General features: G+C 74.4%; 56 protein-coding genes (2 of these 56 running past the window's edge). 24 read left to right on the forward strand and 32 right to left on the reverse strand.

The features are described 5' to 3' along the window. Both AES38_RS11380 and AES38_RS11385 read right to left on the reverse strand, forming a co-directional pair. On the reverse strand, positions 1-588 hold the 5' portion of the coding sequence (locus tag AES38_RS11380) for a LacI family DNA-binding transcriptional regulator (RefSeq protein ID WP_081001889.1). Its footprint begins 456 nt before the window's first position; only the first 588 of its 1,044 coding nucleotides appear in the window; it begins with the start codon at positions 586-588; its stop codon lies off the left edge, out of view. Beyond that, positions 567-2,600, reverse strand: a complete 2,034-nt coding sequence (locus AES38_RS11385) for an aldo/keto reductase (protein ID WP_053775790.1) — start codon at positions 2,598-2,600, stop codon at positions 567-569. Before AES38_RS11385 ends, AES38_RS11380 begins: the two co-directional genes overlap by 22 nt. Positions 2,601-2,897: 297 nt before the next feature. On the opposite strand from AES38_RS11385, the gene AES38_RS11390 reads away from it, so the two are divergent. Beyond that, complete coding sequence (locus tag AES38_RS11390; RefSeq protein ID WP_053775078.1) at positions 2,898-3,746, forward strand: trypsin-like serine protease; 849 nt, start codon at positions 2,898-2,900, stop codon at positions 3,744-3,746. Positions 3,747-3,750: 4 nt separating this feature from the next. On the opposite strand, the gene AES38_RS11395 is transcribed toward AES38_RS11390, so the two are convergent. Continuing rightward, positions 3,751-4,395, reverse strand: a complete 645-nt coding sequence (locus tag AES38_RS11395) for a GNAT family N-acetyltransferase (protein WP_053775791.1) — start codon at positions 4,393-4,395, stop codon at positions 3,751-3,753. 102 nt (positions 4,396-4,497) lie between these two features. After that, positions 4,498-5,436, reverse strand: a complete 939-nt coding sequence (locus tag AES38_RS11400) for an SDR family oxidoreductase (RefSeq protein WP_053775079.1) — start codon at positions 5,434-5,436, stop codon at positions 4,498-4,500. 160 nt (positions 5,437-5,596) lie between these two features. Between AES38_RS11400 and AES38_RS11405 the strand changes: the two genes are divergently transcribed. Further along, complete coding sequence (locus AES38_RS11405) at positions 5,597-6,442, forward strand: helix-turn-helix transcriptional regulator (protein ID WP_053775080.1); 846 nt, start codon at positions 5,597-5,599, stop codon at positions 6,440-6,442. Positions 6,443-6,789: 347 nt separating this feature from the next. Here AES38_RS11405 and AES38_RS16115 read toward each other — a convergent pair whose 3' ends face one another. Next, positions 6,790-7,005, reverse strand: a complete 216-nt coding sequence (locus AES38_RS16115; protein ID WP_210768427.1) for a nucleotidyltransferase domain-containing protein — start codon at positions 7,003-7,005, stop codon at positions 6,790-6,792. Beyond that, the gene (locus AES38_RS11415; RefSeq protein WP_256998887.1) at positions 7,002-8,132 is read right to left on the reverse strand and encodes a ThiF family adenylyltransferase; all 1,131 of its coding nucleotides are present in this window, start codon (positions 8,130-8,132) and stop codon (positions 7,002-7,004) included. Before AES38_RS11415 ends, AES38_RS16115 begins: the two co-directional genes overlap by 4 nt. Positions 8,133-8,187: 55 nt before the next feature. On the opposite strand from AES38_RS11415, the gene AES38_RS11420 reads away from it, so the two are divergent. After that, a complete protein-coding gene (locus tag AES38_RS11420; RefSeq protein WP_053775083.1) occupies positions 8,188-9,894 on the forward strand; it encodes a glycosyltransferase family 39 protein in 1,707 nt (568 codons plus the stop codon). 12 nt (positions 9,895-9,906) lie between these two features. On the opposite strand, the gene AES38_RS11425 is transcribed toward AES38_RS11420, so the two are convergent. Continuing rightward, the gene (locus tag AES38_RS11425; protein WP_053775084.1) at positions 9,907-10,767 is read right to left on the reverse strand and encodes an alpha/beta fold hydrolase; all 861 of its coding nucleotides are present in this window, start codon (positions 10,765-10,767) and stop codon (positions 9,907-9,909) included. A gap of 86 nt (positions 10,768-10,853) precedes the next feature. On the opposite strand from AES38_RS11425, the gene AES38_RS11430 reads away from it, so the two are divergent. Continuing rightward, a complete protein-coding gene (locus AES38_RS11430) occupies positions 10,854-11,354 on the forward strand; it encodes a CGNR zinc finger domain-containing protein (protein WP_081001890.1) in 501 nt (166 codons plus the stop codon). A gap of 165 nt (positions 11,355-11,519) precedes the next feature. Here AES38_RS11430 and AES38_RS11435 read toward each other — a convergent pair whose 3' ends face one another. The 7 genes from AES38_RS11435 to AES38_RS11465 form a co-directional block, all read right to left on the reverse strand. After that, on the reverse strand, positions 11,520-12,071 hold the full coding sequence (locus tag AES38_RS11435; RefSeq protein ID WP_053775086.1) for a hypothetical protein: 552 nt from the start codon (positions 12,069-12,071) through the stop codon (positions 11,520-11,522). A gap of 232 nt (positions 12,072-12,303) precedes the next feature. Further along, a complete protein-coding gene (locus AES38_RS11440) occupies positions 12,304-13,245 on the reverse strand; it encodes a DMT family transporter (RefSeq protein WP_053775087.1) in 942 nt (313 codons plus the stop codon). Positions 13,246-13,263: 18 nt separating this feature from the next. Beyond that, a complete protein-coding gene (locus AES38_RS11445; protein ID WP_053775088.1) occupies positions 13,264-14,202 on the reverse strand; it encodes a 4-(cytidine 5'-diphospho)-2-C-methyl-D-erythritol kinase in 939 nt (312 codons plus the stop codon). Between the two features lie 10 nt (positions 14,203-14,212). Then, positions 14,213-15,127 (reverse strand): 16S rRNA (adenine(1518)-N(6)/adenine(1519)-N(6))-dimethyltransferase RsmA, encoded by a 915-nt coding sequence (gene rsmA / locus AES38_RS11450; RefSeq protein ID WP_053775089.1) that lies wholly within the window; start codon positions 15,125-15,127, stop codon positions 14,213-14,215. After that, the gene (locus AES38_RS11455) at positions 15,124-16,074 is read right to left on the reverse strand and encodes a TatD family hydrolase (protein WP_053775090.1); all 951 of its coding nucleotides are present in this window, start codon (positions 16,072-16,074) and stop codon (positions 15,124-15,126) included. Before AES38_RS11455 ends, rsmA begins: the two co-directional genes overlap by 4 nt. Before the next feature lie 71 nt (positions 16,075-16,145). Beyond that, positions 16,146-17,723 (reverse strand): methionine--tRNA ligase, encoded by a 1,578-nt coding sequence (metG, locus tag AES38_RS11460; protein ID WP_053775091.1) that lies wholly within the window; start codon positions 17,721-17,723, stop codon positions 16,146-16,148. Positions 17,724-17,808: 85 nt separating this feature from the next. Further along, positions 17,809-18,960, reverse strand: coding sequence for a bifunctional 2-methylcitrate synthase/citrate synthase (locus AES38_RS11465; RefSeq protein WP_081001891.1), 1,152 nt, complete (start codon positions 18,958-18,960; stop codon positions 17,809-17,811). A 244-nt stretch (positions 18,961-19,204) separates the two neighbouring features. Here AES38_RS11465 and AES38_RS11470 point away from each other — a divergent pair, with 244 nt between their 5' ends. Genes AES38_RS11470 through AES38_RS11480 form a run of 3 tightly spaced genes read left to right on the forward strand, consistent with a single transcriptional unit; the run spans position 19,205 to position 21,852 of the window. Then, entirely contained in the window at positions 19,205-20,656 is a 1,452-nt protein-coding gene (locus AES38_RS11470) for a dihydrolipoyl dehydrogenase family protein (RefSeq protein WP_053775093.1), read from the forward strand. A gap of 34 nt (positions 20,657-20,690) precedes the next feature. Continuing rightward, positions 20,691-21,275 (forward strand): NAD(P)H-dependent oxidoreductase, encoded by a 585-nt coding sequence (locus AES38_RS11475; protein ID WP_053775094.1) that lies wholly within the window; start codon positions 20,691-20,693, stop codon positions 21,273-21,275. Between the two features lie 52 nt (positions 21,276-21,327). Continuing rightward, on the forward strand, positions 21,328-21,852 hold the full coding sequence (locus AES38_RS11480; protein WP_081001892.1) for a GNAT family N-acetyltransferase: 525 nt from the start codon (positions 21,328-21,330) through the stop codon (positions 21,850-21,852). 7 nt (positions 21,853-21,859) lie between these two features. On the opposite strand, the gene AES38_RS11485 is transcribed toward AES38_RS11480, so the two are convergent. Further along, on the reverse strand, positions 21,860-22,903 hold the full coding sequence (locus AES38_RS11485; RefSeq protein ID WP_053775095.1) for an NAD(P)-dependent alcohol dehydrogenase: 1,044 nt from the start codon (positions 22,901-22,903) through the stop codon (positions 21,860-21,862). Between the two features lie 44 nt (positions 22,904-22,947). On the opposite strand from AES38_RS11485, the gene AES38_RS11490 reads away from it, so the two are divergent. After that, positions 22,948-23,538, forward strand: a complete 591-nt coding sequence (locus AES38_RS11490) for a TetR/AcrR family transcriptional regulator (RefSeq protein ID WP_053775096.1) — start codon at positions 22,948-22,950, stop codon at positions 23,536-23,538. Positions 23,539-23,562: 24 nt separating this feature from the next. Here the strand turns inward: AES38_RS11490 and AES38_RS11495 are convergent, their stop codons facing one another. Further along, positions 23,563-24,003, reverse strand: a complete 441-nt coding sequence (locus AES38_RS11495; protein WP_053775097.1) for a DUF3021 domain-containing protein — start codon at positions 24,001-24,003, stop codon at positions 23,563-23,565. A 145-nt stretch (positions 24,004-24,148) separates the two neighbouring features. Between AES38_RS11495 and AES38_RS15875 the strand changes: the two genes are divergently transcribed. Then, a complete protein-coding gene (locus tag AES38_RS15875; RefSeq protein ID WP_157883533.1) occupies positions 24,149-24,295 on the forward strand; it encodes a hypothetical protein in 147 nt (48 codons plus the stop codon). A gap of 3 nt (positions 24,296-24,298) precedes the next feature. Here AES38_RS15875 and prpB read toward each other — a convergent pair whose 3' ends face one another. Both prpB and AES38_RS11505 read right to left on the reverse strand, forming a co-directional pair. Continuing rightward, positions 24,299-25,213, reverse strand: a complete 915-nt coding sequence (gene prpB, locus AES38_RS11500; protein ID WP_053775098.1) for a methylisocitrate lyase — start codon at positions 25,211-25,213, stop codon at positions 24,299-24,301. Beyond that, entirely contained in the window at positions 25,213-26,763 is a 1,551-nt protein-coding gene (locus tag AES38_RS11505; RefSeq protein ID WP_053775099.1) for an MmgE/PrpD family protein, read from the reverse strand. Before AES38_RS11505 ends, prpB begins: the two co-directional genes overlap by 1 nt. 101 nt (positions 26,764-26,864) lie before the next feature. Between AES38_RS11505 and AES38_RS16495 the strand changes: the two genes are divergently transcribed. The 4 genes from AES38_RS16495 to AES38_RS11530 all read left to right on the forward strand — a co-directional run bounded on the left by AES38_RS16495 (position 26,865) and on the right by AES38_RS11530 (position 31,432). After that, positions 26,865-27,773, forward strand: a complete 909-nt coding sequence (locus AES38_RS16495) for a GNAT family N-acetyltransferase (protein WP_072174641.1) — start codon at positions 26,865-26,867, stop codon at positions 27,771-27,773. 315 nt (positions 27,774-28,088) lie between these two features. Beyond that, complete coding sequence (locus tag AES38_RS11520; RefSeq protein ID WP_053775100.1) at positions 28,089-29,609, forward strand: tyrosine-protein phosphatase; 1,521 nt, start codon at positions 28,089-28,091, stop codon at positions 29,607-29,609. Next, entirely contained in the window at positions 29,606-30,259 is a 654-nt protein-coding gene (locus tag AES38_RS11525) for a sortase family protein (protein ID WP_053775101.1), read from the forward strand. Before AES38_RS11520 ends, AES38_RS11525 begins: the two co-directional genes overlap by 4 nt. Before the next feature lie 69 nt (positions 30,260-30,328). Continuing rightward, positions 30,329-31,432 (forward strand): FUSC family protein, encoded by a 1,104-nt coding sequence (locus AES38_RS11530; protein WP_053775102.1) that lies wholly within the window; start codon positions 30,329-30,331, stop codon positions 31,430-31,432. Here the strand turns inward: AES38_RS11530 and AES38_RS11535 are convergent. Continuing rightward, on the reverse strand, positions 31,418-32,410 hold the full coding sequence (locus tag AES38_RS11535) for an EamA family transporter (protein ID WP_053775103.1): 993 nt from the start codon (positions 32,408-32,410) through the stop codon (positions 31,418-31,420). The two genes, AES38_RS11530 and AES38_RS11535, sit on opposite strands and share 15 nt — an antisense overlap. 73 nt (positions 32,411-32,483) lie before the next feature. Here AES38_RS11535 and AES38_RS11540 point away from each other — a divergent pair, with 73 nt between their 5' ends. Then, entirely contained in the window at positions 32,484-33,044 is a 561-nt protein-coding gene (locus AES38_RS11540) for a CGNR zinc finger domain-containing protein (protein ID WP_174775902.1), read from the forward strand. 32 nt (positions 33,045-33,076) lie between these two features. Here AES38_RS11540 and rsmI read toward each other — a convergent pair whose 3' ends face one another. The 5 genes from rsmI to AES38_RS11565 form a co-directional block, all read right to left on the reverse strand. Continuing rightward, positions 33,077-33,892 carry a 16S rRNA (cytidine(1402)-2'-O)-methyltransferase gene (rsmI, locus tag AES38_RS11545; protein ID WP_053775104.1) on the reverse strand — a complete coding sequence of 272 codons (816 nt, stop codon included), beginning with the start codon at positions 33,890-33,892 and terminating at the stop codon, positions 33,077-33,079. A 141-nt stretch (positions 33,893-34,033) separates the two neighbouring features. Next, positions 34,034-34,765, reverse strand: coding sequence for a hypothetical protein (locus AES38_RS11550; RefSeq protein WP_053775105.1), 732 nt, complete (start codon positions 34,763-34,765; stop codon positions 34,034-34,036). A 223-nt stretch (positions 34,766-34,988) separates the two neighbouring features. After that, positions 34,989-35,330, reverse strand: a complete 342-nt coding sequence (locus AES38_RS11555) for a hypothetical protein (RefSeq protein ID WP_053775106.1) — start codon at positions 35,328-35,330, stop codon at positions 34,989-34,991. A gap of 3 nt (positions 35,331-35,333) precedes the next feature. Further along, complete coding sequence (locus AES38_RS11560) at positions 35,334-35,837, reverse strand: SRPBCC family protein (protein ID WP_053775107.1); 504 nt, start codon at positions 35,835-35,837, stop codon at positions 35,334-35,336. Between the two features lie 50 nt (positions 35,838-35,887). Next, positions 35,888-36,511 carry a DUF6518 family protein gene (locus AES38_RS11565; protein ID WP_157883534.1) on the reverse strand — a complete coding sequence of 208 codons (624 nt, stop codon included), beginning with the start codon at positions 36,509-36,511 and terminating at the stop codon, positions 35,888-35,890. Positions 36,512-36,754: 243 nt separating this feature from the next. Here AES38_RS11565 and treS point away from each other — a divergent pair, with 243 nt between their 5' ends. Continuing rightward, entirely contained in the window at positions 36,755-39,025 is a 2,271-nt protein-coding gene (gene treS, locus AES38_RS11570; RefSeq protein WP_053775109.1) for a maltose alpha-D-glucosyltransferase, read from the forward strand. 177 nt (positions 39,026-39,202) lie between these two features. Here treS and AES38_RS16080 read toward each other — a convergent pair whose 3' ends face one another. Then, positions 39,203-39,628, reverse strand: coding sequence for a hypothetical protein (locus AES38_RS16080; protein ID WP_053775110.1), 426 nt, complete (start codon positions 39,626-39,628; stop codon positions 39,203-39,205). A 184-nt stretch (positions 39,629-39,812) separates the two neighbouring features. On the opposite strand from AES38_RS16080, the gene AES38_RS11580 reads away from it, so the two are divergent. From AES38_RS11580 to AES38_RS11590, 3 genes are all read left to right on the forward strand, one after another. Continuing rightward, positions 39,813-40,499, forward strand: a complete 687-nt coding sequence (locus tag AES38_RS11580) for a hypothetical protein (RefSeq protein WP_157883535.1) — start codon at positions 39,813-39,815, stop codon at positions 40,497-40,499. 155 nt (positions 40,500-40,654) lie between these two features. Then, the gene (locus AES38_RS11585) at positions 40,655-42,349 is read left to right on the forward strand and encodes a dolichyl-phosphate-mannose--protein mannosyltransferase (protein ID WP_244629166.1); all 1,695 of its coding nucleotides are present in this window, start codon (positions 40,655-40,657) and stop codon (positions 42,347-42,349) included. Continuing rightward, complete coding sequence (locus AES38_RS11590; protein ID WP_053775112.1) at positions 42,349-43,353, forward strand: YeiH family protein; 1,005 nt, start codon at positions 42,349-42,351, stop codon at positions 43,351-43,353. Before AES38_RS11585 ends, AES38_RS11590 begins: the two co-directional genes overlap by 1 nt. A 20-nt stretch (positions 43,354-43,373) precedes the next feature. Here AES38_RS11590 and AES38_RS11595 read toward each other — a convergent pair whose 3' ends face one another. After that, complete coding sequence (locus tag AES38_RS11595) at positions 43,374-43,805, reverse strand: hypothetical protein (RefSeq protein WP_053775113.1); 432 nt, start codon at positions 43,803-43,805, stop codon at positions 43,374-43,376. A gap of 125 nt (positions 43,806-43,930) precedes the next feature. Between AES38_RS11595 and AES38_RS11600 the strand changes: the two genes are divergently transcribed. Further along, positions 43,931-45,226: an O-acetylhomoserine aminocarboxypropyltransferase/cysteine synthase family protein gene (locus AES38_RS11600; RefSeq protein WP_053775114.1), complete on the forward strand. Its 1,296-nt coding sequence runs from the start codon at positions 43,931-43,933 to the stop codon at positions 45,224-45,226. Between the two features lie 242 nt (positions 45,227-45,468). Then, entirely contained in the window at positions 45,469-45,987 is a 519-nt protein-coding gene (locus AES38_RS11605; RefSeq protein ID WP_053775796.1) for a CoA-binding protein, read from the forward strand. 40 nt (positions 45,988-46,027) lie between these two features. Here the strand turns inward: AES38_RS11605 and AES38_RS11610 are convergent, their stop codons facing one another. After that, on the reverse strand, positions 46,028-46,537 hold the full coding sequence (locus tag AES38_RS11610) for a DUF427 domain-containing protein (RefSeq protein ID WP_053775115.1): 510 nt from the start codon (positions 46,535-46,537) through the stop codon (positions 46,028-46,030). A gap of 184 nt (positions 46,538-46,721) precedes the next feature. On the opposite strand from AES38_RS11610, the gene AES38_RS11615 reads away from it, so the two are divergent. The 4 genes from AES38_RS11615 (at position 46,722) to AES38_RS11630 (ending at position 49,572) form a co-directional block, all read left to right on the forward strand. Then, positions 46,722-46,982 (forward strand): GlsB/YeaQ/YmgE family stress response membrane protein, encoded by a 261-nt coding sequence (locus AES38_RS11615; RefSeq protein WP_043583378.1) that lies wholly within the window; start codon positions 46,722-46,724, stop codon positions 46,980-46,982. Between the two features lie 120 nt (positions 46,983-47,102). Continuing rightward, complete coding sequence (locus AES38_RS11620; RefSeq protein WP_053775116.1) at positions 47,103-47,762, forward strand: hypothetical protein; 660 nt, start codon at positions 47,103-47,105, stop codon at positions 47,760-47,762. A 9-nt stretch (positions 47,763-47,771) separates the two neighbouring features. Further along, entirely contained in the window at positions 47,772-49,139 is a 1,368-nt protein-coding gene (locus tag AES38_RS11625) for an L-serine ammonia-lyase (RefSeq protein ID WP_053775117.1), read from the forward strand. Between the two features lie 37 nt (positions 49,140-49,176). Further along, entirely contained in the window at positions 49,177-49,572 is a 396-nt protein-coding gene (locus AES38_RS11630) for an SdpI family protein (protein WP_053775118.1), read from the forward strand. On the opposite strand, the gene AES38_RS11635 is transcribed toward AES38_RS11630, so the two are convergent. The 5 genes from AES38_RS11635 to AES38_RS11655 all read right to left on the reverse strand — a co-directional run. Then, positions 49,557-50,024: a hypothetical protein gene (locus AES38_RS11635; protein ID WP_053775119.1), complete on the reverse strand. Its 468-nt coding sequence runs from the start codon at positions 50,022-50,024 to the stop codon at positions 49,557-49,559. The genes AES38_RS11630 and AES38_RS11635 overlap by 16 nt on opposite strands. A gap of 97 nt (positions 50,025-50,121) precedes the next feature. Then, positions 50,122-52,023, reverse strand: coding sequence for a thioredoxin domain-containing protein (locus AES38_RS11640; protein WP_053775120.1), 1,902 nt, complete (start codon positions 52,021-52,023; stop codon positions 50,122-50,124). Positions 52,024-52,061: 38 nt separating this feature from the next. Next, on the reverse strand, positions 52,062-53,231 hold the full coding sequence (locus AES38_RS11645) for a magnesium and cobalt transport protein CorA (RefSeq protein WP_053775121.1): 1,170 nt from the start codon (positions 53,229-53,231) through the stop codon (positions 52,062-52,064). A gap of 57 nt (positions 53,232-53,288) precedes the next feature. Next, a complete protein-coding gene (locus AES38_RS11650) occupies positions 53,289-54,131 on the reverse strand; it encodes an aldo/keto reductase (protein WP_053775122.1) in 843 nt (280 codons plus the stop codon). Further along, positions 54,128-55,653: the 3' portion of a long-chain-fatty-acid--CoA ligase gene (locus AES38_RS11655; RefSeq protein ID WP_053775123.1), read on the reverse strand. The gene runs 67 nt beyond the window's last position; only the last 1,526 of its 1,593 coding nucleotides appear in the window; its start codon lies beyond the right edge, outside the window — the gene reads right to left on this strand; the stop codon is at positions 54,128-54,130. Before AES38_RS11655 ends, AES38_RS11650 begins: the two co-directional genes overlap by 4 nt.

A 55,653-nucleotide genomic window follows, 5' to 3' on the forward strand; every position in this document is an offset into this window, starting at 1 on the left:
ATGCGCGACGCCCGCCGCGCGCAGGTGGTCGGCGAGCGCGTCGATCGCGTCGGACGGATCCAGGAGGACGGCGGCGCGCAGGGGCTCGGCGTGCGGATCCAGCTCCACGACCGGCACGGAGCCGAGCCGCGCGATCCACTCGGCCGCGCGGTACCCGAGGGTCCCGATCACGGCGTCGGTCTGCGCGCCGAGCGCCTCCACCATGCGGTCGGAGTCGGCGGCGAGGCCCACGTCGGCGAGCGACACGTTCCAGCCGCGGGCCGCCGCGACGCGCACGACCGCGGACGCGAGCTCGGGCGACCACGGGTTCCGCAGGTCGTCGACCACGAGGCCGAGCTGGTGGTCGCCGCCCGTCACGAGCCCGCGGCCGAAGCGCGACGGCCGGTACGCGAGCGCGTCGGCCGCGTCGAGCACGCGGCGCTTGGTCGCCTCGCTGATGCCCGGCATGCCGTTCATCGCGCGCGTCACGGTCTGGCGGGAGACCCCGGCGGCGGCCGCGACGTCGTGGATCGTGGCGCGGCCGGCGGGGTCCCGGGCGGGCTCCCGGCCGGTCGCGCCCGCTCCGCTCAGCCGCGCAGGTCCAGCCACGCCACCTGCTCCGGGGTGAGCTCGACCGACAGGCCGCGCATCGAGGAGCGCACCTCGGAGATGGTGCGCGGCCCGAACAGCGGGAAGGTCGGGAACGGCTGCGCGAGCACGTAGGCCAGGGCGATCGCCGTGGCCTGCACGCCGTGCTCAGCCGCGAGCTCCTCGGCGCGGCGGAGGCGCTCGAAGTTGTCGTCGCCGTAGTAGCAGCGCACGAGCTCCGGATCGCTCAGGTCGTCCGGGCGGGCACGGCCGGTGAAGAAGCCGCGCGCCTGCGACGACCACGGCAGCAGCGGGACCTGCCGCTCCTCGAGCCAGGCCTTGGACGCCGGATCCGTGACGTGGACGCACCCGGCCCACGGCACGTCGTACGCCTCGGCCAGGCCGAAGTGGTCGCTCAGCGCCTGGAAGCCCGCGCGGCCGTTCGCCTTCGCGTACGCCTGCGCCTCGTCGAAGCGCTCGGGCGTCCAGTTGGAGACGCCGTAGGAGCGGATCCGCCCGGCGCGCTGGTGCTCGTCCATCACGTCGACGAACTCCCCCACCGGCACCTCGGGATTGTCGCGGTGCATGAGGTAGATGTCGGCGTAGTCGCTGCCCTGCCGGTCCAGGCTCTCGAGCAGCTGGCTCGTGAGGGACTCCGGGTCGCAGTGCGGGGTGTGCGCGCCCTTGGTGATGACGACGAGGTCCTCGCGGATGCCGCGGTTCCGGATCCACCGGCCGAGTCGGCCCTCGTGAACGCCGCCGCCGTAGATGTAGCCCGTGTCGAAGGCGTTGCCGCCCTGCTCGACGAAGTGGTCGAAGATCGCGGACGCGTGCGCGAGGTCCGGCTGGTTGTCGACGCCCATCACGAGGCGCGACATGCGCTTGCCGACGCCGGGGATCTCGCCGTAGAGCATGGGGCTGTCGTCGCGCACGCGGAGGGGCCGGCCGGAGACGGTGGGGATGTCGGCGTCCTCGGACTCGAACGGGTAGCGGAGCCCCAGCGCGGCGCGCCAGCGGTCGAGCGTGCGGGCGGTGGCGAGGGTCTCGTCGAGCGTCATCTGCGCCGCCTCGCCGAGGCCGGCCGCGAGCGCGTCGGACGTGGCGTCGGCCTCGATGGCGTACGGCTTCGCCCCCGCGAAGCTCAGCGTGCGCGGCTCCTCGCCGACGACGGACACCTCGATGGTGGGCTCCGCGCCGAGGGTCCACGGGTCCGCCAGGTGGATGCGGCCCCTCGAGCCGAGGATCGTGAGCGCCTGCGGCTCGTCGAGGGCCACGCCCGTGCGGAGCGTCGCGGTAATCCCCGCCTGCCCGGCGCCGCCGCGGTAGGTGGCACGCGCGACCGACCACTCGTCGACGCCGGTCGGGCCCACGGTGCCGTCGACCTCGAGCGTGAGCGGCTCGGCGACGGCGATCCCGGTCGCGGCCTGCACGACGGCGGCCGCGGCGGTGACCGTGTAGCCGCCGACGTCGAGGATCCCGCCGCCCGCGGTCGCGGTGTCGTACAGGCGGCCGGTGCGGGATCCGGTGCGGAAGGAGAAGGACGCGTCGACGTGGGCGACCTCGCCGATGACGCCCTCGCGCACCAGCTCGAGGAGCGCCGCGGTCTGCGGGTGGAAGCGGTACATGTACGCCTCGACGAGAGGGAGGCCGGCCTCGCGGGCCGCGTCGACGAGCGCCATCGCGGTGCCGTGGCTGACGGCGAGCGGCTTCTCGCAGAGCACGGCCTTGCCGGACTCGAGCGCGCGGATCACGAGGTCGGCGTGGCCGGTGTGCACGGTGGAGATGTAGACGGCGTCGACGTCGGGATCCGCGAGGACGGCGTCGTAGTCGGCGCCCGTGACGTCGGCGAAGCCGTGCTCGACCGCCTCCGTCGCGAAGGCCGAGGCGCGCTCGGCGCTCGAGCTGCCGGCGGCGACGAGGCGGGCGCCGCGCTCGCTCGCGGGGAGCTGCGCGAGGAACCGGCGGGCGATGGATCCCGGGCCGAGGACCGCCCAGCCGGGCGAGGTCGGGGTGGTCGAGGTGGGGTCGGTCATGGTGGTGCCCTTCGCGGCGTCGTCGGCGTGAACGTTCACGACGACGCTACGGGGCGCGGTGATCCGAGGTCAAGGATCGTCGGGAGTTCGACCCGTGAACGTTCACGAGCGGCGGGCTCGGGAGCGGATCCGCGCGGGTGTGCGGAGCGGGCCCGCGCGGCGCGGCGCCGGCGCTGGCGTCCGCTCGCGCGTGAGGCGGCAGGGGGCGCACCCCACGGGGACGCGCCCGGCCCGTCCCGCGTCGCGCCGTGCATCCGCGCGGCGTCCGCACCCCGCACCCCCAGAGATGGAGAACCCATGCGCATCCCCCACCGCGAACGCCCGGCGAGGAGCGGCGCGAGCCGTCGTCGGCCCGTACGCTCCCGCCTCCTCGCCCTCGTCGCCGCGCTCGCGGCGGTCGTCGCGCTCGGCGCCGTCGGCACCGCCCCGGCCAACGCCGAGCCCGGCGACCGCTTCACCCTCCCGGTGATCGCGGGCTCCAAGATCGACTCGTCGAACGGCACCTGCACGGTCGGCGCCGTCTTCGTCGCCCGCCGCTGGTACCTCATGCTCACGCCGTACCAGAGGGCGACCCGCTACATCCTCACGGCCGCGCACTGCGGGCCGATGTACTCGACCGTCCACGTCGGCGCCGCGGCCATCGGCACGGTCGACTGGATCTCGCCCCACCGGTCGGACATCGAGCTGATCCGCGTCTCGCCCCAGCCGGACGAGCGGACGCTGTACTGCCGCTCGCACCACTCCTCGCCGGCGTTCTGCAGCCCCATCCAGACGTACACGCCGCGCGCGAACGGCCAGGTCTTCATGCCGAGCCGCGGTCGCGTCGGACGGCAGCCGATCCAGGGCACGGCCGAGCCCACCGGCCGGTTCTGCACGTCCGGGTTCGTGAGCGGGGTCAGGTGCACCTACCACCCGGTGAGCCTCCCCCGCGGCGTGCAGACGCGGTGGCGGCACGTCTCCGCGGGAGAGACGGACGAGCACGACGCCTTCGCCGGCGGCGACTCCGGCGCTCCGGTGGTGTCGTACGGGCACCAGCTGCTCGGGATCGTCTCCGGCAAGACGGAGAACAACCAGTACCTGCTCTACACGTCGATCGACCAGGTGCTCGCGGAGCTGCCGGCGTACGTGCTGGCGCCCCCGAGCTGATCCGTCACCGGTGGTCGGCGGACGTCCGCCGGCCACCGGCCCGGTCGTCGGCAGCCTCCGGCGCGTCCAGGGTGACCCACCCCTCGTCGATGCGGTAGCCGAGCGCGGTGCCCGCCGCGATGATCGCCGCGTTCTCCCGGGATCCGCCGGTTCGGAACGTCTCGATGCCGGCGTCCCGCAGCGCGAGGACGGACGCGGCCTTCACGGCACGACCGAGCCCCTGGGAGCGGTGCGCGGGCGCGACCACCGTCACGTCCGTCTCGGCGCGGGCGCCCGGCACGTCCACGTCGAGGACCGTCAGGGCGACGAGTCGCCCGTCCGCGTCCAGCGCCCCGAACGCCCGCCTCGCCGGGGTGCCCGCGAGCGTGGTCCCCGGGGTGAAGGGCGCGTGCCGCGTGGCGGGGCCGCCCGGGTAGTCGTCGATCGTGGCGGCGTCGAGCTCGAGGATCCGGTCCCGGTCGTCCGACCCGAGCTCGCGGATCCGCAGGCCGGGCGCGATGCCGGCCACGCGCGCGCGGAGGTCCGCCTCGTCGACGCGCCGGGCGTCGAGCTGCGCGCCCCACGACCGGGCGGACACGACCCACCCGTCCGAGAGGAGCCCGGCCAGCCGCGCGTCGTCGGACCGGAGGATGACGGGGTCGGGGCTCATGCCCCGAGCCTGGCATGGGTGCGCGTCGGGACCGATGCGGTGCTCGAGCGGCAGCGACACCCGACGGGCGCAGGTCGACTGAGCGCGGGATCCGCCGCCCCGTCACGCCGGGAACCGCACCCCCGTCAGCTCCTCCGACAGCGCCCAGATGCGGCGCGCGTCGGCCTCGACCGCGACGCGCGAGAACGGCGGCAGGTCGGTCGGGGAGCCGCCCAGGTGGCCCGGACCGCGCGGGCCGTACATGCGCGCGCCCGCATCGGGGGCCGTCGCGGCGACGAGCGCCGGCAGGTACGCGGTGTCGACCGTGCCGACGAGGATCCCGAGCCGCGACAGCAGCCGGATCGTCCGCACGTCGAGCCCGTCGCGGGACCGGCCCGTCTCCGTGCGCGCCGCGAGGAGGCTGGTCGGCGCGACGCCCGGGTGCGCGAGGGCGCTCGTGATCCCCCACCCGCCCGCCGCGCTCCGCCGCTGGAGCTCGAGGCCGAAGAGCCCGAACGCGATCTTCGACGAGCTGTACGCGCGCATCGCGTTGTAGCGGCGCTCCCACTGGAGGTCGTCCCACGCGACAGCGCCGGAAGTCGCGGCGACGCTCACCTGCGAGACGACGCGCGCGGATCCCGCCCGCAGCAGCGGCAGCAGCCGGCCGACGAGCGCGACGTGGCCGAGGTGGTTGGTGCCGATCTGCAGCTCGAAGCCGTCGGCGGTGGTGCGGCGCTCGGGCGGCGTCATGACGCCGGCGTTCGCGACGAGGAGGTGGAGGGGCGCGCCCTCGTCCGCGAGCCGGGCAGCGAGCGCCTCGACCGACGCGAGCGACGCGAGGTCGAGGTCGTGCAGCGCGACGCGGGCGGCGGGGTGGCGCTCGCGGATCCTGGCCACGGCGGCCTCGCCCTTGCGGCGGTCGCGCACGGGCAGCAGCACCTCGGCGCCCGCGCCGGCGAGCCGGGTGGCGAGCGCGAGGCCGATGCCGTCGCTGCCTCCCGTGACGAGGGCGCGGCGGCCGGTGAGGTCGGGGACGGGGACGTCGATGGGGCGACGGGGCATGGCGGAACCTCCTGGTGGCGGCGACGCAGGGGCTCCGCGTCGGCTGCTCCGAGCCTGGGCGCCGGGCCGTCCGGCAACCAGGGCGCGTCGAGACGTGGATCGGCGGGTCCTGGCTGCGCCCGCCCGGCCCCGGGAGGATGGACGGGACACAGGAGGACGCATGCGCCAGATGGATCCCGCGGGGCTCGCCGAGTTCCTCCGCCGACGCCGCGAGGCGCTCCAGCCCGAGGACGTCGGGCTCCCCCGCACCGCCCGTCGCCGCACGAGCGGGCTCCGGCGCGAGGAGGTGGCGGCCCTCTCCAGCATGTCGGCCGACTACTACGCGCGCATCGAGCGCGGCAGCAGCCCGCAGCCGTCCGAGCAGATGCTCGCGGCGATCGCGCACGGCCTGCACCTCACGGTCGACGAGCGCGATCACCTGTTCCTCCTCGCCGGCCACCAGCCGGCGGCGCGCGGCGGATCCGGCGACCACGTGGGCCCCGGCCTCCAGCGGATCCTCGACCGGCTCGTCGACACCCCCGCCGAGGTGGTGACGGAGCTCGGCGAGACGCTCATGCAGACGCCGATGGGCGTCGCGCTCACGGGCGACACCGCGCACATCACCGGGCCGGAGCGGAGCATGGGGTACCGGTGGTTCGCGGATCCCGCCAGCCGCCGCCTCTTCGCCGCGGAGGACCACGCGGCCCTCGGGCGGCTGTGGGTGTCGGGGCTGCGCGAGGTCGCGACGAAGCGGGGCCCCGGATCCCGCGCCGCCCGCTACGTGGAGCTGCTGCTGCCGCGGAGCGCCGAGTTCCGCGAGCTGTGGGGGGCGCACGAGGTGGGCCTGCGGCCCGGCGCCGTGAAGCGCTTCGAGCACCCGGAGCTCGGCCGGCTGGAGCTCTCGTGCCAGACCCTCACGGATCCGGAGCAGGCGCACCACCTCCTCGTCTACACGGCCGCGCCGGGCTCCGAGAGCCACGAGAAGCTGCGGCTGCTGGGGGTGATCGGGGCGCAGCGGATGGGGTGAGGTGCCCCCTCCCTCAGACGACCGCGGGCACCGGCGCGGGAGGCACGAGACGGACGCATCGGATCACCCGCCGACCGCGATCCCCTCCCGCCGCACCGCATCCACGAGCAGGGCCTCGACCGCGTCGACCGCGCGGAGCAGCTCGGCCGGTTCCGCCCCGAGCCCCGCCACGATCGCGTCGACCCCGCGGAGACCCGCGCGGGTCAGCAGCTGCTTCTCGTTGGTGACCCACTCGGCGCGGTGCGCGAGGATCGCGTGCGCCGCCTGGCACGACGCCTCCGCGAGGAGCCCGGCGCACTGGGCGACCCGGCCGTGGCGGGCGTGGCCCTCGCGGGCGTAGTGCAGCGTCAGCGCCGGGCGCGCAGGGCGTCGGGGTCGAAGGACCCGCGGTAGTGGACGGCCATGTCCCAGTCGCTGCCGGGGCGGGAGGCGCCCTGCGCGCGCGATCCGCCGAGCGCCACGCCCCGCACGCCCGGCACCGCGGCGAGCACGTCGGCCACGTGCTCGAGGAACGCGGCGTCGTCGAGCCCGAGGACGGGACCCGCGTCGGCGGGGTCCGTCACGCCCGCCCCGCCACGCTCCGCCACGACCGGATCCCGCCGCGCAGGCTCACCGCGTCGCGCCCGGCCTCGCGGAGCGCCGCCGCGGCCGCCCGCGAGCGCACGCCCGAGGCGCAGTAGACGATGACGCGGTCGGTGGTCTCCCCCGGCACCGCGCCCGGGTCCACCGTGACGATGCGCACCGGCACCGCGACGTGGCCGGGGATGGAGTCGACGAGGCGCTCGTCGGGCTCGCGCACGTCGAGGAGGACGACCTGCTCGTCGGAGGCGAGGATCCGCTCCACCTCCTCCGCGTCGAGCTCGGTGCCGTCGGTGGCCGCGCCCACGCCGCAGAACAGGTCGTAGTCGGCGAGCGCTGTGACCCGCTGGCGGCCCTTCGCGCGCTTCACGCCGATGGTGCGGCTGGTGCCGGCGAGCGCGTCGAGCACGACGACCCGGCCGATCAGCGGCGTCCCCGCTCCCGTGACGAGCTTGATGACCTCGGTCGCCATGAGCGCCCCGACCGTGCCGCACACCGCGCCGAACACGCCCGCCTCCTCGCAGGAGAGCACGGCGCCGTCGGCCGGCGGCTCCGGGAACACGTCGCGGTAGTCGATGCCGCGGCCATCGGGCGCGGCATCCCAGAAGACGGTGACCTGCGCGTCCCACCGGTACACGGATCCCCACACGCACGGCACGCCGACGAGCGCGGCGGCGTCGCTGATGAGGTACCGCGTGGCGAAGTTGTCGGTGGCGTCGACGACCACGTCGTATCCGCCGAGGATCCGGAGGGCGTTGTCGTTGGTGAGCCGCTCGGCGTGCTCCACGACCTCGATGCCGGGGTCGGTGCGGTGCACGGAATCCGCCGCTGACGAGGTCTTCGGCCGGCCGACGTCGGGCGTGCCGTGGATGGTCTGGCGCTGGAGGTTGGAGAGGTCCACAGCATCGTCGTCTACGATTCCGAGGGTCCCGATCCCCGCTGCGGCCAAGTACTGCAGCACCGGGGAGCCCAGTCCGCCCGCGCCGATCACGAGCACGCGCGCCTGGTCGATGCGGGACTGACCCCCCATCCCGATGCCGGGAAGGGCGAGGTGCCGGGAGTGCCGTTCGCGCCGCTCGTGCGCATCCTGCCCGGAGCCATGACCACCCAGGCCCCGCCCTCCGGGGTGCGTGCCGTCCAGATCGACGAGCGGCAGAGACGACCCCATGACAGACCTCCGTACGGACGGCGGACGCGGACCCGCGTCGACCGGACCCAGCGTACGACGGCCCGCCGACGGTCCCCGCGGCGGGCGTCCCTCGGGCCCCCTCGGCCGCTTCCACCACCGCCGCTGGGGCGACGCCTGGCTCATCGGGCTCCTCGGCTTCCTGCTCGCGCTCCCCCTCGCCGGCGCGCCCTCCGTCTGGTACGACGAGGCCGCCACCGTGATCTCCGCCACCCGCGGCTGGGACGACCTCCTCCGTGAGCTCAGCACGGTCGACGCCGTCCACGGCCTCTACTACGCGGGCATGAAGGTGTGGTTCGAGCTGGTCGGCTACTCCCCCACCTCGCTCCGGTTCCCGAGCGCCGTGTTCATCGGCCTCGCCGCGGCGGGCGTGGTGCTGCTCACCCGCACGGTCTCCACGCGCGCGACGGGCGTCGTCGCGGGGCTGGCCTTCGTCGTGATCCCGCGCTCGGCCTGGATGGGCACGGAGGGCCGATCCTTCGCGCTCGGCACCCTGATCGCCGTCGCGCTCACCATCACGCTGGTGCTCGCGGCCCGCCGGGCCGGCGCGCGCTGGCAGGTGCAGGCCAGGTGGTGGGCGCTCTACGGGCTGCTCGCGTGGCTCGGCGCGTCCACGTTCGTGTACCTGGCGCTGCTCGTCGGCGCGCACGGCGTCGTGATCCTCTGGGCCATCGCCTCCGCGCGCGCCGGCCGCCGCAGCCGGCGCCCCATGGTCGTGTCGCTGCTCGGCTGGGCGCTCGCCTCGATCACGGCAGGTCTGCTGTCGCTGCCGCTCGTGCGCGTGGTGACGGAGCAGTCGGGCCAGGTCGGGTGGATCAAGCCCATCGGCCCGAACACCGTCCTGCAGGTGCTCTCGACGCAGCTCTTCTACCAGAACGACGTCTTCGGCTTCCTCGCCTGGGCGCTGGCGCTCGTGGGCCTCGCGCTGCTGGTGCGCCGCGGGATCCGCCTGGTGCGCGCCCGCCGCGCGTCGCGCGTGGAGCCGGAGGGCGCCCTCGCCGAGTACGAGTCGGCGTACCTCCACGCCGGGTGGTCGCCGACGATCCTGCAGCTCGCGGTCGTCTGGTGCGTCGTGCCGACGCTGCTGCTCATCGGCGCATCCACGCTCATGTCGCCGCTGTACTCGCCGCGCTACATGGCGTACACGGCGCCCGCCTTCGCGATGCTCATGGCGGTCGGGATCCTCGCACTGAAGTGGAAGCCGCTCGTCGCCGCGGTGACGGCCGTGCTCGTGGCGCTCTCGGTGATGCAGCTCGTGCACGACCGCACGACCACCCGGAAGGCCGACTCCGACTGGGCCGCCATCGCGCGGATCGTGTCCGAGGAGCGCGCGCAGGAGGCGCCCGGCACCACGGAGGCCGTGATCTTCGGTCCCGTGCGCCGGCACCCGAAGGCCACCTCGCGCATCGTCGCGTACTCCTACCCCGACGCGTTCCGCGGCATGGACGACATCCTGCTGCGCACCCCGCCCGGCGACACCGACGGCCTCTGGGAGGAGACGTACCCGCTGGCCGACCGCGTCGACGAGGTCGACGGCGCCGACGTGGTCTGGCTGGTCACGAGCGACAAGCAGGACATCCGGGACGACGTGGCTGAGGCCCTCACCCCGCGCGGCTTCGCCAAGACCGACGACTGGCACGTGATGAACGCGAACGTCGAGCGGTACGAGCGGGTCGCCGCGGGCTGATCCGGGCGCGTCTCACATGGCGTCCTGCCACTCGCCGATCGTCCGGACCACGAGGTCGAGGTGCGACTCGAGCAGGAAGTGCCCGCCGTCGACCAGCTCGATGCGCGCGTGCGGCGCATCCCGACGGAACGCCTCCGCTCCCGCCGCCGCGAAGATCTCGTCGTTCCGTCCCCAGATCGCGAGCAGCGGCACCCGGGACTCCCGGAGCCACGCGTGCACCGCGGGGTACAGCTCCCGGTTGGTCGCGTAGTCGCGGAAGAGCGCGAGCTGCACGTCGTCCTGGCCCGGCCGGGCGAGGAGCGCGAGGTCGTGCTCCCAGGCGTCCGGATCCACCACCGACGGGTCCGGCACGCCGTGCGTGTACTGCCACTCGACCGCCGCGCGACCGAGGGCCGGGCGGAGGGCGTCGCGCGTGGCGTCGGTGCGCTCGGCGGCGTCGGCCCAGATCGGATCCCAGAACGACGGCACGAAGCCCTCCTCGTAGGCGTTCCCGTTCTGCGTGATGACGCCCGTGACCGCGGCCGGATCGGCGAGCGCCAGGCGCCAGCCGACGGGGGCGCCGTAGTCCTGCACGTAGATCGCGTACCGGGACACCCCGATGGCGGCGAGGAAGCGGCCGGTCATGTCGGCGAGCGCGGCGAACGTGCACTCGACGTCGTCGACGGACGGCGCCGACGAGCGCCCGAACCCGAGGTGATCCGGCGCGATGACACGGAAGCGGCCCGCGAGCGCGGGGATCAGGTGCCGGAACATGTGCGAGCTCGACGGGTAGCCGTGCAGGAGCAGGAGCACGGGCGCGTCGACCGGTCCGGCCTCGCGCCAGAAGACGTCGAGCCCGTCGATCGAGACGGTGCGGTGGTGGACGGTGGCCATGGCTAACCCCTTTGAGTTGTTTTGGTGGTTAGCAGGACGGTAGCATGGATCCATCGCGCCACCCGGGCGCGGAGGATCGAGGAGCGGTGGACCGCGACGAGGAGCTGCTGCTGGCCGTGCTGAACAGCGCGCCGGTGGTCGACGCACGGCGCGAGGACCGACTGTCTGGCGCATCCGGCCGCCAGCTCGCGCGCACCTGGGGCGGCACCGGCACCGCCGCCGAGCTCGAGCGACTCCGGCGCGCACGCGATGCGATCCAGGCCGTCGTCCGCGGGGGCGGCGCGGCACCCGCCGCCGTCGAGGAGCTCGCGGCCGTCGTCGACGGTGCGGTGCGCACGCCGCGCGTGTCCGCCGACGGCGTGGCCTGGGAGCTCTCCGCGCCCCGCGACGATCGGCTCCCGGTGGAGGCCGTGCTCGCCTGGTCGAGCGTCGCCGCCCGGCTGCCCGGCCGCCTCCGCCCGTGCGCGAACGACGAGTGCGAGCTGTTCCTCGTCGACCACAGCCGCCCGGGCACGGCGAGGTGGTGCTCCATGTCCACGTGCGGCAACCGGATGAAGGCGCGCGCGCACGCCCAGCGGACGCGCTGATCCGGGCACCGGCCGGGCGCCGGCCTCGCGGCCGGCACCGGCTCGAGCACGCACGAGGGGCCCGGCGCCGTGGCGTCGGGCCCCTCGTGGTGGAGCGGGCGGATCATGTGCGGTCCCCGACCGGACCGACGGTGACGTCAGCCCGCTCGGGCGCCGCGGGGACGATCAGCGGAGCGGGATGCTGCCCGCGAACCGCGCGGTGGCCTGCAGCGTGGTGACGTCCTTCGACTGGACCACGTGGTAGTCGAGCTCCCGGTGACCGGCGGCGTCCTTCGTGATGACGGGGTTCGAGAAGTCGGTCGTCAGCGACCAGTCGCCCGTGCCGTCCACGTGCACGCGCTTGGAGACGGTGGCGAAGCCGGCCGCCCCGCGGTTGGAGTACAGCGGGTCCTTGGTGACCTGGTACGTGACGACCACGGTCTGGTCGGGGACGCCGGTGCCGCGGAAGGCGACGCACTTGGTCGTGCCGACGCAGGTTGCCCGCTGCGACACCTGGACGGTGAGCTGGTCCGTTCCGTCGTCGGGTCCCGTGAGGCGGACGGGTGCCGGCAACGCGACGCGGGCGTTCGGATCCGCGGACGCTGCCGGAGCGCGGTGGGCGACGGACGTGGCCGCGTGCGGGGCGGCGTGGGCGGTGGTGGGCGCGGCGAGTCCGAGGGACAGGCCGCCGGTGAGGGCGATGGCGGCCGCGGCCGCGGTGCGGATGACGATGTGCATGGATCCTCCAGGGTGTGCGGATGGGGGGACGAGCGGATGCGTACGGGGAGGCTAGGCGAGCCGCCGCTCCCCGCGTCCGGCGTGCTCACAGGCACGCCCGCGTCCCCGCGTCCCCGCGTCCCCGCGTCCCCGCGTCCCCGCGTCCCCGCGTCCCCGCGTCCCCGCGTCCCCGCGTCCCCGCGTCCCGGCGTCCCGGCGTCCCGGCGTCCGCGGGCGGCGGACCGCCCGCCGCTCAGGCCCCGGTGCGGTGACCCTCGCCCACCCCGGTCCCGCGCCCCTCGTCGCCCGCATCCGCCGCCCGCGCCGCCCGCGGCCGCAGCTCGCTGACCAGCGTGCCGGCGACGATGAGCGCCGCGCCGAGGATCGCCAGCGCGGGCAGCCGCTCACCCGCCACGCGACCGACGACGCCCGCCCAGACCGGCTCGCCCGCGTAGATGATCGTCGCGCGCGTGGGCGAGACGGAGCGCTGCGCCCAGTTCATCGTGAGCTGGATGAGGCAGCTGCTCGCCCCCAGCGCCAGCGCCGCCACGAGCCACACCCACGAGAACGCCGGGATCGCCTCGCCCGCCACGGGCATGCACACGAGGGCGAGGGCGCCGGCCACGAGGAGCTGCACCACGGTCACCCGCCCCACGTCGACGCGACCCGCGAAGAGGCCGATGAGGATGATCTCCGCGGCGATCGGGAGCGTGCTGACGAGCGTCGCCAGCTCCCCCGTCCCCAACGCCACGCCCTCCTGCGGACCCGCGACGAGCAGCAGCCCGACGAACGCGAGCGCCACCCCGACCAGGGCGAGAGCGCTCGGCCGCCTCCGGAACGCGGCCCACTGGAGCAGCGGCACGAGCGGCACGTAGAGCGCGGTGATGAAGGCCGACGTGCTGCTCGGGATGGTCTGCAGGCCGTACGTCTGGAGGCCGTAGCCGAGGAAGATCATGACGCCGATGGCCGCGCCCGCGCCGAGGTCGACCCGGCGCATGCCGCCGAGCGTCCGCCGGAAGACGATGGCGCTGATCAGCCCGGCCGCGAGGAAGCGCAGCCCCACGAAGAAGAGCGGCCCGCTGTGCTCCATCGCCACGTGCACCGCGAGGAACGTGCCGCCCCAGATCGCCGTGATGCCGATGAGCGCCCACTCGGGGCGCGTCGGCCGGACGGCGCGGGGCAGCATCGTGCGCATGGGGTGGAGCGGGCCGGCTCAGCCGGTGATGATGCGGGCGCCGTGCACGGGCCCCGTGGCGCGGATGACCGTGAGGCGGGCGGCGCTCAGCGCGATCTGCAGCTCGAGCGCGCTGTCGAGGTCGGCCGCGAGGAACGCGACCGTAGGCCCGGATCCCGAGACGATGCCCGCGAGCGCGCCGTTCTCCTCGCCGAGCTGCAGCACCTCGCCGAGGCCGGGCGCGAGGTGGAGGGCGGGCGCCTGGAGGTCGTTGTGGAGGACCTCGGCGAGCATGTGCGGATCCCCCGCCCGCAGCGCCTGCAGCACGCCCGAGTCGACCTGCGGGACCTGCTGGGCCGGGAAGATGTCCTGCGCGTGGCGCTCGCGGTGCTTGTCGAGCTCGCCGTAGACGTCGGGCGTGGAGACGCCGAACTCGGCGATGGCGAGCACCCACTGGAAGGTGCCCTTGGCGAGAGCGGGGCTGAGCCGGTCGCCGCGGCCGGTGCCGATGGCGGTGCCGCCGGCGAGCGCGAACGGCACGTCGGCGCCGAGCTCCGCGCCGAGGGCGAGCAGCTGGTCGCGGGTGCGCTCGGTGCCCCAGAGCGCGTCGCAGGCGAGGAGGGTGGCCGCGGCGTCCGCGGATCCCCCGCCCATGCCGCCCGCGATGGGCACGTTCTTCTCGATCCGCAGGTGCACGCCGCCGCGGTAGCCGGTGCTCCGGGCGAGGAGCCGGGCCGCGCGCACGGCGAGGTTGTCGGCGCCGACCGTGAGGTGCGACGTGTCGATGGATCCGCCGAACTCGACCGAGAACCCGTCCGCCTTCGTGGCCCACACGTCCTCGTACAGGCTCACCGCCTGGTAGGCCGTGGCGACGTCGTGGTAGCCGTCCTCCTGGAGGGCGCCGACCGTGAGCGAGACGTTGATCTTGCCGGGGGCCCGCGCGTGCACCACGTCGGAGGTGGTGGCCGCGGAGGTCATGTGCTCCAACCTAGCGGAGGCTGGGAGCCTCTCCGTCACCCTCCCGATCGGCCCAGGCACGGGCCACGCGGAGGTAGTCGTCGACGCCCAGCTGCTCGCCCCGCGAAGTGGGGGCGACCCCTCCGGCCTCCAGGAGCGCGGACGCCGCCTCGCTCCCGCCGAGCAGCTCGGCGAGCGCCTGGCGCAGCATCTTGCGGCGCTGCTGGAAGGCCGCGTCGACGATCCGGAACGTGCGGACGCGCAGCTCCTCCGAGGCGTACGGCTCCGCGTGCCGCTCGAACGCGACGAGGACGGAGTCGACGTTCGGCACCGGCCAGAACACCTGGCGGCTGACCTGGCCGGCCGTGCGCCACGCGCCGTACCAGGCCGCCTTGACGCTCGGGGATCCGTAGACCTTGGAGCCCGGCGCCGCGGCGATGCGGTGGCCGACCTCGGCCTGCACCATGACGACGCCCGTGCGGATCGACGGGAAGTGCTCGAGCAGGTGCAGCAGCACGGGCACGGAGACGTTGTAGGGCAGGTTCGCGACGAGCGCGGTGGGATCCCCGGGCAGCTCGGCGACGCGCAGCGCGTCCTCGTGTACCACGGTGAGCGCGGCGTCCGGCTGGTACAGGCCCACGGTGATGGGCAGCTGCTCGGCGAGCCGGCCGTCGATCTCCACCGCGACGACGCTCGCGCCGGTCTCCAGGAGGCCGAGGGTGAGGGATCCGAGGCCGGGCCCGACCTCGACCACGTGCGTGCCGGCCTCGACGCCCGCGACCCGGACGATGCGGCGCACGGTGTTCGCGTCGATGACGAAGTTCTGGCCGAGCTTCTTGGTGGGCGCGACGCCGAGCAGCTCGGCGAGGTCGCGGATCTCGGCGGGGCCGAGGAGCGTGGGCGCCGCGGCGGGAGCGGGCGCGGCGGGTGCCGTCTCGTCGCTCACGCGCGGCCCGCCGGGTCGACCTCGGCGGGGTCCTTGGCCGGCGACGTGACGGGCTCGTCGTCCCAGCGCCCGTAGACGAGCTCCGTGTTGGAGGAGATCTGCGCGGCGAGCATCGACACGTCGGTGCCGAGGTGCGCGGCCATCGCGCGGAGGGTGTGCGGGATGAGGTACGGCGCGTTCGGCCGGCCGCGGAACGGCACGGGCGTGAGGAACGGCGCATCCGTCTCCACCAGCAGCAGCGAGCGCGGCGCGAAGGCGAGCGCCTCGCGCAGGTCGACCGCGTTCTTGAAGGTGACCGTGCCGGAGAACGACATGTACCAGCCGTTCTCGGCGCAGATCCGGGCGAGGTCCTCATCTCCCGAGAAGCAGTGGAAGACGGTGCGCTCGGGGGCGCCGACGCGCAGCAGCGTGGAGACGACCTCGTCGTGCGCGTCGCGGTCGTGGATCTGGAGGGCGATGCCGCGCTCCTTGGCGATGCGGATGTGCTCCTCGAACGAGCGCTGCTGGGCCGCGCGGCCCTCCTCGCCCGTGCGGAAGAAGTCGAGGCCGGTCTCGCCGACGGCGCGCACGCGCGGGCGTCCGGCCAGCTCGTGGATCTCGGCCAGCGCGTCGTCGAGCGTGCCCGCCTCCTCGTAGACCGGGGCCTCGTTCGGGTGGATCGCGACGGCCGCGAGCATGCGCGGCTCGTGCGCGGCGGTCTCGGCCGACCAGCGGGAGGTCTCGAGGTCGCCGCCCACCTGGATCACGCCGCGGACGCCGACCGAGCTCGCGCGGTCGAGGTGCTCGGTGAAGTCGATGGGCGACTCGCCGTCCGCGATCTCGAGGTGCGTGTGGTTGTCGTAGACGGGGACCGTCAGCGCCTCGGGCAGCGGCGGGTACGTGAGGTCGCGCGTCTGGCCGTGGACCGCGGTGGTGTCGCGCTGGCGCACGTAGTTCGAATCGGGCATCGCGCTCACTCTACCGACGGGCGGGTGCCGCACCCGGACGGGCCGCGGCACCCGGACGGCGGGCGACGGGCTCAGGCGGCGGGCGTCGCCGGCTCCTGCTCGATGCGCGGGAACAGCGGCGCCTCGAGCGGGGTGACGGTGCCGGATCCGGTCCACTCGTCGGCGAGGTCGATGCGCTGCTGGCCGACCGTGCCGGTGCCGCCGAGCGCGGTCCAGAGCTTGGCGGTGGCGCCGGGAAGCACGGGCGCGAGCAGCACGGCGAGCGTGCCGAGCCCGCGGACCGCCGTGTGGAGCACGGTCTCGAGGCGCGCGCGGTCCTCGTCCCTCTTCGCGAGGGCCCAGGGCTCCTGGCTCGTGATGTAGCCGTTGAGCTCGTCGACGAGGGTCCACACGGCGGCGAGCGCCTCGTGGATCGCGAGCCGCTCGATGGCCTCGTCGGCGGTGGAGACGGCGGCGCGCGCGACGGACAGCACGCGCTCGTCGGCCTCGGTGGTCTCGTTCGCCTCGGGGATCCGGCCGTCGAAGTAGCGGCCGACCATGGCGATCACGCGGGAGGAGAGGTTGCCGAAGCCGTTGGCGAGCTCGGCCTGGTACCGGGCGCTGAGGTCCTCCCAGCTGAACGAGCCGTCCTGCCCGAAGGCGAAGGCGCGCATGAAGTGGTAGCGGAACGCGTCGATGCCGAAGGTGTCGGTGATGGTCTGCGGCACGATGCCCGTGAGCTTCGACTTCGACATCTTCTCGCCGCCGACGAGCAGCCAGCCGTGGCCGAAGACGCGACGGGGCGGCTCCTCGCCGAGCGCCATGAGCATGGCGGGCCAGATGACCGCGTGGAACCGGAGGATGTCCTTGCCCACCAGGTGCGTGGCGGGCCAGCGGCGGCGGAACTTCTCGTCGTCGACGCCGTAGCCGATGGCCGTGACGTAGTTCATGAGCGCCTCGAACCACACGTAGACGACGTGGCTCTCGTCCCACGGGATGGGGATGCCCCAGTCGAAGCTGGAGCGCGAGATCGACAGGTCCTCGAGTCCCCGGCGGACGAACGAGAGGATCTCGTTGCGGGCGCTCTCCGGCTGGATGAAGTCGGGGCGCTCCTCGTAGAACGCGAGGAGCCGCTCGCCGAAGTCGCTCATGCGGAAGAAGTAGTTCTTCTCCTCCAGCAGCTCGACGGGCTTCGAGTGGATGGCGCAGACGAGCTGGCCCTCGAACGGACCCGTGCCCTCGAGGAGGTCGGACGGCTGCTTGTACTCCTCGCAGCCGACGCAGTAGTAGCCCTTGTACTCGCCCGTGTAGATGTACCCGGCGTCGTGCAGGCGCTGCAGGAAGACCTTGACGGACTCCTCGTGGCGGGCGTCGGTGGTGCGGATGAAGTCGTCGTTGGAGATGTCGACGGCCTCCAGCAGCGGCTGCCAGCTCTCCGTGACGAGGCGGTCGGCCCAGGCCTGCGGGGTGGTCTCGTGCGCGGTGGCGGTGCGGAGGATCTTCTGCCCGTGCTCGTCGGTGCCCGTGAGGAACCAGGTGTCGTCGCCGCGCTGGCGGTGCCAGCGGGCGAGGACGTCGGCGGCGACCTCGGTGTACGCGTGCCCGATGTGCGGGACGTCGTTCACGTAGAAGATCGGCGTGGTGATGTAGAAGGGCTCGCCGCGGGACATGGGCTCCATCCTAACGATCGGCGGGAGCGCTCCCGGCCGTGTGACCGGGGCCGGCGGGCGGGTGGCCGAGCGGCTCCGGCGGCGGTCAGGACAGGTGGCGCTCGGCGGGTCCGTCGTACTCGGAGAGCGGCCGGATCAGCGAGTTCGCCGCCCGCTGCTCCACGATGTGCGCGGTCCAGCCGACCACGCGCGCGGCGACGAACAGCGGCGTGAACGCGCGGGTCTCGAAGCCGAGGAGCGCGTAGGCGGGGCCGGACGGGTAGTCGAGGTTGGGCAGGATCCCCGTGCGCTCGGCCATGCCGCGCTCGAGCGCGTCGTACAGCTCCATCGTGCGGCGGGCGGAGTCCCCCGCCTCGCCGCCGGCCTCCACGCGCACGGCGACGAGTTCGTCGAGCGCCTGCTTCATGGTGGGCACGCGCGAGTCGCCCGCGCGGTAGACGCGGTGGCCGAAGCCCATGACCTTGCGCTTCGCGGCGAGCGCCTCGTCGAGCCAGGCCTCCACGCGCGACGCGTCGCCGATCTCGTCGAGCGTCTCGAGCACGGCCTCGTTCGCGCCGCCGTGCAGCCGGCCCTTGAGCGCGCCGATCGCGCCCGTGACCGCGGAGTGCAGGTCGGCGAGGGTCGAGGTGATGACGCGGGCCGTGAAGGTGGACGCGTTGAAGGAGTGCTCGGCGTACAGGATCAGCGAGACCTCCATGGCCTTCGCGTCGGCCTCGGTGGGGCGCTCGCCGTGCACCATGAGGAGCAGGTTCTCGGCGAGGCCGAGGTCGTCGCGCGGCTCGACCGGGGCGAGGCCCTGGCGGCGGCGCTGGTCGTAGGCGATGAGGACGGGGATCTGGGCGAGGAGCCGCACGGATCGCTCGAGGTCCGCGTCGGCCGAGTGGTCGTCGGGCGTCGGATCCGCGGCGCCGATCGCGCTGACCGCGGTGCGCAGCACGTCCATGGGGTGCGCGTCGACGGGCAGCGCGTCGACGATCCGCAGCACGGCCTCGGCGGGCTGCCGCTCCGCGCGCTCCTGGGCCTCGAAGTGCGCGAGCTCCTCGTCGGTCGGCAGCTCGCCGTGCCAGAGGAGGTACGCGACCTGCTCGAAGGAGCACTCGGCCGCGAGCTCCTGCACCGGGTACCCGCGGTAGAGGAGGGAGTTGGTGGCCGGCTCGACCTTGCTGATGCGGGTCGTGTCGACCACTACCCCGGCGAGGCCCTTGCGGATGTCGGTCATGGTGCTCCTTCGCGGCATGCCGCACCCGCTGTGGTGGGGCGGATCGGGTCGCCTCGGGGTGCGATCGTCACTGTATCGGGGCGGGTGGCGCGGGGGCGAGGGTCGTCGGCGACCGCGGACCCCGCACGCCGGGGCGAGGTGGGGAGGGGTCGAGGCTGACGGGCGCCTCCATGCGCCGGACGCCGCGGGATCCGCTCGGTAGCCTCTCGATCAGGCGCACCCGAGGCGCCGCCCGCGCAGCCGCGCCGACCCGGAGGACGCCATGCCCGAGAGCAACGACCACGCCGATCCCGCCGCCGACACCGCGACCGAGCCCGACCGCTACGACGTGGCGGTCATCGGCGCCGGCCCCGCGGGAACCGCCGCCGCCCTCCGCGCGGCCGAGCTGGGCGCGTCCGTCGTGGTGCTCGAGGCCGGCCGCGTCGGCGGCACGTGCGTCAACACCGGGTGCGTGCCCACGCGCGTGCTCGCGAAGACCGCGCGGCTCGTCCGCGAGGTGCGGTCCGCGGGAGAGAACGGGATCGGCGTGGGCGAGCCGACCCCGCACTGGCCGTCGATCGTCGCGCGCGTGCACGAGCAGGTCGACCGCGTGCGCTCGCTCAAGGACGAGGCCGCGCGGTTCGAGGCGGCGGGCGTGACGCTGGTCCACGAGGGCCGCGCGCGCTTCGTCGACGACCGCACGCTCGAGCTCGACAGCGGCCGGCGGATCACCGCGGGCTCCATCATCGTGTGCGTCGGCGGCCACTCGCGCCGCCTGCCCGTGCCCGGCGCGGAGCTCGCGACCGTGCCCGAGGACGTGCTCGCGCTGCCCGAGATCCCCCGGCGGCTGGCGGTCATCGGCGCGGGCAACACGGGCGCGCAGCTCGTGACCGTGTTCCGCTCGTTCGGCTCCGAGGTCACGCTGCTCGACGTCGCGCCGCGCGTGCTCACCGCGTCGGACGAGGCGATCTCCGAGGCCGTGTCCGAGGCGTTCCGCGCGCAGGGCGTGCGCGTGCACACGGGCATCGACACGGTGACGGGGCTGACGAGGACGGGCGACGGATCCATCACCCTGCTCTGGCGCGACGGCGACCGCCCGCAGTCCTCCAGCTTCGACGCGGTGATCATGGCCACCGGCTGGCCCGCCGACGTCGAGGACCTGGGGCTCGAGCACGCAGGGCTGGAGGTGGAGCGCTCGGCGATCCCGGTCGACCGCTACCTCCGCACGCGCGTGCCGCACATCCTCGCGGTGGGCGACGCCAACGGCAAGGACATGCTCGTGCAGGCGGCGCAGTCGGAGGGCGAGGCCGCGGCCGAGAACGCGGTGCTGGGCGTCAACCGGCGGATCCCGCTGCAGCTCCTCCCGGCCGGCGGCTTCACCGACCCCGACTACGCGGGCGTCGGCCTCACGCAGGCGGAGGCGCGCGAGCGCGACGAGGCGTGCGTGGTCGCCCGGGTGCCGTTCGCCGAGGTGGACCGCGCCGTGATCGACGACCGCGAGGCCGGCTTCCTGCTGCTCATCGCCGACCGTCGCCGCGAGCTGATCCTCGGCGCGCACGCCGTGGGCGAGAACGCGGTCGAGGTGATCCAGTCGGTCACCACCGCGATGGCCGCGGGCGTCGACGTCGCGACCCTCGCGCACGTGCGGTTCGCGTACCCGACGTACAGCGCCATCATCGGGATCGCGGCGCGCCGGCTCCTGCAGGAGGACGACCGCGCGGGCGAGCTCGACTGAGGCGACGGTCGGTCGTGCGTGGTCGGATGGATCCATGACCGCGCTCATCGTCACCGCCCACCCCGACCCCGACTCCCTCACCCACGAGGTCGCCCGCCGTCTCGAGGCCGCGCTCGGCGGATCCGGCGTCACGACCGCGCACCTCGCGCAGGAGGGCTTCGACCCGGTCTTCGGGATGGCCGACCGGCGGACGTACGCCGGCGACGCGCCAGCCCCCGCGGACGTCGTCGCCGAGCAGGCGCGCCTCGACGCCGTGGACCACGTCGTGCTCGTCTTCCCCGTGTGGTGGTGGTCGATGCCGGCGCTGCTCAAGGGCTGGATCGACCGCACCTTCATCGGCGGCTGGGCGTTCGACATCGACGACGACGGGCGCATCGACAAGCGGCTCCAGCGCCTCACCGTGCACCTCGTGCCCGTCTCCGGCTTCGGCCGCGCGTCCTTCGCGCGGCACGGGTACCTCTCCGCGTTCCAGACGCAGATCGGCCACGGGATCCTCGACTACTGCGGCGCGCGCCACGGCGCCCTGGCCTTCGTGCACGACTCCGAGTCGGGCGACCGGGACGCCGTGGGCGCCGAGGTCGAGCGGGCCGTGGCCGAGGTCGTCGCGGCGGTCGGCTGACCCCGCGGGCCCTCCTCCGCACCCGTCGCCCCGCGTCGCCTAGCGTCGGGGCATGACCGCCACCGCCGATCCGCTCCCCGACCGACCGCGCGACGCCTCCGGCTCCCGTCCCGATGCCGCCGGAGTCGTGATCCGCGCCGCCGGCGCCGCGGACATGCCGGCGGTGGCGGAGCTGCGCTGGCGGTGGTCCGTCGACGAGGGCGGCGTGGCGCCGGCGACGGATCCCGCGGGCTACGTCGCCGCGACCGCGGCCTTCGCCGCCGCGCACCCGCGCTCGCACCGGTGCCACGTCGCCGAGAGGGACGGCGTCGTCGTGGGCCTGGCCTGGCTCGCGCTCACGGATCGGCCGCCCACGCCGGACGACCTGAGCCGCGTCGCGGGCGACGTCCAGTCCGTCTACGTCATCCCCGAGCTGCGCGGGTCCGGGACCGGCTCCCGGCTGGTGGCGGCGCTGCTCGACGACGCCCGCGCCGCGGGCTGCCGCTACGTGCGCGTGCACTCGAGCCCGCGCGCGATCCCCCTCTACGCGCGAGCGGGGTTCGCGGTCGACGAGACATACCGCGTCGTCCGGCTCTGACGCGCGCTCAGATCCCGTCGTCGATCCCCGCCATGTCGAGCACGAAGCGGTAGCGCACGTCGTTGCGGCGGAGCCGGTCCATCGCCGTGCCCACCTCGGCGGCGGGCATCACCTCCACGTCGGCGGTGATCCCGTGCTCGCCGCAGAAGTCGAGCAGGTCCTGCGTCGCGGGACGCCCTGCGCTGCCGGAGGACGCGAGACGACGGCGGCCCGTGAGCAGGTCCATCGCCTGGACACCCAGCGGGCCCAGGAAGCCGAGCACGCAGAGCGTGCCGTCGAGGTCGAGCACGCGGAGGTACGGGCCGAGGTCGTGCGCGACGGACACCGTGTCGAGCACGAGGTCGAGGGTGGACCCGGCCCGGGCCATCGCCTCGGCGTCCGTGGAGACGACCACCCGCGCGGCGCCCAGGCGCTCGGCATCCGCGGCTTTGGCCGCGCTCGTCGTGAAGACGGTCACCTCCGCGCCGAGCGCCCGCCCCAGCCGCACCGCGAGATGGCCGAGACCGCCGAGGCCGACGACGCCGAGGCGCGTGCCGGGTCCGACGCCGGCTGCCCGCAGCGGCTCCCAGACCGTGACGCCCGCGCACATGAGCGGCGCGACGGCGGCCGGATCCAGGGACGCCGGGCGCCGGTAGACGAAGGGCTCCCGGACCACGTAGCGGCCGGACCAGCCTCCGCGCGTCGTGGATCCGTCGACGCGGTCGCGGCCGCCGTAGGTGAGGGTGGGGAACTCGACGCACATGTTCTCGTGGCCGGCGCGGCACATGGCGCAGACGCCGCACGAGTCGACGATGTTGCCGACCGCGACCGAGTCGCCGGGCGCGAAGGCCGTGACGGCGCATCCGACGGCCACCACCTCCCCCACGAACTCGTGGCCGGGGACGAGCGCGTCGTCGCGACCGTGCTGGTCGAGGGCGTGCAGGTCGGAGAAGCAGACGCCGCAGTGGGTGACGCGGACGTCGACGTCGTCGGGTCGGAGGTCGCGGCGCGCGATCGGCGTCGGGCGGACGGGCTGGCCGGAAGCCGGGGACAGGAGGGCTGTGGTGCGCATGCGCCCAACCTACCTACTGGTTGGTAGGTCTGTACAGTGGCCGCATGACCGCCCCCGCCGTCCGCACGCGCCAGCGCATCCTCGACGCCGCGACGGAGGAGTTCGCCGCCCGCGGCATCGCCGGGGCACGCGTCGACCGCATCGCCGCGGCGTCCGGCATGAGCAAGCCCATGCTGTACTCGCACTTCGGCGCCAAGGACCGGCTCTTCGACGCGGTGTTCGCCGAGCACGTGATCGCGAACGGCGACCGCGTCCCCTTCACGGCCGACGACCTCCCGGGCTACGCGGCCCGCCTCTACGACGACTACCTCCAGGATCCCGCGCTCGCCCGCTTGGTGATGTGGAAGCGCCTCGAGCGCGACGGCACCGGATACCTCTACCCGGGCCTCGAGGAGCACGACGCGACGCACGTCCGCGACATCGCCGCCGCCCAGTCCGCCGGCCGGATCCGCTCGGACCTCGACCCCGACGACGTGTGGACCCTGCTCATCGCGACCGCCGCGAGCTGGGCGCAGGTCTCGATCACGACGGTCGCGACCGACGACGACGCCGCGGACCTGCACGCGCGACGGCGCGGAGCGCTCGCGGCCTACGTCCGGGACGGGCTCTGCGCGGGCGGGGCGACGGCGGGCTGATCCGGGTCAGCGGCTCCGCTGCCGCTACGGACGGACGGCCGCCCGACGCGCGCGGCTCCGCTCGACCCCCGTCATCACGAGGTACAGCGTCGTCCAGAGCACGAGGCCCGTGGCGAGGAAGATCCCGACGACCGCGAGCACGCCGCCCGGGGTGTCCACCGGGAACCAGCCGCTGAGGAGGAGCGCGGGGAGGACGGTCACGAGCATGAGCGCGAAGTGGGCGGCCGACTGGCGCGGGAGGCTCCAGCCCGGCACCTGGTAGAGCAGCGAGCCGGCTGCGGTCGCGGCGACGATGACGCCGACCGCGACCGTCGAGCGCCCGTCCGCGGTCTGGCCGCCCGCGAGGAGGTAGGCGCCGATCGCGGACATGACGACCAACGGGATCCCGCCGAGGAGCGCGGCGCGCAGGAGCAGGCGCGGGCGGCGTGCGGGCCTCGTGGCGACCTCGGATCGTGCGCGTGCCATGGCTCTCCCTCGTCCTCCCCATCCGACCATGGCAGCGGCCGGATCGCACTCTCCGAAACGGGGTCACCCGTGTGCGGATGCACGTGCGCCGCCCGCATGTGCATCCCCGGGGGCGCCCGCCGATGCCCCCGGCTAGCATCACCGGATGCCCGCGCAACCCGCCGCCCGATCCGGCGGGGCGCGTGCGGTCTCCCGGGCCGGGCACATGCTCACGTCGGTCGTGATGGGGGTCCTGCTGGCCGTCCTCGCGCTGGGCCTCGCGCTCGACGGGTCCCTCCACGACCACGACTAGGGATCACGCCCCGCCGCGGTTCCCCTCCAGCGTGAAGGTGAAGACGTCCTCGTCGAAGGCGCTGTAGCCCGCGTAGTCGAGGAGCTCGTAGAGGCGCGCACGGGTCTGCATCTCGGGCACCTTCGAGGCGAGCGTGCCCTCCTCGAGGATCGCGTCGAGGCCGCGCTCGGCCGCGCCCATCGCGAGGCGGAGGAGCGAGACCGGGTAGATGACGATGTCGACGCCCACGTCGCGGAGCTGGGAGGTGGTGAACAGCTCGCTCTTCCCGAACTCGGTCATGTTGGCGAGGATCGGCACGTCGACCGCGGCGCGCATCGCCTCGAACTCGGCGAGGTCGGCCATCGCCTCGGGGAAGATCGCGTCGGCTCCGGCGTCGACGAGCGCGCGCGCCCGGTCGACCGCGGCGGCCATCCCGTCGACGCCGCGCACGTCGGTGCGGGCCATGACCAGCAGGTCCGGGTCGCGGCGGGCGTCGACGGCCGCGCGGATCCGCTTGAGGGCCGTCGACTCGTCCACCACCTGCTTGCCGTCGAGGTGGCCGCAGCGCTTGGGGTTCACCTGGTCCTCGATGTGGAGGCCCGCGACGCCGGCGTCCTCGAGCATCTGCACGGTGCGCGCGACGTTCATCGGCTCGCCGAAGCCCGTGTCCGCGTCCACGAGGCACGGCAGGTCCGTGACGCGCGCGATCTGCTGCGAGCGCCCGGCCACCTCGGTGAGCGTGGTGAGGCCGATGTCCGGCAGGCCGAGGTCCGCCGAGAGCACGGCGCCGGAGATGTAGACGCCGTCCATGCCCTTGTCCTGGATGAGGCGGGCCGACAGCGGGTTGAACGCGCCGGGCATCCGGAGCAGCTCGCCCGACGCGAGCCGGTCGCGGAACGCGCGGCGCTTGGCGGCGGAGGTGAGGGTGGAGTGGAGCACTAGAGGAGTCCCTTCGGGGAGCCGGCCGCGTCCAGCAGGCCGGGTCGTGCGGTGACGGTGAGGCCGGCGAGCTCGTCGGCGGTGAGCTCGGGCAGGCGCTCGACGAGCGCGAGGAAGCGGTCGACCTCGCTGTCCTCGAGCACGCCGTCGGCGAGGGTGCGGAGCTTGGCGACGTAGTCGGCGCGCGCGAACGGCCGGGCGCCGAGCGGGTGCGCGTCGGCCACGGCGATCTCGTCGACGATGGTCGAGCCGTCGGTCAGGCGGATCTCCACCCGGCCGCCGAACGCCTTCTCGGCGGGGTCCATGGAGTGGTACCGGCGGGTCCACTCCGGGTCCTCCGTCGTCGTGACGCGGCGCCAGAGGTCCACCGTGTCGGGGCGGCCGGCGCGCTCGGGGGCGTACGAGTCGACGTGGTGCCACGCGCCGTCCTGCAGGGCGACGGTGAAGATGTACGGGATCGAGTGGTCGAGCGTCTCGCGGCTGGCGCGCGGGTCGTACTTCTGCGGGTCGTTGGCGCCGGATCCGATGACCACGTGCGTGTGGTGCGACGAGTGGATGAGGACGCGGTCGATGGCGTCCGCGTCGGCGAGCACCGGGTGCGCGTGGTGCAGGCGGCGCGCGAGGTCGATCCACGCCTGCGCCTGGTACTCGGCCGAGTGCTCCTTCGTGTACGTGTCGAGGATCGCCCGCTTGGCCTCGCCGGGCGCGGGCAGCGGCACGTCGTAGCCGGCGTCGGGCCCGTCGAGCAGCCACGCGATGACGCCGTCCTCGCCCTCGTAGATGGGGGTGGGGCTGGTCTGGCCGCGCATCGCCCGGTCGATCGCCTCGACGGCCATCTTCCCGGCGAACGCGGGGGCATGCGCCTTCCACGTGCTGATCGCGCCCTTGCGCGACTGGCGCGTGGCGGTCGTGGTGTGCAGCGCCTGGCCGACGGCCTGGAAGACCGTCGCCTCGTCGAGGCCGAGGAGCGTGCCGATGCCCGCGGCGGCCGACGGGCCGAGGTGCGCGACGTGGTCGATCTTGTGCGCGTGCAGGCTGATGGCCCTCACGAGGTCGACCTGGATCTCGTAGCCCGTGGCGATGCCGCGGATCACGTCGGCGCCCGTGAGCGCGCGGCCGTCGGGCCCGCCGGATGCTGCGGCGTGCTGCGCGGCGGCGAGGATCGGCGGGATGTTGTCGCCCGGGTGCGAGTACTCGGCCGCGAGGAACGTGTCGTGGTAGTCGAGCTCGCGCACGGCCACGCCGTTCGCCCAGGCCGCCCACTCGGCGCTGACGCGGGTGGCGGGATCCGCGCCCACGACGGTCGCGCCCGCGCCGCCGGTGGACGGTCCGTGCGCCAGGGCCTGCGCCCGCGCCGCGACGACGGGCGCGCGGGTGAGCGAGGCGGTGGCCACGGCCGCGTTGTCGATGATCCGGTTGACGATCATCCCGGTGACGTCGGCGTCGACCTCGACCGGGTCGGCGGCGACGGCGGCGATGCGCCCCGCCAGCTGCTCCCCGGGAGGCAGGGCCTCGTCGCTGCGGTGGACGCGGACGCGGTGGATCTGCATGCTCTTCCTCACGGTCGGGCGCCTGTCGCGGAGGGCTCGGGGCCCCGTCCGCGCGGCACCGGTCCAGCGTATCCACCGCCGGGGCCGTCCTACGCTGGGGCGTGCTCACCGTCGACCCGGAGTCCCCTCGTGCCGCCGACGTGCTGCCGCTGCTGCGGCAGGCCGACGAGTTCGCGCTCGCCCTCTACCCGGCCGAGAACTACCACGCGCTCGACGTCGCGGCGCTCGAGCGGCCCGGCGTCACGTTCCTCGTCGCGCGCGCGGACGGCCGCGCGCTGGGCACGGCGGCGGTCGTCGACGGCGACGACGGCTCCGCGGAGCTGAAGCGCGTGTTCGTCACGGACGCGGCGCGCGGGCTCGGCGTGGGGCGGGCGCTGCTCGTCGCCGCGGAGGAGCGGGCGCGCGAGCTGGGGGCTCACGTGATGCGGCTGGAGACCGGCCTGCCGCAGACCGCCGCCATCGCGCTGTACGAGCGCGGCGGCTACCGGCACGTGCCGCGCTTCGGGCCGTATGCCGAGGATCCGACGAGCGTCTGCATGGAGCGCGACCTGCGCCAGGATCCCGGCCCGCTCCCCCGCTGGATCCTGCGCCCCGCCCTGCCCGACGACGCGACGTGGATGGCGGAGCTGCGCGCCGTCGTCCTCCGCCCCGACCTCGAGCGGCTCGGCCGGTGGGATCCGGTCGGCGTCCGCCGCCGCTTCCTCGACGGCTGGGCGCCCTCGCGGACGCAGGTGATCCGCGTCGACGGCCGCGACGCCGGCCTCATCGCCTGCCGCGAGGAGCCCGACGCGCACTGGGTCGAGCACTTCTACCTCGGTCCCGCGGCGCAGGGCCGCGGCATCGGCGGCGAGGTGCTGCGCGAGCTCATGGACCGTCACGACGACGGCCGCCCGTTCCGCCTCGACGTGCTGCAGGGCAGCGCCGCGCGGCGGCTGTACGAGCGGGCGGGGTTCCGGGTCGAGCGCGAGGACGCGGTGGACGCGTGGCTGGTGGCGCTGCGCGCCCGATGACACGACGCGCAGGCGCGACCCGATGCGCGGAGCGCTAGGAGCGCTGGTCGAGCCCTGCTGGCCCGGGCGCTCGCTCCTGGCCCCGGGTGGCATGCCGGGCCTTCGGGCGATCCGCGCCGCTGGCCGTCCGGACTGGATCCGTCGAGCAGGGTCGCGTCCCGACCGCCGCCGAGGAGTTCACGGAAGCAGAACATCCCGTTCATGCACGGCCTCGCCCGGTGCCGCATGCTCCTGTCGCCGAGCCCTGCGCGTCCCCCGCGCGCCCGCCGGCGTTCCCGCGCGCACCCGCGCGCCCCTCCCCACAGAAGGACGAACGTGAAGATCCCCCCTGCCCGCCGTGCCGCCCCCGCGCGCATCGGCGCCCTCACCGCGGCGGCCGCCGCCGTGGTGCTCTCCGTCGGCGTCGGCGCGCCCGCGCATGCCGCCGCCGACCCCGCGCTCCAGCCGGCCCCCACCGCGAGCGACCACCTCATCACCGACGTGCCCGGCCTCGTCAACGGGCGCGAGCTCGGCGCGTTCACGGGCCTCGACGGACGCACGGTCGCCGCCAACCGGCTCATCCGCAGCGAGTCGCTGGACAAGATCACGCCGGCGGGCGCCGCGACGCTCGCGAGCGTGCACCACGTCGACCTCGTGATCGACCTGCGCACGCCCGGCCAGATCCAGAAGAAGCCCGACGTGGCGATCCCCGGGGCGAGGACCGTCGCGATATCGCTCTTCGGCGCCGAGGGCGACTACCCGGACGACACCGTCATGTACCGCGACCTCATCGACAAGGGCCACGTCGACGCGGCGGACCCCGGCGTCATGATCACCGCGTACCGCCAGGTGCTGCAGGCGCTCGCGTCGCACACGGGCGACGGCACGGTCCTCATCCACTGCTCGCACGGCATGGACCGCACGGGCACGGTCGTGGACCTGCTCGACCGGATCCTCGGCGTCGGCAGCTCCGACATCCTCCACGACTACCTGCTCTCGAACACGCAGCTCGGCGTCGACTGGGCGAAGCCCGCTCTGCTCCAGGGCACGTTCGAGGCCGGCATCGCGTCGCGCTATGCGGGCATGGACTCCTACATCCGCACGACGCTGGGCGTCACCGACCCGGAGATCCGCGCCCTGCGCGCCCGGTTCCTCGTGTCCGACGACGCGGCCGCGGACTCCATCGCCGTGGGCGGCGTCAGCGTGCCGCTCGCGGACGCCGCCGCATCCGCGGGCGTCACCGTGCCCGTGGGCCTCGGGTCGATCTCGCCCGCCGACGTGCACGTGGCCCTCGCCGACGCCGGGAGCCACGCGGCCGTGACCGTCGCCGGCCGCGTCGTCACGGTCGTCGTGACCGCGGCGGACGGGCGCACCACGCGCACCTACCGCGTCACCGCCGGTCTCGCGCGGCTCGAGCTGCCCGGTGGATCCGCGCCCGTCGCGGGCGGGACGGTCGCGGTCCGCGCGTCCGGCCTCACCGCGGGCGCGGCGTACCGGGTCGAGCTCCACTCGACGCCGACCGACGTGGGCACGCTCACCGCCGCCTCCGACGGCTCGGTCGCGGGCACCGTCACGATCCCCGCGGGCACTGAGGCGGGCGCGCACACGCTGACGCTCCTCGACGCGTCAGGCGCGGCCGTCACGGACCCGGCCGCGCTCACGGTGAGCGCCGCCGCGGCCTCGTCCGTCACGACCGCGAGCACGACGGGCGCGCACCACGCGGGCCCCGCGGTCGCGACCGGTGGCACCTCCGTCGCCGCCACCCCGTGGCCCGGGATGGCGCTCGCGGGCCTCGGCCTCGGCGCGCTCGCGGCCCTGGCCGTGACGCGTCGCCGCCGGGCGTCGCAGCAGCGGTGACGACGGACCCGCGGACGACCCGGCGGCGGGCGCTCACCGCCGCCGCGGTCGTCGCGGCGTCCGCGGCCGTGGTCGTCGGCACGCTGTCGGCCGTGGGCGCGCTGCCCGCGGCCGACGGCCCCCGCGACCTCGCGGGCGCCCCGGTGCAGGCCGACGTGCCCGTCCCGGCGTCCGCTGCCGGCGACGGATCCGCGCAGCCGGCCGTCGACTCCGGCCTCGGCCGCCTCCGCGCGCCGTCCGTCGGGCTCGACGTGCCGCTCGGCGCGGTCGACGTGGTCGGCGGCGTCGTGGATCCCCCGGGCTTCACCTCCGCGTACCGCGTGCGCGACCTCGGGGTCGCCCCCGAGGACGCGGGCGCCGGCACGGTGTTCGTCGTCATGCACTCGGTGCGGGGCGGTGGCACGGGCCCGGGCGACCTCCTCATCGACGACCAGGCCGGGAGCGCGCGCATCGCGCCCGGCGCGGTCATCGAGGTGGCGGGCGTCGACTACGCGGTCGGCTCGAGCCGCGCGGTCCCGAAGGGCGCGCTGCCTGACGACGCCGCGGTCTGGGCCGACACCCCGGGGCGCCTGGTCGTCATCACGTGCCTCCAGCGCGCCGACGGCAGCCCCTCGCGCGACGACATGGTGATCGAGGCGACGCGGGCCTGACCCGCCGAGCCTCGTCGAGGGCGCGCGACCCGTCCGGTCGCGCGCCCTCTTCGTCGCTAGCCTCGGGGCATGGGGATCCACCGCGTCCGGGACGCCGTCGTCGGCGCGTGGCGGGCCGCCACCTCCCCCGACCGGCTCCTCCTCGCCGCGAAGACCGCGCTCGCGGTCGGCATCGCCTGGGCCGTCGCGCCGTACGTGCCCGGCGTCGCGAACGACTACCCCTACTACGCGCCGCTCGGCGCGCTCGTGAGCATGTACCCGACGCTCATGGGATCCGCGCGCACGGGCCTCCAGACGCTCCTCGGGCTGGCGGCGGGCATCGTCCTCGCGACCGCCGTCATCGTCACCACGGGACCGACCTGGTGGTCGATCCCCCTCATCGTCGGCATCGGCGTGATCCTCTCCGGCTCCGGCTGGTTCGGCGCCGGCCGCGAGTACGTGCCGATGGCGGCTCTGTTCGTGCTCATCATCGGCGGGCAGGACGCCGACACGTACTCGCTCGGCTACCTCGTGCAGATGGCGGTCGGCGTCGTGACGGGCCTCCTCATCAACGTGCTCATCGCCCCGACGCTGTCGAGCGGACGCGCGGCCGCTCGGATCAGCGCGTTCCAGCGCGAGGTCGCCGCGCGGCTGCGGGAGGTGGGCGACGCCGTCGAGTCCGACGCCCCGCCCGCGCACGCCGACTGGATCCGCGCGAGCGAGGACCTCGCCGGCACCGCCCGCGCCGTGCGGGCCGAGCTCAGGCAGGCCGACGAGAGCCGCAAGGGCAACCCGCGCGCGCTCGTGAACAAGCGGGACGTGCGGATCGACCACGCCCGGCTCGAGGCGATGGACCAGATCGTGTTCCACGTGCGCGACGTCTCCGCGGCCCTGGCCGACACCATCTGGCAGCAGCGCGGATCCCTCGCCCTCGACCACGGCATCGGCGCGCCCATCCGCGACGCGTGCCACGCGGTCGCCGACGTGCTCGACCTCGAGGACCCGGACTCCCCGGAGCGCCACCGCGCGATGGGCGAGGCCGCGCGGCAGGTCCGGATGCTCGTGGAGGCGGTCGACCGACAGTCGCAGGAGCTCGGCCGTGCGATGGGCCCCGGCGTCCTCACGGCGATGCACCTCAAGCGCGTGCTGCACCACCTCGAGCCGGTCGATGCGGCTGAATCACCGGCCCCGTAGCGCGGGATCCGTCGCGGCGCCCGGCGAGACCGCCGCCTCCGTCCCCGGCTCCCCCGCGGCCGACAGCGCATCCGCCCGCGCGTCGAACCGCACCGCGACGATGCCCGCGACGATGAGCACGCCGCCCACGAGCTGCAGCGCGGTCAGCTCCTCGCCGAGCAGCAGCCACGCCCAGGCGCCGGCGGCCGCCACCTCGAGGAGGCCGACGAACGACGCGAGGCGCGACCCGAGCATCGCGCTCCCCGTGGTCCCCGCCCCGTACGCGAGGGCGGTCGCGACCACGCCCACCACGAGCATCGGCACCCACCACGGCACCACGCGCCCGAGCACGGCCACGTCGGCGACGGATCCGGTGAACGGCAGTATCCCGGTGAGCCCGACGCCCGCCAGCACCGCCGCGGCGACGAGCAGCCCCGCGGCCGCGAGCGCCACGGGCGGCAGGCCGTCCGCGCCCCGGGCCGCGATGGCGAAGTAGCCGGCGCAGCCCACCATCGCGCCGAGCGCGAGCAGCACGCCGACGGGATCCAGCGCCCCGCCGCCCGACGGCGACACGACGAGCGCGAGCCCGCCCGCCGCCGCCACGGATCCGACGAGCACCGGCACCGCGGGCCGCCGCCGCGTCATCGCCCACGCCACCGCGACGAGCAGCAGCGGCGCCATGAACTCGATGAGGATGGCGGTGCCCACGGGGATCCGCTCGATCGCCGCGAAGTACATGACCTGCGCGCCGGCCACGCCCACGAGCGCCATGCCGAGCACGCGCCGCCAGGCCCGGAGCACGGGCCGCAGGTCGCCGCGGAGCTGGACGAGCGCGACCGGCGCGAGCACCAGCCCGCCGACGAGCGCGCGGAGCGTGACCGCGGCCACGGGGCTCCAGCCCGACGCCAGCAGCGGCTTCACGAACGCGCCGGACAGGCCGAACGACGCGGCGGCGACGATCGCGAGGACCAGTCCGGTGGTGAGGTGGCGTCGTTCCATGGTCAGCTCGTCTCGTCAGGGGCCACGTGGCCTACGGTCCTGACGTTAGACTGGCGGCGGATAAGGAGTCAACTTGCTTTTCGCCCCTGACACGGAGGACGTGCTCACGTTCGACGCCGTGATCCTCAACACGGCCCCGCGCGCCACCCGCTCCGGCGACGACTTGCTGGCGACCCCCGAGCAGCTCGCCGACCTGATGACCCGCAGCGGCTTCTCCGGCCGCTTCGACCGCGACGAGCGCGAGCTCCGCGAGGTGCATCGCGCCCGAGCCCGGCTCCGCGAGATCTGGGGCCTCGACCGCGACGCCATGGTGGATCCCGTCAACGAGCTGCTCGCGCGCCACCGCGCCTCGCCCCGGCTCGTGCGGCACGACGCCCTCGACTGGCACCTGCACGCGACGCCCGACGACGCCCCGCTCGCCGACCGGATCCTCGTGGAGGCCGCCATGGCCCTCGTCGACGTCATCCGGTCCGACGCCACCGACCGCCTCCGGGTGTGCGCCGCCGACGACTGCGACGGCGTGCTCGTCGACCTCTCCCGCAACGGGTCGAAGCGGTTCTGCAGCGTGCGCTGCGGCAACCGGATGAACATGGTCGCGTTCCGGGAGCGCCGCGCGCAGGATCCGGTCGGCTGACGCGACTCGGCCGGCCCGCGCACCCGGGAGCGTCAGCGCGCGGCGAGCGCCGCCTGGTACAGGTCGCGCTTGCCGAGGCCGGTCGCCTCGGCGATGGTGCCGGCCGCGTCCTTGAGGCGCGCGCCGTCGGCGACCAGCTCGAGCACCTGGGCCACGCCCGTCGCGAGGTCGACCTCGAGCGCCGCGGCGCCCTCCGCGACCACGACGATCTCGCCGCGCACGCCCTCGGCGGCCCAGGCGGCGAGCTCGGCGGCGGATCCGCGGCGCACCTCCTCGTACAGCTTCGTCAGCTCCCGGCACACGACGAGCCGGCGGTCGGGACCCCACTCGGCGACGACGTCCTCGAGCGACGCCTGCAGCCGGTTCGGCGACTCGAAGAAGACCATGGTGCGGCGCTCGCGCACCAGCTCGCGGAGCACGCGGCGCCGGTCGCCGCCCTTCCGCGGCAGGAAGCCCTCGAAGGTGAAGCGGTCGGTGGGGAGGCCGGACACGGCGAGCGCGCTGAGCACGGCGCTCGGGCCGGGGATCACCGTGACGCGGACGCCCGCCGCGGCTGCCGCCTCCACCAGGTGGAAGCCGGGGTCGGAGATCGCGGGCATGCCGGCGTCGGAGAGGACGAGCACGTCGGTCTCGCGCGCCAGCTCGACGAGGTCGGCCGAGCGCTCCTGCTCGTTGTGGTCGTGCAGCGCGATGAGGCGCGGCCGGTTCTCGACGCCGAGCGCGCCGAGCAGGCGGATGGTCGTGCGGGTGTCCTCGGCGGCCACGACCGTGGCGGAGGACAGCGCCTCCACGAGCCGCCGCGACGCGTCGCCCAGGTTGCCGATGGGGGTCGCGCCGAGGATGATCACCGGTCGATCATCCCATCCGAGCTGGTGCGGTCCCGGCCGGTCGCGTCCGCCCCGGTCGTCTCCGCGGTGGTGCCCGCAGACCGAGGCGCGGCGTCGTCGCCGTGCCTCGGCCTGCGGATCAGCGAGTCGGTCCTCCGTGCGCTACTCCTCGCAGTGCGAGTTCCACGTGTCGGGGATCTTGATGTACAGGCCCTTCCCGCTGCACGAGGCCGAGCCCTTCACGACCTCGGAGATGCCGCCGGCGAAGAACGCGCCGACGATGCCGCAGGTCACCCGACTGAGGTCGAAGAAGACGCAGACGGACACTCCGGCGATGCCCGCGGAGGTGCCGATGAGCCCGCGCAGCCAGTCGTGGTTGATGTAGAGGGTGAACCAGTGGATCAGGTGCTTGAAGATGTTCTTGGACTCCGAGATCGAGCCACCGGTGCCGAGAGCCGACGGGTCGCCCGCCTTCAGCGAGGCGTTCAGCGAGGCCTCGGTGCTGTCCAGCGAGGCCTTGGCGCTCTCCAGCGAGGCCTTCATCTTGGGGTCGGCCTCGGCGGACGCGCGGAGGCTGGCGACCTGCGCCTCGGCCGCGGCGGTCTGCTCGGGCGACGGGTCGATCCAGTTGTCGAAGTGCTGGCCGTTCACGTCGATCCCGGTGCTCGCCGCGTGGAGGACGTCGGACTCGGTGATGCGGCCCGACTTGAGGTCGTCCAGCAGGTGCCCGCTCTCGATGGAGTGGCTGAGCCGGACCTCCGGGGAGTTCGGGTTCGCGACGGCGAAGGCACCGCTGCCGGGGGCGGCGATGACGATGCCGATGGCCGCCACGGCGGTGATGGCGACGGTGGTGAGGGTGGAGCGGGTGGAGCGGGTCCGGCGGATGCTGGACATGCGTCTTCCTCTCTGTCTGGGGCGTCGGATGACGCCGCACCCGCACGGTAGGGCAGTCCACGATCGTCGTGAGGTGAACCGAGGAGAAGCACGGCTTAAAGTCAGACGAACGTCTGACGAGCCCACGAGCGGCGGCGGCCCGCCCGAGGCGGCCTCGTCGGAGCGGCCCACGGTGCCCCCGCATCCTGCGGACGCTCGTCGGGCGACCCGGCGCCGAGGACGATCACCGGTCGGTCGAGCCACCCGGGCCGTGGCGGTCCCGGTCGGTGGCGTCCGCCTCGGTCGCCTCCGCGTCGGAGAGGCCGGCCCGGTCGCCGGCGTGCACGGGCTCGTCGACCTCCTCGTCGCCCGGGTCGCTCCAGCCGCGGATCCCGTTCGCGATCCCGCAGCCGATCGAGAGGAGCCCCAGCGGGACGCCGAAGAGGACGATGGTGCCGAAGCGCCCGGCGCTGCTGATCTCGCCGAACGCACCCGTGAGACCGAGCACCGAGACCACGCACAGGGCGATGCCGAGGATCCACAGCCCCAGCGTCGTCCGCCACCGCGCCCGGCTCCGGAGGAACACGACTCAGCCCGCGTCGGACGCGACGGCGCCCGCGCCCACCGCGGCCAGGACCACCGGGTCCGCGCAGCCGCGCGCGAAGCCGTCGATGCGCCGGTCCATGTCGCGCTGCAGGATCCACGTGCCGATGCGCTCGGCGACGGGTGCGAGCCAGGCGGGCCGGCACGCGAAGCTGTAGCGCCAGGTCGCGAGCGCCTGATGCGGCTCGCCCTCGACGGGCGCGAACCGCCACCCGCCGCCCATGCGCGCGAAGAACCACGACCCCTGGGTCATCCTCATGCCGACGTTGGTCGGCGGATGGTGCGAGACGTACTCGCTCACCATGCTGAGGCCGAGGCGCGAGACCGTGAACGTGCGGACGCCCTTGGCGGGCTCGGTCGCGCCGCCCATGAGGTGCTGGTGCGCGATGAAGGGATCCCACCGCTTCCGGATCGCCCCCTGCGTCTGCGAGATCGCGAACGCGACGGCGGGCTCCACGGGGACGATGCGGCGGGACTCGACGACGGGCACGGAGCCATGCTGGCATGGCGGATGCGGGAGGCGCGGGGCCCGCGCCCCCGTCAGAGGGCCGAGAACGCCAGCGCGTAGAGGGCCGCGCCCGCGCCGGTGAGCGCGATCGCCAGCACCCGGTCGCGCGGCCGGTCGATCCGGCCGACGACCGCCCAGGCGAGGATCCCGATGCCGATGGCGATGCTGAGGGTCCAGTAGAGCCAGCCCGTCGTCGCGGCGACGCGGAGCAGCCCCCAGATGCCGTCGCCGACCATGACCGCCGCCACCACCGCGGTCCCGCACGCCCGGAGCGTGCCCGATCCCGACGCCCACGCGAGGCCGGCGAGCCCGAGCACCGGACCGGCCAGGGTCGCGATGACGAAGTAGAGGTCGCCGGGGCCGTACGCGTCGGGGAAGCCGCGCAGCGTCGAGACGACCGCGTAGCCCTGGAGCAGCGCGTGGAACACCACGAGGCCCATGCCCGCCGCGATCCACCAGCGGCGCGCGCTCGGCCGTCGCATGCACACCGCGGTCACGACGAAGGCCAGCAGCGTCCAGCCGCCGTTCGAGTCGGCGAAGGACCGCAGCCCGTCCGGCAGCCGGAGCTGGGCGAACGACGTGGCGCCGCCGAGCAGGAGCCCGAGGGCGGCGGCGAGCAGCCACCAGGCGATCGTGGAGATGAGGGTGCGCGTCATGTCCCCAGGATCCCGGCGGCGAGCGCGCCCGCCGTCGGCCGCGAGGAGCATCCCCGCGGATCCGCATGCGACTCCGGGGGTACGGCGACGTGTCCCCTCCGACGCGACGCGACGCGGCGCGGCGCGGCACGCCGCCGACGGACCACGGCGCCCGCCATCCTGCGTACGCTCGTGACAGCGGCCCCGCGGGCCGACGCCGCCCGGATCGGGCACGAGCACCACCACCCACCCCGAGGAGCACCAGTGGACGACGCCATCGAGACGAACGCGATCCCCGAGCCGGAGCCCACGGAGATCACCTACGACGAGGACCGCTTCCCGGCGCGCCCCGCCCGGCTCCGCTCCCGTCCGCAGCTGCGCGCCAGCGGGATCCGCCGCTCGTCGAACGACCCGCGCGCCGCCGACGCGTCGAACCCGTCCTACGTGGAGTGGCTCCGCCGCCAGTCGATGCTCGGCGACGCCGACGTGCTGAGCCGCGGCCTCTCCGGCTCGCCCAGCATGTGGTCGAACCCGTACGCCCGGCCGGACGCCCGCCGCGCCATCGACACCGCGTCGGTCTGGTTCACCGCCTACCCGATCTCGCTCATCACCAAGCCCGGCGAGTCCTACCTCGGCGCGCTCGGCGACCCGCAGCTGTGGGAGATCTTCCAGTCGATCGGCATCGAGGCCGTGCACACCGGCCCCGTGAAGCTCGCCGGCGGCATAACCGAGTGGTCGCAGACCGCGAGCGTCGACGGCCACTTCGACCGCATCAGCACGCAGATCGACGCGGCGTTCGGCACGGAGGACGAGTTCCGCCGCCTCACCGAGGTCGCCGACCAGCACGGCGGCAGCGTCATCGACGACATCGTGCCCGGCCACACCGGCAAAGGCGCGGACTTCCGCCTGGCCGAGATGGGCTACAAGGACTTCCCCGGGATCTACCACATGGTCGAGATCCCCGAGGAGGACTGGCACCTGCTGCCCGACGTGCTGCCGGGCCGCGACGCCGTCAACCTCGACGTGGCCGCCGAGCAGGCGCTCGCCGACCAGGGCTACATCATCGGCCGCCTGCAGCGCGTGATCTTCTACGCGCCCGGCGTGAAGGAGACCAACTGGAGCGCCACCGCGCCCGTGCTCGGCGTCGACGGCCGCACGCGCCGCTGGGTGTACCTGCACTACTTCAAGCAGGGCCAGCCCTCCATCAACTGGCTCGACCCCACGTTCGCGGGCATGCGCATGGTCATCGGCGACGCGCTCCACTCGCTCGGCGACCTCGGCGCGAGCGCGCTGCGGCTCGACGCGAACGGCTTCCTCGGCGTGGAGAAGAGCGTCGAGGGACCGGCGTGGTCCGAGGGCCACCCGCTCTCGGAGGCGGCGAACCACCTCATCGCGAGCATGGTGCGCAAGGTCGGCGGGTTCTCCTTCCAGGAGCTGAACCTCACGATGGAGGACATCCGCGACACCGGCCGCGTCGGCGCCGACCTCTCCTACGACTTCATCAACCGGCCCGCGTACCAGCACGCGCTGGCGACCGGCGACACCGAGTTCCTGCGCCTCACGCTCCGCACCTCGCTCGAGGTGGGCGTCGAGCCCGTGATCCTCGTTCACGCCCTCCAGAACCACGACGAGCTCACCTACGAGCTCGTGCACTGGGCGACCGAGCACTGCGCGGACGTGTTCCCGTTCCGCGGCGGCGAGCTGACGGGCGCCGACCTCGCGGAGACCATCCGCGGCGACCTCCTCGAGGAGCTCACGGGCGAGAGCGCCGACTACAACCACGTGTTCACCACGAACGGCATCGCCTGCACCACGGCGTCCGTCATCGCGGCCGCGCAGGGCTTCACCACGCTCGACGCGATCGGCGAGGACGACGTCGAGGGGATCCGCGCCGCGCACCTCCTGCTCGCCAAGTTCAACGCGTGGCAGCCGGGCGTCTTCGCGCTCTCCGCGTGGGACCTCCTCGGCGTGCTGCCGCTGCAGGCGTCGCAGGTGGCCGACCTCATCGAGGGCGGCGACACCCGCTGGGTGCACCGCGGCGGCCACGACCTGCTCGACGCGGCGCCCGAGGCGACCACGTCCGGGTCCGGCATGCCGCGCGGCCGCTCGCTCTACGGATCGCTGCCCGCCCAGGTGGACGACCCCACGTCGTTCGTCTCCGGGCTCCGCAGCCTCCTCGAGGTGCGCGAGCGCTTCGACGTGGCGGTCGGCACGCAGGTCGACGTCCCGGACGTCGGCCACCCCGGCATGCTCGTCATGGTGCACCGCCTCGACAACGGCGACCCGGAGGCCGACGCCCGCCTCCAGCTGACGGTGCTCAACTTCACCGGCGAGCCGATCCTCGCCACGGTGCGCTCCGAGCACCTGCCCACCCGGCGCGCGGTCCGCGACGCCACCACGGGCGAGGAGGTCGGCACGGTCGACGACCTGTCCAGCTTCCCCGTGCAGCTCGAGCCCTACGCGGGCCTGTTCCTGCTGCTCGACGAGGCGCCCGAGGTCGAGGGCGACGACGCCGAGGACGACGCGGACAGCTAGGAGCAGCCCGCGCCGCCGCCGGCACCCCTGCACGTGACGGCGCCAGGGTCTCGAGGACGCTCACCGCCGAGCGTCCTCCGGTCGGATGGATACGGGGCGGATCAGCACGGTCGGCACACGGCGCGGGAAGGGCATGCGCCCGGTCCACCCCGCGCCGCCCCTCCCGCGTCGAGACGCTCAGCCGTGCTCCTCGGCCTCGTGCTCGCTGCGACGGCCGCAGCCCGGATCACCGCGCGGGCGTCGCGGACCCGCAGAGCGCACGCCGCCGTCGCCCCGGCCGGTCCGACCGCGCGTTCCGACGCGGCCACCGAAGACGACGCCCAGCGAGGCCGCCACGAGCGCGAGCACCAGGAGCGTGAGCGGCGGCACGACGGACTCGCGACGGCGGGCGTGCACGACGACGACGATCATCAGCGCCGCCAGGCCGATCGCTTCGACGACCTCGAGGGCCGCGATCGCCTTCACGGCGGTCGCGGAGAAGCCCTCGGCCCATTGCATGCCGCCTTCGACGGTGTCCTGTCGCGAGCGGACGAGCTCGAGGGTCCCGGCGCCGAGCATGCTGACGGCCAGCATGCGGGACACGGCCCGGAGGGCGATGAGCACGGGTCCCGCTCGTCGTGCTCCGGCGACAGCATGGCGGGTGCCGGCCGAGCACCGCGTCGCGCGCGGCCCTGTGCACCCGGTCGACCTGGCCGAGGCCCCGCGCCCTACGGTCTCGAGTCACACGGGCATCCCGCGCCGTGTCGACTGCGATCCCCGGTCGATCGTCCACCGTAGAAAGGCCCTCATGTCCTCGACGCCACCCCGCCCCGCGTTCCGCACCCCCTCCTTCATCGCCCGCTCGCATCGTCCCGGTCGGGCAGGTGCCGGCGTCGCCATCGTCGGCGTCCTCGCCGTCGTCGGCTCCTTGGCCGTCGGCCCCACCCCTGCGCGGGCCGCCGAGGTGTCCACGCAAGCTGCAGAAGCAGCGATCTCCGCATCGGTGAGCCGAGGCACGTACGAACGGGATCTCGTCACGGGCCGCATCACCCCTGAGCAGGTCGTCGACGTCACCGTCGCGGCAGACACCGCCTCCGGGACCGCCGTGGCCGACCGGGACACGCTCGTCCAGCGAGCGACCGCGGAGATCGCCCAGCTCCGCGCGGACAGCATCGCCGAGTCCGCCCCGCCCGCTGCCCTTTCGAACGCCCCGGTCACTGAGAGCAAGTCCTTCTGGAAGAAGTTCAAGCACTGGGCCACGCTGACGGTCGACTCGAAGGCGCTCGCGAGCGCCGGCGGCGGCGCCGCCGGCGTGCTCGCCGTCATCGGCGGTACGTGCTACGGCTTCGCCGTGTACGTCTGCGCCGCTGTCTTCGCACTCGGGGCAGGGGCCGCGCTCGGCCTCTTCGCCCTCGCGATCGGGTGCGTCGAGGACGGACAGAAGTACACCTACGTCAAGGTCCCGGACTTCGCGAACAGCCACTGCGGCAACTGACGAACCCGGGCGCGCCGCGAGCGACGCGGCGTGGGAAGCGACCGGGGCTCCGGGCGGCGGGGCGGTGCGAGCATCCGCACTCCCGCACGGAGCCCCGGGCGCGCCGCGGAGCGTCCGCCCCCGGGTGGCCGCGCGCGTGCGTGCGATGATGAGCCGTGCCCGACCTGCCCCATCGCCCCGCCGAGCACGACGCCCCGCCCGCCGGTGTCCCGGGGCACGACGACGACAGCCCCACCTTCGTCGGCCGCCGCGCTGACGAGCGTGCGGTCTCTGCCCGCGGATCCCGCCTCGACGACCTGCTGGCCCGCCTCGTCACCACGCCCGGCCGCCGGCGCGCGCTCGAGTGGGGCACCGTCATCGCGATCGCGCTGCTCGCCGCGGTGCTCCGCATCCAGTCGCTCGGCCACCCCGACACGCTCGTCTTCGACGAGACCTTCTACGTGAAGGACGCGTGGACCCTCCTCCACCTCGGCTACGAGGGGTCGTGGCCCACGGATCCGAACCCCGCCTTCATCGCCGGGCAGACCGACGGGTACCTGCAGGCGCCCGGGTTCGTGGCGCATCCGCCCCTCGGCAAGTGGGTCATCGCGCTCGGGCTCGCGGTCTTCGGCGCGGCGGATCCGGTGGGCTGGCGCATCGCGACGGCCGTCGTCGGCACCCTCGCCGTCGTGCTCCTCACGCTCATCGCCCGCCGGCTCACCGCATCCGCGATGGTCGCCGCCATCGCCGGCCTCCTCTTCGCGATCGACGGCCACGCCATCGTCATGAGCCGCATCGCGCTCCTCGACACGCACGTCATGTTCTTCGGCCTCCTCGGCTTCGGCGCGATCCTCCTCGACCGCACCTGGCACGAGCGCCGGTTCGCGCGCCTCCTCGCCCTCCGCCGCGACGCGCGCCCCGAGAACGCCCACCCGCTCGAGTTCGGTCCCGTGATCCTGTGGCGCCCGTGGCTGATCGCCGCCGGCGTCGCGTTCGGCGCCACCTCGTCGGTCAAGTGGTCGGGCGTCTTCTTCCTCGCGGGCTTCGGCCTCTACGTGGTGCTCACCGACATGCTCCTGCGCCGCCGACACGGGCTCGCCGCGTGGTTCACGGCGGGCGCGGTCGCGCAGGGCCCGGTGTCGTTCCTCCTCCTCGTGCCGCCCGCCATCGCCGCGTTCCTCGCGTCCTACGCGGGCTGGTTCGCGACATCGAACGGGTACTTCCGGAACTGGGCGGCCGAGGGCGCGAACGCGTGGCAGGGCTCCCTCGCGTGGGTGCCGCTGTCGGTCCAGAGCCTGTGGCACTACCTGTCGCAGCAGTACGCGTTCAACGTGGGGCTCGACGTCACGCACCCGTACCGGGCGGATCCGCGCCTCTGGCTCCTGCTCTACCGGCCGACGCAGTTCTACTACGAGGGCTACGGCTACGGCGAGGCGGGCTGCACGGTCGACGCGTGCTCGGCGTCCATCACCTCGATCGCGAACCCGATCATCTGGTGGCTCTCCGTCGCCGCGATGCTCTACCTCGTCTACCGGCTCGCCGCCCGCCGCGAGTGGCGCGTGGGCCTCGTGCTCATGGGGATGGTCGTCGGCTACCTGCCGTGGCTGCTCTACGTGAACCGCACGGTCTTCCAGTTCTACTCGATCGCCTTCGAGCCGTACCTGCTGCTCAGCCTCGCGGTGGTGCTGGGTCTGGTCCTCGGCGACCGCGGGGACCCGCGCCCCCGGCGCACGCGCGGCATCGTCATCGTGGCCGTGGTGCTCGTGGTGTGCGCGCTCGTCAGCGCCTTCTTCTACCCGCTCTGGACCGGGCAGCTCGTGCCGACGTGGTTCTGGCGGCTGCACGCGTGGATCCCCTCGGGCTGGATCTGATGCCCGTCACCGCCACCCGCCTCCACCCCGCGCTCCCCGGCCTCGCCGCCGCGGCCGTCGCGGCGCTCGTCGCGTGGGCGGTGCACGCGCTCATCCCGGCGATCCCGCTGCTCACGGTGGCGGTCGCCCTCGGCATCGTCGCCGCGCAGGTCCCCGCCGCCCGGCCCGCGCTCACCGGCCCGCTGAGGCCCGGCCTCACGCTCGCGTCGAAGCGGCTGATGCGGATCGGCGTCGTCCTCCTCGGCCTGCAGCTCGGCCTGTCCGACATCGTCGGCCTCGGCTGGCGTGCCGTGCTGCTCGTGGTCGCCGTCGTGGTCCTGTCGTTCGCGGGCACGTACGCGATCGCCCGCGCGCTCCGGATGCCCGGCCAGCAGCCCCTCCTCCTCGCGACCGGCTTCTCGATCTGCGGCGCGAGCGCGATCGGCGCGATGGCCGGCGTCACGCGCGCGAAGCCCGCCGACCAGGGCGCCCCCGTCGCGCTCGTCACCCTCTGCGGCACCCTCGCGATCGCCGTGCTGCCGCCGCTCGCCGGCCCGCTCGGCCTCGACGACGTCGCCTTCGGCCACTGGGTGGGCGCGGGCGTCCACGACGTGGGGCAGGTCGTCGCGACCGCCCAGATCGCCGGATCCGCCGCCCTCACCATCGCGATCGCCGTGAAGCTCACGCGCGTGCTGCTGCTCGCGCCCGTTGTCGCCGTCGCGGGCGTCGTGATGCGCCGCCGCGACGGCCGCGTCGAGGGGGCCGCGCGTCCGCCGATCGTGCCGCTGTTCGTGCTCGGCTTCCTGGCCGCGGTGCTGGTGCGCACGTTCGTGCCGCTCCCGGTCGGCGTGCTCGACGCCGCGCAGGTCGTGCAGACCGCGCTCCTCGCGATCGCGCTCGTGGCGCTCGGATCCGCGGTGCGCCTCCGCGAGCTCGTCGGCCAGGGCGGATCCGCGCTCGCGGCCGGCCTCCTCTCCTGGGCGCTCATCGCCGCCCTGGCGCTCGCGGCCGTGCGCCTGTCCTGAGCCGCCCCGGCGATCCTCGCTCAGCGCCCCAGCGCGGTCCACCTCCACCAGAGCGCGTGGTGCTCGCCCTCCTCGACGCGGAACCGCCGGCCGCAGACGGCGCACCCGCACTCGTAGGTCACCGGCCACCCGGAGAGGTCGCGACTAAGGACCGTCGCGTGCCCGCGCTCCTCCTCCCTGGCCGGGTCGAAGGCGAGGAGCCTCGGGTAGTCGTCGCACCAGCAGCGCCAGCCGCGGTAGCCCCGCACCTTGCCGAGGGCGTGGTCGAGGGCGTCGCGGTTGGGCCGGATCATCCCGCCGAGCTCGACGTCCGCCGTCGCCCGCCGGATCTCCGCGAGCGAGGTCCGGAGCTCCTCGAGCAGCGCGGTGTCGCGCGTGCGGATGACCTCCCACGACGCCTGCCAGATGCGGTGCGGATCCGAGGAGAGCAGATCGTCGAGCGTGTCGGTCACCCGGCCACCCTAGGGCGCCCCGGGCCACCGCCGACGGGCCCACGAGAGGACCGCGATCCCCGCTCGAGACCTCCTGTTACGCCCGCACGCCGGACGCCCCGGGAGCACGGGTTAGCGTGAGGACCATGGTCGATCGCGAGTACGGGTTCAGGACGAGGGCGATCCACGCGGGCAACATCCCCGACGCCACCACGGGTGCGCGCGCCCTCCCCATCTACCAGTCGAGCGCGTTCGTCTTCGACGACACCGCCGACGCCGCCGCGCGCTTCGCGCTCCAGAAGTACGGCAACGTCTACTCGCGCCTGTCGAACCCCACGGTCGCGTCGTTCGAGGAGCGCGTCGCGAGCCTCGAGGGCGGCCTCGGCGCGGTCGCCACGGCGAGCGGGCTGAGCGCGCAGTACATCACCTTCGCGTCGCTCGCGGGCGCCGGCGACCACATCGTCGCCTCCGCGAACCTCTACGGCGGATCCATCACCCAGCTCGACGTGACCCTCCGCCGCTTCGGCGTGGAGACCACGTTCGTGCAGTCGAGCGACCCGGCCGACTACGCCGCCGCGATCACCGATCGCACCAAGCTCGTCTTCGCGGAGACGGTCGCGAACCCGTCGGGCGAGATCGCCGACATCGAGGGGCTCGCCGCCGTCGCGCACGCCGCGGGCGTCCCGCTCGTCATCGACTCGACCATCGCGACCCCGTACCTCAACCGGCCCATCGAGTGGGGCGCGGACATCGTCATCCACTCGGCCACCAAGTTCCTCGGCGGGCACGGCACGACGCTCGGCGGCGTGGTCGTCGAGTCGGGCCTCTTCGACTGGGAGAGCGCGCGCTTCCCGCTCCTCGACCAGCCCGTGCCGAGCTACGGCGGCCTCAACTGGACCGGCAACTTCGGCGAGTACGCGTTCCTCACGCGGCTCCGCGCCGAGCAGCTCCGCGACATCGGCCCGTCGCTCGCGCCGCACTCCGCGTTCCTCCTCGCGCAGGGCGTCGAGACGCTCCCGTACCGGATGCAGGCGCACATCGACAACGCGCGGGCCGTCGCCGAGTGGCTGGATCAGGATCCGCGCATCTCCGCGGTCAACTGGGCCGGCCTCCCCGCGCACCCCCACCACGAGCGGGCGCGCAAGTACCTGCCGACGGGGCCCGGATCCGTGTTCACGTTCGAGGTCGCGGGCGGACGCGCGGTGGGCCAGCGCTTCATCGAGTCGGTCGAGCTCGCGAGCCACCTCGCCAACATCGGCGACGCGAAGACCCTCGTCATCCACCCGGCCTCCACGACCCACGCGCAGCTGAGCGAGTCGCAGCTGGTCGACGCGGGCGTGCTGCCCGGCATCGTCCGCATCAGCGTCGGCATCGAGGACGTCGCCGACATCATCCACGACCTGGACCAGGCGCTGACCGCCGCCACGGAGGGAGCGAAGTGAGCTTCGACACCGGCGGGGTGCCGCCCGAGCGCACCGGATCCACGCCGCACCCGGCCGCCGACGCCGCCGACCTCGCGTCGCTCGACCCCGCCGAGGAGGCCGCCGACCGCGCGGCCGGCGACGCGTCTGGCGCGCAGGCGCACGCCGAGGGCGCGGACGCCACCGCGCCCGTCGAGCCCGTCGCGGATCCCGACGCCGACGGCACCCAGACCACCCAGCTCCAGAACGGCCTCACCTGCGCGATCCCGCGCTCCAGCCCGCTCGCCGCCCTCCTGCGCTCCGAGCGCACGTGGACCGGCCCGAGCGCGAAGGAGCGCCAGGCGATCCTCCGCCGCGCGAAGTCCGTCGCGATCGTGGGCGCCTCGCCGAACCCCGCCCGGTCCAGCTACTTCGTCGGCACCTACCTCCAGCAGTCGAGCGACTACCGCGTCTACTTCGTGAACCCGAACGCCACCGAGATCCTCGGGCAGAAGGCGTACCCCGACCTCGCGTCGCTGCCCGAGGTGCCCGACATCGTCGACGTGTTCCGGAAGGCGAGCGACATCCCGTCCGTGGTGGACGACGTGGTCGCCGTCGGCGCGCCCGTCATCTGGGTGCAGCTCGGCATCTGGAACCAGGAGGCGGCGGTGGATGCGGAGGCCCGCGGCCTCACGGTGGTCATGGACCGATGCGTCAAGGTCGAGCACGCGCGCTTCCACGGCGGCCTGCACCTGCTCGGCTTCGACACGGGCGTCATCAGCTCGCGGAAGGCGACGGCCTAGCCGGTCCCGCACCCACGCCGCGAGGCGGCGCCCGCCGGGATCACCAGCCGAGCGTGCCCGGCGCCCCCTTGAACGGGCCGACCACGCGCGGCGTGATCCAGCCGCCGTAGAAGTCGCCCTCCTGCGCCTCGACCTCGATGCCGTCGACGGTGATCCGGTCCATCGCCGAGGGGTACACGGCGATCATGTCGGCCAGCACCTCGAACCCGCGCGTGGGCGACGGGTACCACCACGCGGACCGCTCGGCCGTGACGGCGCCCGCCGTGAGGGAGAGGTACGACGCCTCGCCCTTGTACTCGCACCACGACCGGCCGGCCGCGGAGGAGAGGACGCCGGGAGCGAAGTCGGCCGAGGGGATGTAGTACACCGGCGGGTGGCTGGTCTCGAGCACCCGCACGGCGGCGCGGGTCTCGGCGACGATCCGGCCGCCGAGCTCGATCACGACGTGCTCGGACGACGGATCCACGCGCGGCGGACGCGGGTAGTCCCACACGGACTCCTGCCCTTCGCCGGGGATCTCGCGGGGACGACGGGCAGGTGGGATGCGCATGCGCCGACGGTACCGCGGGCGCCTGAGGGCACCGGATGCCGCACCGGATCGGGCCCGCGGACCCCGTCCCGTAAAGGCGTATCCACTAAACGTTTTTGCACGAATGGTCCTCATGGTGCTTGACTGGGGCACGTCCACCCGCATTCGGGTGTCACACAGCACGTCATCTTGAGGAGTAACGCACATGGGCATCATCGGTTTTCTGGTTCTGGGTCTGATCGCCGGAGCGCTCGCCAAGCTGATCCTCCCGGGCAAGCAGGGTGGCGGAATCATCGTCACGCTGATCCTGGGCGTCGTCGGGGCCTTCCTCGGCGGCTTCATCGGCAGCGCGCTGTTCAACAAGCCGGTCGACGGCTTCGACCTCGGCTCGCTCGCGCTCGCCATCGTCGGCGCGATCATCGTCCTGCTGGTCTACGGCGCGATCGTCGGCCGCAAGAAGGCCTAGTCCTTCCTGCTCCACGGAGCCCCCGTCGCCCGGCCCACGCGGTCCGGCGGCGGGGGCTCTCTGCATGTCGAGCTCCTGATCCCGGCCGGCTCCCCCGAGCGCCGTGCCTACGATGACCGCATGCCCGACGCCGTCGCCCCGCCCTCCTCCCGCTCCCGCACCGCCGCCGTCCTCGTCGCGGTCGCCCTGCCGCCGCTGGCCCTGGCCGCCGCCGGGCTCTCGCACCCGAGCTCGCTCACGGACGCGACGGCGATGCACTGGCGCGACCTGCACATCGCGCTCCTCCCGGTGTTCCCGCTGCTCGCGATCGCGCCGATCCTCCTCACGCGCCGCCACGACCGCCGCCTCGGGATCCTCGCCGTCGTCCTCGGCTTCGTCTACGCCGTCTGCTACCAGGCCCTCGACATCCTCGCCGGCATCGCGGCCGGCGCCCTGAAGCTCGAGGGCGGCCAGGGCGTGACCACCATGTACGCGCTCGCGGACGGGATCGTGGTCGCGGGCGTGTGGTCGTACGTCGCCGTGACCGTGCTCGCGAGCGCGCTCGTGATCCGGCACGCGGGGCTCCGCGCGCTGCCGGGAGCCGTCATCGCCGTGGTCGCGGCCGTCTCGTTCGTCGACAGCCACATCTTCTTCCCGCGCGGCGTGATGACCATGCTCGGCCTCGCCGTCGGCTGGACCTGGCTCGCGCTCGCCTCGCACGGTCCGGCCCGACGCGCCGGCCGCGGATCCGCCGGCTCCCCGCCCGCCGCCGCGGCCGACCGCGCGAGGGCGGCGGCATAGTCTGACGGGATGACAGCGTACGTCTCGGCACTCGACCTCTTCTCCATCGGGATCGGGCCGTCGAGCTCGCACACCGTCGGCCCCATGCGCGCGGCCCTGCTCTTCGCCGAGGAGTGCCGGGCGTCGCCCCGGTTCACGGAGATCGCGCGCGTCACCGTGCGGCTCTTCGGCTCGCTGGGCGCGACGGGCCTCGGCCACGGGACGCCCGACGCGGTCGTCGCCGGGCTCGCGGGCCTCGCGCCCGAGACGTGCGACCCGGACGAGGTGCGCGGCCGCTGGTCCGGGCTCGGCGAGGGCGTGGACGTGCCCCTGGCGGGGATCCACCCGGTGCGCATGGTGGGCCGCGACCTCACCTTCGAGCCGTTCACCCGGCTCCCCCGGCACCCGAACGCGATGCACCTCGCGGCGCTCGACGCCGACGGCGGCACTGTGCTCGAGAGCACGTGGTTCTCGGTCGGCGGCGGGTTCGTGCTGCGCGAGGACCAGGCGCCGTCCGCCGTGCTGCCCACCGGGCTCCCGCACTCCTTCTCCAGCGCCGACGAGCTGATCGCGCTGGCCGAGGCCACCGGCCGCTCCATCGCGGACGTCGCGCGCGACACCGAGGAGTCGATCCACGGATCCCGCCGCGCGGTCGCCGGCCTCGACGCGATCTGGGACGCCATGGCCGCGTGCGTCTCCTCCGGCCTCGACGGCCAGGGCACGCTGCCGGGCGGCCTCAACGTGCGACGGCGGGCGGCGCGGGTCGCCTCGCAGCTCGCGACCATCGACGCGGAGGGCGCGCGCGACACCAGCCACGAGTGGCTGCACGCGTTCGCGCTCGCGGTCAACGAGGAGAACGCGTCCGGTGGACGGGTCGTGACGGCGCCGACCAACGGCGCGGCCGGCATCATCCCCGCGGTCGGCTCCTACTACCTGCGGTTCGTGCCGGGCGCCGACCGCGACGGGATCCGCGACTTCCTGCTCACCGCCACCGCGATCGGCTCGCTCGTGAAGGCGAACGCCAGCATCTCGGGCGCGGAGGCCGGCTGCCAGGGCGAGGTCGGCACGGCGTGCGCGATGGCGGCCGGCGCCCTGTGCGCGGTGCTCGGCGGATCCCCGCGGCAGGTCGAGAACGCCGCCGAGATCGCGATGGAGCACCACCTCGGCCTCACGTGCGATCCCGTGGGCGGGCTCGTGCAGATCCCGTGCATCGAGCGGAACGCGATCGCCGCCTCCACCGCCGTGAACGCCGCGCGCATGGCGCTGCACGGCGACGGCACGCACCTCGTCTCGCTCGACACCGTGATCGAGACCATGCGGCAGACGGGCCTCGACATGTCCACCAAGTACAAGGAGACGTCCACGGGCGGGCTCGCGGTCAACGTCATCGAGTGCTGAGCGCATCCCGCGCGTCCGGACATGTCAGGCTGGGCGCATGGGTGTCCCCGCGCTGCTGCTCGCCGTCGCGGCGCTGCTCGTCCTCGGCACCACGCAGCTCGCGGCCTGGGGCGCGCTCAAGCGCAACGGCTGGATCGGGATCCGCACCCGCCCGCTCATGGCGAGCGACGCCGCCTGGCGCGCCGGCCACCGCGCGGCGCTGCCCGCGCTCCGCGGCACCTGCCTGCCCGTCGCGATCGGCGGCGTGATCGGGAGCATCGCGGCCGGCGCGGGCATGAACAGCGTCGCCTCCTGGGGGTCGCTGCTGCTCGTGGCGGGGATCGTCTGGGGCACCTTCCGGGCCGGGCGCGCAGCCAGGGCCGTCACCCGCCGGAGCGAGGCGGGGCCGGGCTCGCCGCGCGGAGGATCAGCGCCGGATCACGCGCGCCAGTAGGCGTACTCCGGGTGGCGCACCGGGTGGAGCAGGTCCTGCGACGAGGTGAACCGGTAGATGGCGTTCTCCGTGAGGCCGTAGCAGGGATCGCCGCTCGACCCGATGCGCACGGCGAAGTCCTCGCAGCTGATGAGGCGCACGGTGTGCTGCACCGAGGATCCGCGGTAGGCCTCCCCGTAGTGGTCGTACATGTACTCGAGCTTCTGGTCGCACGTGTACGACCCGTCCTTGTACACCTTCACGAGGAGGCCCGTCCCGATCGACCCGGGCGTCTGCGCGGAGTTCCATGCGGCGCAGACGCGGACGTTCGACTGCGCCAGGGCGGCGGGCGCGGGCCCGACGGCGAGCGCGGAGAGGGCGAGACCGGCGGCGGCGCACGCGCCGATGCCGAGGCGGGAGAGGGGGGACGGGATGCGCATGCGCGGGTGCTCCTCGCGGTCGGGGACGCTCACGGGATCCCGTGGCGGGAGGAGGCTAACGACTGCGCGCCACCCCGGGAGGGCGCTTCTCCACGGGCTCCGGGATCCGCGTCCGGCGGCGCGGCGGCCCTCAGGGCGCCGGCACCAGCTGCGCGCGGAGCGCCTCCGCCGTCGTGACCGGGAGCCGGCAGACGAAGCCCGAGCAGAGGTAGGCGGTGGCGGTGGATCCGGCCGTGCGGTCGGCGAGGAGCTCGAAGCCCGCGTCGGCCCAGGCCCGGGCCGCCGTCTCCGTGACGACGAGCGCGACGTCGGGCGGGCGGATCCGGCCACGCGCCTCGTCCGCGAGCGGATCGCCCGCCGCGTCGGCCCCGTCGGGCAGCACCACCACGAGCTGGCGGGCCGCCGCGTCGATCGCGGCCGCCTGCTCGAGCGCGCCCCCGAACGCGATGGGCCGGGTCGCGCCGCCCGCCGCCACCGTCGCGAGCGCGGCGCGGGCCGCGCGGTCGTACCGCGGATCCGCCGTCAGCTGCCCCAGCACGCGCGCGGCCGACGACGCGGCGGTGAGGCCGGACGGGTACGCGCCCTCGGACGGGTCGGAGGCGAGGTCGAGGCCGAAGCCGGCGAGCACGGGATCCGCGCCCGTCGGCACCCGGAAGCCCGCGGACCCCGGCTGCGGGTCGGCGTCGGCGGCCGCGACCAGCGCGTCCACGATGCCGCGGGCGCGCACCGCGTAGGCGGCCTCGCCCGTCGCGAGCGCGAGCGCGAGCAGCCCGTCGGCGAGCATGCCGTGGTCCTCGAGCGTCGCGACGGCGGGCGAGACGCGGCCGTCGATGGAGGCGCGCACCAGGGACCCGTCGGCGCGCACGTGCTCCGCGAGCAGCATGTCGGCGGCGTCGCGGGCGGCCTGGATCCACGCGGGCCGGTCGAACGCGCGCCCCGCCCGGGCGAGCGCGCCGATCGCGAGGCCGTTCCAGCCGGTGAGCACCTTGCCGTCGACCGCGGGCGGGTCCTCGGCCGCGCGGCCCGCCGCGTCCAGCGCGTAGTACCCGCCCTCGACGCGCCGACCGGCGACCGTGCTCTCGGAGTCCTGCGCCGACGCGAAGCCGCCCGACGGCCGGCGCAGCGTGGTCGTGAGGAACGCGACGATCCCGGCCGCGACGTCCTCGTAGCCCGCGCGCGCGTACGCGTCGAGGAGCAGGGCGTTGTCGTAGAGCATCCGCTCGTAGTGCGGCTCGGACCAGTCGCGGCGCGTGGAGTAGCGGAAGAAGCCGCCCTCGACCGGGTCGCGGAGGTCGGATCGGGCCATCGCGTCGAGGGTGCGGCGCACGAGCGCCCCCGTCGCCGCCGCGCGCTCGGGCGCGAGCACGCCCGCGGCGTGGAGCGTGTCGAGCAGCAGCACGACGGGTGCGACGGGGAACTTCGGCGCGGATCCGAACCCGCCGTGCTCCGGGTCCTCGAACGCGGCGAGCTCGCCGGCGACCCGGTCGAGGGCCGCGGCGTCCGGGAGGGGCGAGGCGGCGGATCCGCGCGCCGAGGCCTCGCGGATCGCCGCGCTCAGCTGCCCCGCGCCCTGCTCGACCTGGTCGCGGCGCGTGGTCCAGGCCTCGGCGACGGCGTCGAGCACCTGCCGGAACGACGGGTGGCCGGCGCGCGGCTCGGGCGGCGAGTACGTGCCCGCGTGGAAGGTGCGGCCCTCGGGCGTCGTGAACACGTTGAGCGGCCAGCCGAGCTGGTCCGTGAAGGCACCGGCCGCGGTGATGAGCGCCGCGTCCACCTCCGGGTGCTCCTCGCGGTCGACCTTGATGGCGACGAACCCGGCGTTCAGGCGCTCCGCGAGCGCCGGATCCGAGAACGTCTCGCGCGCCATGACGTGGCACCAGTGGCAGGTCGCGTAGCCGACGGAGACGAGCACGGGCACGTCGCGCCGCGCGGCCTCCGCGAACGCCTCGGGACCCCACGGCCGCCAGTCGACCGGGTTGTCCGCGTGGCTCTGGAGGTACGGGCTGACGGCGTCGGCGAGGCGGTTGGGCATGCGTCCACGCTACGCGCGGGGCCTGGGGCGGACGGGCGTCAGATCCAGTCGCGCTTGCGGAAGATGCCGTAGAGGACGCCGCTCACGCCGAGCATGAGCACGAGGGAGAACGGGTAGCCCCAGTCCCAGTGCAGCTCCGGCATGATGTCGAAGTTCATGCCGTACACGCTCGAGACGAGGGTGGGCGCGAACAGGATGGCCGCCCAGCCGGAGATCTTGCGGGTCTCCACGCTCTGCCGGTTGCTCGACTCGCTGAGCTCGCGCATCTCCTCGTTCTGCCGCTGCCCGACGAGCGTCGAGTTCACGGTGAGGATGTCGCGCAGCAGCACGCGGAACTCCTCCACGCGCTCGTTGACGACGATGACGTGGTCGGCCACGTCGCGCAGCGCCTGCTGCAGCTCCTCGCCGACGCGGTACTTGCCGGATCCCGCCTGCAGCTGCTGGAGCATGCCGGTGAGCGGACGCACCGCGCGCTGGAAGTCGATGACCTCGCGGGAGAGCTCGTAGATGCGGCGGGACACGGCCGGATCCCCGTCGAAGACCTGGTCCTCGATCTCGTCGATGTCGTTGGCGAGGCCCGTGACGACGGGCGCGTACCCGTCGACGACCGCGTCGAGGATCGCGTAGAGCACCGACTCGGGGCCGTTGGCGAGGAGCTCGGGGCGCTCCTGCATGCGCGTGCGGACGGCCGAGAGGTCGGGCGACTCCGCGTGCCGGACGGTGATCACGAAGTTGCGGCCGAGGAACACGTGCAGCTCGCCGAACTCCACCTCCTCGCGGTCGTCCACGTAGCGGGCGGCGCGCAGCACGGTGAAGAGGGTGGAGCTGTACCGCTCGGTCTTGGGGCGCTGGTGGGCCTGGATCGCGTCCTCCACCGCCAGCTCGTGCAGGTCGAACTCCTCGGCGAGCGCCTGCAGCTCCTCGACCGTGGGGCGGTAGAGGCCGATCCACGCCATCGCGTCGGGCCGCTCGTCGAGCTCGCGGAAGGTGTCGGCGAGCGTGGCGGGCGAGGCGACGCGGCAGCCGTCGACGTAGACGCCGTTGTCGACGAGGCTCGGGCGGCGCGCGCCCGCCTGCTCCGTCGGATCCTCCCGCTCGTCCCGGGACCGCGACGCGCCGCCCGCATGCCCGCCGCCGAGGGGCGCGACGCCCCGGGAGACCACGGACTTGAGGCGCGTGCGGATGCGGTGCTGGGGCATGACGGACACCGTACCCGGCGGACGTGACGCGTCGGCGCCCGGGTCGTCCGGTGGGGAGCCGCCCGGTCAGACCACCCGGTCCGGGTGGCTGCCCACGCGCCCCGCGGCCTCGAGCGCGGTGATCCCCGCCATCTCCTCGTCGGTCAGCGCGAAGTCGAAGACGTCCGCGTTCTCGACCAGCCGCTCGCGCCGCGTGGTCTTGGGGAAGACGATCGTGCCGCGCTGCACGTGCCAGCGGAGCACGACCTGCGCGTCCGTGCGGTCGTGGGCGCGGGCCGCGGCGCGCACGACGTCCGCGTCCGCGACGGCACCGCGCGCGAGCGGGCTCCACGCCTGCACGGCGATCCCGTGCTCCGCCAGGTACGAGGTCGTCTCCCGCTGCTGGTGCCGCGGGTGCAGCTCGATCTGGTCGACCGCCGGCGTGGGCAGCCCGGCGGCGGCGAGCGCCTCCAGGTGCGGCACGAGGAAGTTGGAGACGCCGATCGAGCGCGTCAGGCCCTCGTCGCGGGCCGCGGCGAGCGCCTCCCAGGTCTCGACGTACAGGCCGCGCTCGGCCGCCGGCCAGTGGATGAGGTGCAGGTCGACCGCGGGAAGGTCCAGCCGGTCGAGGCTGCGGCGGATCGCGTCGCGCGCCCGGTCGCGGCCGTGGTCGTCGTTCCAGACCTTGGTGGTGACGAACAGCTCGTCGCGCGGGATGCCGGATGCGCGGATCGCCCGCCCGACGCCCTCCTCGTTGCCGTACATGGCCGCGGTGTCGATGTGCCGGTAGCCGACCTCGAGCGCCTCGGCGACGATCCGCTCGGCGTCGTCGTCCGACACCTTGTAGGTGCCGACGCCGAACTGCGGGATGGGGATCCCGTCGCCCATCGGCACCGACGGGATCGGGGTGCGCAGGACGCCGCCGCTCACGCGCCGAACCGCTCGACGAGGGTCCGCTTGAGGACCTTGCCGCTCGGCCCGAGCGGCAGCGCCTCCACCACCTCGACCCGCCGCGGGTACTTGTACGACGCGATGCGCTCCCGCATGTAGGCGACGACCTCCTCGGGGTCGACCTCGGCGTCCGCCTTCGCGACGATCGCCGCGACGACCTCCTGCCCGTGCAGCTCGTGGGCGACGCCGAACACGGCGCACTGCGCGACGGCCTCGTGCCGGGCGAGCACCTCCTCGACCTCGCGCGGGTACACGTTGTAGCCGTTGCGCAGGATCATGTCCTTCGTCCGGTCGACGACGCGGACGAAGCCCTCGTCGTCGATGGTGCCGAGGTCCCCCGTGCGGAACCAGCCGTCGACGATCGCGCGGGCCGTGTCCTCCGGGCGGTGCAGGTAGCCGTTCATGAGGTTGTGCCCGCGGATCACGATCTCGCCGAGCACTCCGCGCTCGAGGAGCTCCACGCGGTCCTCGTGCTCGGGGTCGGCTATCTCGATCTGCACGCCCCAGATCGGCTTCCCGACCGTGCCCGGCCGGGCCTCGACCCCCACGTGGTTGAACGAGGCGACGGGCGAGGTCTCCGTGAGGCCGTAGCCCTCGTGGATCTCGGCGGAGAACGCCTCGCGGAACGCGTCGATGACGGCCACCGGGAGCGCGGCCCCGCCCGAGATCGCGTACCGCAGCGGCGGTCGGGCCGCATTCCGGGCGGCGGCTCCGAGCAGCGCGATGTACATGGTCGGCACGCCCATGAACACCTGCGTCTCGTGCTCGACCATGAGCGCGAGGGCGGCGTCGCCGTCGAAGCGGGGCACCATCACGATGGTCGCGCCCGCGCGGAACGACGCGTTCATGGTGCAGGTCTGGCCGAAGGTGTGGAACAGGGGCAGGCAGCCGAGGATCCGGTCGCCCGCGCGCAGGTCGAAGGTGTCGAGCAGGAGCACGTCGACCTGCATCACGAGCGCGAGGTGGGATCCCTCGGCGCCCTTGGGCTGGCCCGTGGTGCCGGAGGTGTAGAGGATCGTCGCGGTGTCGGACGGCCGGCGCGGCACGTACGTGCGGATCGGCGTCGCGGCCCGCGCGAGCTCCTCCAGCCGGTCGGGCCCGCCCTCCGAGGCCGCGGGGACGAGCACGCTGATCACCGGCACCTCGGCGAGCGCCGCGCCCTTCCCGCCCTGCTCGAGCAGCGGTCCGGCGCACACCAGGAGCGCGGATCCGGAGTCGCGCAGCACGTACGCGATCTCCTCCGCCTTGAGCAGCGCGTGCACGGGCACCACGACGCCGCCGAGCGCGAGCACCGCGTAGTAGACGCGCGGGAAGTCGGCGACGTTCGGGATGAGCATGGCGACGCGCGTGCCCTCGCCCACCCCGCGGTCGCGGAGCGCGCCGGCGTAGGCGCGCGTCTCGTCCCAGAGCTCGCGGTAGGTGGTGGAGACGTCGCCGACGACCACGGCCACGCGGTCGGCGTGACGCTCGGCGGACTCAGCGAGGACCGCCGCGACGGAGA

Source organism: Clavibacter capsici (assembly GCF_001280205.1).
In the GTDB taxonomy this organism is placed as follows: domain Bacteria; phylum Actinomycetota; class Actinomycetes; order Actinomycetales; family Microbacteriaceae; genus Clavibacter; species Clavibacter capsici.

Coding starts and splice junctions, on each gene's coding strand:
- AES38_RS11600 (WP_053775114.1), top strand. CDS start 43,931: ATGGTCGATCGCGAGTACGGGTTCAGGACGAGGGCGATCCACGCGGGC.
- AES38_RS11390 (WP_053775078.1), top strand. CDS start 2,898: ATGCGCATCCCCCACCGCGAACGCCCGGCGAGGAGCGGCGCGAGCCGT.
- AES38_RS11425 (WP_053775084.1), bottom strand. CDS start 10,767: ATGGCCACCGTCCACCACCGCACCGTCTCGATCGACGGGCTCGACGTC.
- AES38_RS15875 (WP_157883533.1), top strand. CDS start 24,149: ATGCCCGCGCAACCCGCCGCCCGATCCGGCGGGGCGCGTGCGGTCTCC.
- AES38_RS11505 (WP_053775099.1), bottom strand. CDS start 26,763: ATGCAGATCCACCGCGTCCGCGTCCACCGCAGCGACGAGGCCCTGCCT.
- AES38_RS11610 (WP_053775115.1), bottom strand. CDS start 46,537: ATGCGCATCCCACCTGCCCGTCGTCCCCGCGAGATCCCCGGCGAAGGG.
- AES38_RS11440 (WP_053775087.1), bottom strand. CDS start 13,245: ATGCGCACGATGCTGCCCCGCGCCGTCCGGCCGACGCGCCCCGAGTGG.
- metG (WP_053775091.1), bottom strand. CDS start 17,723: ATGTCCCGCGGCGAGCCCTTCTACATCACCACGCCGATCTTCTACGTG.
- AES38_RS11535 (WP_053775103.1), bottom strand. CDS start 32,410: ATGGAACGACGCCACCTCACCACCGGACTGGTCCTCGCGATCGTCGCC.
- AES38_RS11475 (WP_053775094.1), top strand. CDS start 20,691: ATGACCGCGCTCATCGTCACCGCCCACCCCGACCCCGACTCCCTCACC.
- AES38_RS11580 (WP_157883535.1), top strand. CDS start 39,813: ATGTCCTCGACGCCACCCCGCCCCGCGTTCCGCACCCCCTCCTTCATC.
- AES38_RS11590 (WP_053775112.1), top strand. CDS start 42,349: ATGCCCGTCACCGCCACCCGCCTCCACCCCGCGCTCCCCGGCCTCGCC.
- AES38_RS11530 (WP_053775102.1), top strand. CDS start 30,329: ATGGGGATCCACCGCGTCCGGGACGCCGTCGTCGGCGCGTGGCGGGCC.
- AES38_RS11630 (WP_053775118.1), top strand. CDS start 49,177: ATGGGTGTCCCCGCGCTGCTGCTCGCCGTCGCGGCGCTGCTCGTCCTC.
- AES38_RS11400 (WP_053775079.1), bottom strand. CDS start 5,436: ATGCCCCGTCGCCCCATCGACGTCCCCGTCCCCGACCTCACCGGCCGC.
- AES38_RS11420 (WP_053775083.1), top strand. CDS start 8,188: ATGACAGACCTCCGTACGGACGGCGGACGCGGACCCGCGTCGACCGGA.
- AES38_RS11490 (WP_053775096.1), top strand. CDS start 22,948: ATGACCGCCCCCGCCGTCCGCACGCGCCAGCGCATCCTCGACGCCGCG.
- AES38_RS11445 (WP_053775088.1), bottom strand. CDS start 14,202: ATGACCTCCGCGGCCACCACCTCCGACGTGGTGCACGCGCGGGCCCCC.
- AES38_RS11470 (WP_053775093.1), top strand. CDS start 19,205: ATGCCCGAGAGCAACGACCACGCCGATCCCGCCGCCGACACCGCGACC.
- AES38_RS11550 (WP_053775105.1), bottom strand. CDS start 34,765: ATGTCCAGCATCCGCCGGACCCGCTCCACCCGCTCCACCCTCACCACC.
- AES38_RS11640 (WP_053775120.1), bottom strand. CDS start 52,023: ATGCCCAACCGCCTCGCCGACGCCGTCAGCCCGTACCTCCAGAGCCAC.
- AES38_RS11465 (WP_081001891.1), bottom strand. CDS start 18,960: ATGCCGCGAAGGAGCACCATGACCGACATCCGCAAGGGCCTCGCCGGG.
- AES38_RS11395 (WP_053775791.1), bottom strand. CDS start 4,395: ATGAGCCCCGACCCCGTCATCCTCCGGTCCGACGACGCGCGGCTGGCC.
- AES38_RS11625 (WP_053775117.1), top strand. CDS start 47,772: ATGACAGCGTACGTCTCGGCACTCGACCTCTTCTCCATCGGGATCGGG.
- AES38_RS11435 (WP_053775086.1), bottom strand. CDS start 12,071: ATGCACATCGTCATCCGCACCGCGGCCGCGGCCGCCATCGCCCTCACC.
- AES38_RS11620 (WP_053775116.1), top strand. CDS start 47,103: ATGCCCGACGCCGTCGCCCCGCCCTCCTCCCGCTCCCGCACCGCCGCC.
- AES38_RS11405 (WP_053775080.1), top strand. CDS start 5,597: ATGCGCCAGATGGATCCCGCGGGGCTCGCCGAGTTCCTCCGCCGACGC.
- AES38_RS11565 (WP_157883534.1), bottom strand. CDS start 36,511: ATGACGCGCACCCTCATCTCCACGATCGCCTGGTGGCTGCTCGCCGCC.
- AES38_RS11485 (WP_053775095.1), bottom strand. CDS start 22,903: ATGCGCACCACAGCCCTCCTGTCCCCGGCTTCCGGCCAGCCCGTCCGC.
- AES38_RS11455 (WP_053775090.1), bottom strand. CDS start 16,074: ATGCCCGATTCGAACTACGTGCGCCAGCGCGACACCACCGCGGTCCAC.
- AES38_RS11615 (WP_043583378.1), top strand. CDS start 46,722: ATGGGCATCATCGGTTTTCTGGTTCTGGGTCTGATCGCCGGAGCGCTC.
- AES38_RS11385 (WP_053775790.1), bottom strand. CDS start 2,600: ATGACCGACCCCACCTCGACCACCCCGACCTCGCCCGGCTGGGCGGTC.
- AES38_RS11495 (WP_053775097.1), bottom strand. CDS start 24,003: ATGGCACGCGCACGATCCGAGGTCGCCACGAGGCCCGCACGCCGCCCG.
- AES38_RS11480 (WP_081001892.1), top strand. CDS start 21,328: ATGACCGCCACCGCCGATCCGCTCCCCGACCGACCGCGCGACGCCTCC.